This is a genomic window from Limosilactobacillus viscerum (genome assembly GCF_947387525.1).
GTDB classification, from domain to species: Bacteria; Bacillota; Bacilli; order Lactobacillales; family Lactobacillaceae; genus Limosilactobacillus; species Limosilactobacillus viscerum.
Genome location: NZ_CANDNW010000008.1, coordinates 1 through 53,233, shown reverse-complemented (window position 1 = coordinate 53,233; position 53,233 = coordinate 1). Strand labels below are relative to the sequence as shown.

The following is a 53,233-nucleotide window of genomic DNA, read 5'->3' as shown; positions in this document are numbered from 1 at the left end:
ATTTTTTCTTCAATCAATCGCTTTAGGTTAGTCGTTAAGGTGGTTTTACGACCACGATGACTAAGTTTAACTTCATGATCAGTTTGAGCCTTAACTGCGTGATACTCACCAGCTAAGCGATGAACCTCATTAAAGATAGTGGTTTTACTGAAGCCTAAATAATCGGCAATATATTGAAGTGAGTGCTTTTCATGATGAAGTGTTTCGATGACAACGCGATCTTCAAATGATAAAATAGTGGTGCCCATAAAGGTCCTTCTTTCTAATGGAATGTTGTGGTGACACCATTAAAGACCTTTATGGGTTTTTTGTCCACTAATATGTTCAACTTAAATTTTACAATCTGCCGAATGGAAAAACGAGACCTTATTAATTATTTAGCGCCGCTGTCAGGAGGGCTAATTCTTCGTCAACGGCCTGTTGATCAAGCTGGGTTAGTTCTTCATTTACCTTGACAAGCATTTTCCTCACCCCTTTCTACGCATTTCAATAAAGCGGTTAACAATGTTTTCAACGGTAAAGCCGTACTTGGCGGTGATCTCACCACCATTACCACTCATTCCAAAACTATTAACACCGATAACATCCCCATCAAGGCCAACATATTGCCGCCACATTTCAGGGGTTGCCATTTCAACAGCCAGCCGTTGGCGAACGCCATTTGGCAAAACCTTCTCCTGGTATTCAGCGCTTTGCTGGTTGAATACTTCCATGCTTGGTACGGAAACAACCCGGACATCCACGCTGTGTTGCTCTGCTAGTTGCTCCTTAGCTTGCAAGGCTAAGGAAAGTTCGGACCCACTGGCAAGAATGATGCCATCAGGCTGACTAGACTTTGCGTCAGCAGCAATATATGCACCGCGCCCTGCATCGGCATTAATTGTTTCAGCCAGTACTGGTAAGTTTTGACGTGAAGCAACAATGACGCTTGGCCGGTTAGTTGTCGTTGCAATTACCTTCCAGGCAGCAACAACTTCATTAGCGTCTGCTGGACGGAATACCTGAATATTTGGAATTGTCCGTAGCATGGCCAATTGCTCAACTGGTTCGTGGGTTGGCCCATCCTCACCAACTGCCAGTGAATCATGAGTAAAAATAAAGATTGATGGCAGGCGTTGGAGTGCAGCTAACCGAATGGCCGACTTCAGGTAGTCACTGAATACCATGAAGGTACTGCAGTAAGCACAACTACCACCGTGAAGGTTAATCCCATTAGTAGCTGCCGCCATGGCAAATTCACGAACCCCAAAGTAGATGTTCCGGCCGCCGTAATTTGATGGACGGAATACCTGGTCGTCCTTAATTGCGGTCTTATTAGAAGAGAAGAGGTCGGCCGACCCACCCCAGAATTGTGGGTTAGCAGCGGCAATGTCTTGCATCGTTTCCGCATTAGCAACCCGGGTTGATACCTGGTCCCCAACTTGGTGGTGGCTGCCGATGTTGTTTAAGTTAAGGGCCCGTTGTTCAATTTTCTGTGCTTCAGCAGGAAATTCACGCCGGTAGTTCTGATAAAGTTCTTCCCATTCCTGGTACTTCTTTTCCTTGGCGATTGCGTAGTGGGCAAATTGTTCATAGACAGCTTCAGGATACTCAAACGGTTCATATGGCCAACCGTAATTTTCCCGCGTAACTGCCACGTTGTGTTCACCCAGTGGGCAGCCGTGGACCTTGCTCGTGCCTTCATCTGGCGTGTTATATCCAATAATTGTTTTAACTTCAATCAGTGATGGCTGGTCAGTTTGCTGGGCATTTCGGATGGCCTGAGCAATTGCATCAAGGTCCGTTCCATCCTCTACCAACTGGTAATCCCAGTGAGCGGCCTTAAAGCGGGCGGCCGCATTCTCATTAGTACTCAGGTTTAGTGGACCATCGAGGGTGACATCATTTGAATCGTAGAGCACGATCAGGTGGCCAAGACGGTTCTTACCGGCAAGGTTAATTGCTTCTTCCGCTACCCCTTCCATTAAGTCACCATCACCAACGATTGAGTAGGTGAAGTGGTCAAAAATTGGGTAATCTGGGCGGTTATACTGAACGGCCAGGTGTCGTTCGGCCATCGCCATTCCGACAGCCATCCCGAAGCCTTGACCAAGAGGACCAGTTGAAGCATCAACACCAGCGGTCAGTTTATATTCAGGGTGACCAGGAGTCCGTGAACCGAGTTGCCGGAAGTTCTTAATATCATCCATCGTAACGTCAAAGCCGTTAAAGTGGAGCAGGCTGTATAAGAGCGCTGAACAGTGTCCACCTGACAGGACGAAGCGGTCCCGGTTAATCCACTGGTCATCTTCAGGGTTAAAGTTCAAAAACTTTTCCCAGAGGGTATAAGCCATTGGTGCCATGCCAATTGGCGAACCCGGGTGACCACTATTTGCCTTTTCGATCATATCAATGCTCATAAAGCGGAGAGCATTAACTGCTAATTGGTCACCAACCGTAAATTCACGCCGACTGGAACGAGTAAGCGTTGTGTTCAAACTACTAATCATTTAGAAATACCTCACTTGTTAATTAATATTCCGTCGACGTTGATATCACGTAAAACATCGACCATTTCATTTTCAAATACAAACCCGCCATAAATGATTCGAACCTGGCTTGCGGTATCACGGTCATATAGGATTTGAAGCAAGTCCCGAATTTGACGGTGGGAAATTCGGATGCGCTGGGCATCAGCTGGTAGACGACATTCAGCCGCCCAGCTTGGTGAATACACAATGACTAACCGGGAAACGTCAGCTTTAACAACCCCCTGCAGTGCATTTGCAAGGTGCCGGCTTACCTCGTTGGCAAAGTCAACTGGTGTCAGCCGCAAGTCACCCTCATCCAATTTCAATACCGGTACCCGGTCGCTCTGGAGGGCTACTTGCAAGAGCCTATTAACATCCCGTGATGGCTGATCAAGCATTGGAATTACTTGGCAATTGGCAATCGTTGTTGGTTCTTCACCTGCCAAGTACTTAACTGTTAATTCATCAGTATCCAGCCGTGCTAATTCAGGGACGAAATTTCTCTTTTTTAACATCACTATCACCTACGCTTACTTATTTTGAAGACGTTCAAACTCAGCCCAATCTTTCTTAAAGGTTGCTAACCCCTTATCAGTCAGCGGGTGGTTCCATAACTTAGGAATTAGGTGACCTGGGATTGTGGCAATATCACAGCCAGCCAGAGCAACCTGTTCTACGTGCTGACAGTGACGAATGGAAGCTGCAATGATTTCCGTCTTGTAACCGTAAATGTCAAAAATTTGCCGCAGCTTTTCAACCAGTTCCAGACCGCTAGCGCCGATATCGTCAAGCCGGCCAAGGAAAGGACTTACGTATGTCGCACCGGCCTTGGCAGCAAGCATTCCCTGCACGGCTGAGAAAACCAGAGTTACATTGGTCTTAATCCCTTCCTTAGAGAGAATGCTGACAGCCTTCAAGCCGGCTTCTGTCATTGGAATCTTAACAACAATGTTGTCCGCCCATGTGCTAAGCTTACGTGCTTGTTCAACCATTCCTTCTGTATCTTCGGCCGTTACTTCAGCGCTAACGGGGCCATCAACGATTGAACAAATTTGCTTCTCAACCGTCTCCCAGTCTTTTCCTTCACGAGCAATGATTGTTGGGTTAGTCGTCACCCCATCGAGTAAGCCCAGGTCATTAATCCGCTTAATTTCATCAATGTTAGCTGTATCTGCAAAAATCTTCATGGTGGTTATCTCCTCAAAATTTTAATTTCGCTGGTTAATCAGTATGCCTAAGTTCTTAACCGGTATTATTTTTGCTGTCAAGGCATGTAGACCAATTTATTTTTGTGCAACCAATTGCATAGCAGTGAGGGCAGCAATTATTTTTACTAAATTTTACTGTTTTTACTATTTTTATCTGCCTGTTTCATTGATATATTTGGATTTATTTCCAAATTTGCGTAGGTTAACAAATTCTGCTATTATTCATTTGTTCGATGATTTTTAGTGGAGATGACGGCATGTTTGTACGTTCTAGACAACTAGACCAATTAAAAGACTCAATAAGTGATTCCTCAATTAAGGTGATTTATGGCGTTCGGCGGGGAGGTAAAACCACCCTTTTAGAACAGTTTCGATCATATTTACGCCGGCAAGGGATAGCAGGAGAGCGGATCATTTATTATGATTTTGACCACGCAATTAATTCTCACTTGCTAGACCCCAACACTATTTCCCAGGAAATAAAAAAGAAGCTCACCGCCGGAAAGACAACCTTTGTCTTCCTCGATGAGCTTGAAAAATTACCAGATTATTCTGTTTTAATTGGTCGGCTGGTCAAAATGAAATCTGTTGACCTTTATGTCACAAGTTCCTCAATGAAAATTAAGGCATTAGCCGATATGTATTGCTGTCACTACATCTACCTTGGTCCGCTTAGCTTTCAAGAGTACCTTGCTTACCACCACTACGAGGCAACACTCAATAACCTCTACCACTACCTAAACAGTGGTGGCTTTCCGTTTGCCCAGGACATTCGCAGTCATTCTTCCATCCAAAACTACTTTGAAGATGTCATCAATACAATTATTGTTAACAGTTTTCTCCAAAAGGGCGCCCTTTGTAATCCTAGTCTTGCCAGACAATTAGCTGTCTTCCTCGCCAACCAGACTGGCCAATTTACCAATGTCTCCCAGGCAGTTACCGCCCTCCAGGATAATCAAATCAAGGTTTCGAATAAGACCCTTAGTGCCTACCTCACCCTGCTTCAAGATTCCTTTCTTTTTGCACCTTGCCAGGAATTAAACCGCCGCACTGGGAAAGCAAAGACGACCAATGTGCAGTACTTCCCGGTTGATTCCTGTCTACATTGGATACTAACCAACCACCACGGTGCACTTTCTGAAACCAACTTAACGACAGTGGTATTCAATGAACTACGCAACCGTGGTTACCAGGTATTCACCGCCTGCTCTGACCGTCATCCGGTTACCTTTATTGCTCGCCGCAATGGGCAGCAACACTTCTTCCAATTTAACTTTTCGATTCTTTCAGCCGCTGCCTACCAGCAGGCAACTGATGGCCTCCGTCACGTCCCAAATAAGTATCCAAAGACGCTAATCATTGCCAAGCCAGGTGACCTAACCTGGACCGAAAGTCATGAAGATTTTAAGGTTATTAGCCTTATTGAGTGGCTAATGGAGAAATAAATGACGGGCGTTAGTAAGGAGCAGGCCGACGTCTTTTCTAATTTTCCACAATTACTATGCAAGGTTTAGAAAAAAGGGGGGGGAACAGAAGTCCTTTTATATAGATCAAAAGTGACAGCGCGGTACACAAATGAGGTCCAGAGCCCGGCCAAAAAGCCGAACTCTGGACTTCTATTTGTGATCGCGGGGCTCGACAACGAAGTCGCAACCGACTTCTGTCTTGCTCCCTTTTATTGGTCATGCCGCAGGTACAAGCGATCAACAACATGATCCTTTGTCTTATGTAAAATCAAATCTGCCCGCGTCTTTGTTGGTAGGATAAACTCGGTTAGGTTTGGCAGGTCAACATCCTGCCATACTTTTTTCGCCATTGCAAAGGCTTCTTTACGGTCGCCCTGCGAATATGGATAGTAATAGTTTGACGGGTCAGTAAATGCGGTCTTAAGCAGGAGGCCAAACCGTTGCAAGTACCAATACTCAATTAAGTCTGGATCAGCATCAACGTAGATTGACCAGTCAAAGTAATCACTGACGTATAGCCGCTGGTTGGTTGGCAATTGAAGAGTATTGATTCCCTCCACAATTAGGATATCTGGCCGGTCAATTACCTGTGGCTTATCAGGCTGGACATCATAAACCTGGTGCGAATAGGTTGGCGCCTCAACGACTGGTTCACCAGCTTTAACGTCATTGAGGAACTTGAGGAGTTTCTCCATGTCGTATGACTCTGGGAAGCCTTTACGATTCATGATTCCGCGCCGTTTAAGTTCCGCGTTAGGGTAAAGGAAACCATCCGTGGTCATCAGGTCTACCCGCTTATCCGGCAGCAGTTTATTCAACAGGATACTCAGCAACCGCGCAATCGTACTTTTTCCAACAGCAACGGAGCCGGCAATCCCGATAATATATGGAACCCGCCGCACTGGCTGCTGGAGGAAGTTAGACTTTTGCATTTGCCATTCCAAAAAGTTTTGGTAGTGGAGCTGGAGCAGCTTAATCAAAGGCAAATACACGTCCTTCACATCCTGAATTGAGATGCGGTCGTTTAATGACTTAATATCATCCAAGTTCTCTTGGCTTAAGTGAACAGAATCAGCTGGAAAAAAGCTGTGCCACGTTTGCCGGTCAAATTGTTCGTAGTTCATCCATTCATCCATGTTCAAAATCCTTTTATTGTCTTAATGTAAACGGTTACTATCAATGATAGCACAATTTACAAAAGTTACCATTTTGTTCGGTACTTCACTTAATTTGTGACAAATACAGCAATCAGTATACCAAAAGTTAGCAATAAAAAAATGCCTGAAGACAAAATTATCTTCCGGCATTCTTAAAAATCCTATTCTCGCACCTTAACCCGGTTGAGAAGGAGGGAAGAACTGACAACAGATACGGAGCTGAAAGCCATTGCCAGCGCTGCAATTTCAGGACTAAGAGTAACTCCCAGGCCCGCAAAGATTCCCGCCGCAATTGGAATCCCAATCACGTTGTAAATCAGCGCCCAGAATAGGTTAAGCTTGATCCGGTTAAATGTCTTTTGACTCATTGTAAGTGCCCATCCAACACCACGAAGGTCATTTTGAACCAGCACAATGTCACCAGATTCAATTGCAATATCGGTACCAGACCCCATTGCAATCCCAACATCAGCTCTGGTCAGTGCTGGTGCATCATTAATCCCATCACCGACAAAGGCAACTTTCCCATTCGTTTGCAGTTGGGCAACTCGGTCGGCCTTTTCATTTGGCAAGACGCTCGCAACCACATCATCAATACCGACCTGGTCAGCAATTGCCTGGGCAACCCGCTCGTTGTCGCCAGTAAGCATCACCGTTCTTAATCCCTTTTCTTTTAAGGAGGTGATAGCTTCCTTTGACGTTGGCTTGGGTGCATCCTGGATTGCAAGCAGGCCAATTATCTGTTTGGCTAAACCGACAATAATTACCGTTTTTGCTTGATCTTGCAACTGACCAACCTGTTTTTGAAGTGCCGGTCCTATTTGGTAATCATGGGCCAGCTTTTCATTACCGACAAAAGCTAGCTGGCCACCAATTTCTGCCCGGACACCTTTTCCTTCGACCGCCGTAAAATTAGTAACCTCTTTTGGCATGATTTGTTTATCCTTTGCGGCAGTCAAAACTGCTGTAGCAAGTGGGTGTTCAGAGGATGCCTCAAGACTTGCCGCTACTGTCAGAACTTGTTTTTCATCACCAACAATGTCAGTTACCGTGGGCTTTCCAACGGTAACCGTCCCGGTCTTATCAAAAATCACGGTTTTTACCGCATTAACTTCTTCAAGTGCCTCGCCATTTTTAATCAGGACCCCCATCTTGGCAGCCCGACCTGTTCCAACCATCAATGCGGTTGGAGTTGCCAAACCAAGTGCACATGGACAAGCAATTACAACTACTGAAACCGCAAATAGCATTGCTTGGACCATGCTGGCCCCTAGTAATGCGTACCAAGCAACAAAGGTGATAATCGCAATAATTAATACCGCCGGCACGAAGATTCCCGAAATCCGGTCCGTTAAGTTTTGAATTGGTGCATGACTTGTCTGCGCCTTTTTTACCATCTCTACAATTTGGGCCAGCATTGTGTCAGCCCCCACTTTGGTTGCGTTAAAAGTGAAGCTGCCGTGACCGTTGATTGTGGACCCAACTACGTTATCACCAGGGCCCTTTTGAACGGGCATACTTTCTCCGGTGATCATCGATTCATCAACTGTGGTTTGACCGTTGACAATCACACCGTCAACCGGCACCTTTTGCCCGGGTTTAACTTGCAAGAGGTCCCCTACTTGAACTTCATCGAGTGGCACACTGACAAACGTATCACCACGTTTAACTAGCGCCTCCTTTACTTGGAGGTCCAACAACTTGCGAAGGGCATTAGAAGCATTATTATGCATCCGCTCTTCCATCATGTCACCCATTAAGACAAAGACGGTAATAAAGGCGGCACTTTCAAAGTAAACCGCACGGCCCGTGGCCATTGCAAACAGACTATAAAAATAGGCAATCCCGGTTCCCACCGCTACCAATGTGTTCATATTGGCATTATGATGGAGAAATGCCGCCCAGGCACTAGTCCAGTACGGCCATGCACCAATGACTATAATCAGGGTCGTGACAACGAGCGCAATCCAATTATGCCCTGGCATCATTATGTGGAAGGGCATTAACACCATTTGCAGCAATAAGGGGATCGCAAGAACCAGTGAGATCCAAAAACGGCGAGTGGTTGAAAGTCGCATTATTTAACAACCACCTTTCCGTGGAACATATCCATCCCACAGGCAAAGTTAATCTCACCTGCTTTATCGGTTGGCACATCAACCGTTGTTACCTTCTTCTTTGTCAGGTCTTTATCAACCCCGAGCGAAGAGAAAACAACGTGGGATAAGCAAGCGGTGTGGTCCTGCATGTCAAAATTAACCTTTGCTGGAACCCCCTTCTTCAACACTACCGTTGATGGCGAGTAGCCACCCTTTACTACCACCGTCGCCGTTTGAACGTTATTTCCCTGCTCAGCAGCAGTACTACTTTCCTGGTGCTTACCAAAGAACCACCAGATAATTAAACCAATCAACACGATTCCAATAATAATCGCCAAAATACTACCCATTTTTATTCACCTCTCCGTTTATCGTTTACAATTGTAATCATAACTTCACGGTTACTTTTTGTCAACATGAATGCATAAAAAGGTTCATGGCATCGGTCGGCTATACATGTACACAAAAAGGCCCGGCGTCTGGCAAAAAGCCAAACTCTGAGCCCTCGTTTGTGTTTTCCCTATGGTTTAGGGAAATTCAATTTTGGATAATCCTTTAATTCAGGAGCATTAGTTGTGTAGTCATCAAAGGTACTTTGGTTGTTATTCTCCGACTTCACACTCGTCTTTTTCTTCTTCTGCGCGTTCTTCAAGTTCTGCAGACTCTTCTTCAGGTTGTAAGTGTAATCCTTCTTATCAACCTTCTTGAAGCCTGGAAGCTTGTAGAAGCGAAGCAAGTCACCGTTCATTACCCGGTCGGACAGTGCTAGTTCAGTTGTAACGTACTTTTGAATCTTGCCAAACTGCTTCTTTTGACTGGCGGTAGCCTTCGTAATCTGCTTACCATTCTTGGTGTAGTAGTAGTCACCGTTGTACTTTGTGTACTTTGGTGTTACCCAGTCACCATTCCGGAATGGTACGATCTGGTTGCGCTTAGGCGACAGTAAGTCTTGACCAAACTGAATGTAGTTCTTTGAACTAATTCCTAGCAAGTCTTCCAGCGTTGGCAGAACGTCAATTTCACCACCATAAGTGTGATCAATTCCACCCTTCAGCCCCTGCATATTAATCATAAATGGAACCTTCTGGAACATTGCCAAGTCATAATTAGTCAGTTTCTTCTTGTGCAAGATATGGGCAATCGCTGCCTGGTGGTTGTTGGAAATACCGTAGTGGTCCCCATAGAGGATCAGCACACTATTTTGTCGCAAGCCAGACTTGTCCAAGTAATCAAGGAACTCACCAAGTGCTTCATCAAGGTAGCGAGCAGTTTGAACATAAGGATCAACGGTGTTATCACCCGTATTCCATGCTTGGATATCCTTATTTTGCTTGTCCAAGATGTATGGATAGTGGTTAGTAACCGTGATGATCTTAGCGTAGAACGGTTGTGGAAGTTGCTCAATATAGTGGGCACTTTCCTTCATGAAGATCTTGTCCTTCATCCCGTAACCGGCATCATAATCCTTCGTCTTTGGGAAGTACTCCTTACTGAAGAAATACTGGTAACCAAATGACTTGTAAGCATTATCCCGGTTCCAGAAGCTTGGTACATCCCCGTGGAATGAAGCGGTTGTGTAGCCAAGCTTTTGGTGAAGCAACGCCGGTGCTGACTGGAATGTGTTAGTTGTCCCGTCAGTAACCATTGCTGAACCTTCAGGCAAACCGTACAGGGAGTTTTCCAACATCATTTCGGCATCGGCCGTCTTACCCTGGCCAACTTCGTGGAAAAAGTTGTCGAAGGCTAACGTGTCATCAGCATGGTAAAGCTTATCCAGGTTAGGCATTACTTCTTGCCCGTCCTGCTTGTAGTCAATCATGAATTGCTGCAGACTTTCCAAGTGGATGACAAAGATGTTCTTACCCTTTGCCACACCTTCATACTGAATGTTTGGTCCCGCGTAATTGTGGTGGATGAAGTTCAGTACAGGCTTCAGCTGGTTTTGGTCGGCCCGGGCCTTAATTACACTGTTATGGGTGGTTTTAATCCCATCATAAATAGTGTAGGCCTGTAAACCGAGGTACTTAACAATGTAATTATTATCAAACGTCCGGGTCAGCAATTGTGACCGGTTCGATTCTGCCATCCCTAAGTTAGCCCCAAAGAGGACAAAGCCAAGGGCCGTCACCGTCATTGCGTAACGGATCTTGAACCGGCGCATATCTACCCGGATAACGTGAAACAGTAAAATTAACGCAAGAATAATGACGTCCGCGTAAACCAAAAAGTCTTCGGGACGCATAATTCCCATCAAACTCTTCCCTAGGTTGTTGGACGCGGCACCGGAACCCTTAATGACATTAAAGGTGATAAAGTCAGAGAATTCCCGGTAATATAGAATGTTTGAGAACAGCCAGGTCGACAGTAATGCATTGATAATCAGCATTAACCAGTACGATAACCGTCCCCGGAAGTACAGCGCGATCCCCAGGAACACTAACGCTCCCGGGATTGTGTTGAAGGCAAGTAGGAAGTGTTGCATACTTCCCTTTAAACCAAGGTTAAATTCGTTTTGATAAGCCCAGTAACTCTTAATACAGAATAAGAGTACCACGAGCAGAAAGAACCCCAGCTTGGTATTCAAGCCGTGTCGCAGCTTCTGCAACGCTGTTTTCATTGATTCGTTCCTCCATAAAAAAATATCAACTTACACAATAATACACTTTAATAGCCAAAGGCAATCATTCATAGCCCATTTTTTCAAAAAGTTTAAATTTATTTAAGCGGGCTAAGGTTAAACGATATTTACGGATAACTAATAAAAATGGTAACATTATTCTTTGTAAATTTGTGGAAAAGGAATTATTTAATTTATGTCAATTAGTAAAAGACAAGCTAACTTAATGCTATTTGTTGTTGCTATTCTCTGGGGAAGCAGCTACGTCTTTGCCAAACTGACGGTCGAGGCTGGGATGCATTCCGGCCTAATTAATGCTTGCCGGGGAACAATGTGTGTCGCTGCTGGGAGCTTAATTTTCTTCAAAAAGATTCGTCAGATGACCTGGACTGACTTCCGGTTGGGACTGGTAATTGGGACCATTAACTTTCTCGGTTACTACCTCCAGACCGACGCTCTTCGCTATACCACACCGGCAAAGAATGCTTTTTTGACGACCATGTACATCGTCGTTGCACCATTTCTTCTCTGGCTTTTCTGGCACGAGCGTCCGCAGCGGAAGGCTTACTTTTCAATTGCCCTGTCCATCATCGGAATGGCAATTCTCACGAACGTCTTTAGCGGTAGCTTCCACCTTCAATATGGCGACTTTTTAACCCTGGTATCGACCTTCTTCTGGGCCGGGCAAATTATCTTCTTTGCTAAGTACGCCCCTGCTGCCTCCAGTCCATGGGTCCTCATCTTCATGATTGGGATCTGCCAGGGAACAATGGGATGGATCACTACCTTCTTCTTTGAACGTCCCACTTTAATTCACGTCCACTGGCTACAAGCACTGGTTCCACTGGCAATCTTGGCTATCGGAATCACCTTCCTTGCTCAAGGAATGCAGATTACTGGCCAGGCATATACCGACGCCACAACTGCTGGCTTGATTTTGATGCTTGAGTCCTTCTTTGGCAGCGTAATGTCAGTTATTATGGGCTACGACCCACTAACCCCACAACTAGTTATCGGTGGTATCATCCTCCTATTTGCTAATGCCATTATGGAAGTAGACTTGCGTAGCCTTCCATTTCTTAGTCAGCAACACCATTCATCATAATAGTATAAAAGAGGTTCAATACCTGGTTTGAAGCTTTGCCAGGTGCTGAACCTCTTTTGTATCTTATTTTTCAATCAATTGGTATTCATCAGTTGGTACCTTATCCAACAAGCTGGTTACCTGGCCGACTGCCGTAAGTGTCAGCGCGTGCATTGCCCGGGAACAGATCGTGTAAAGGAGTTGCCGCTCATCATCCCCGTGGTATTGCTGGTCATTGGCGTTCCACACGATAATCGCATCAAATTCCAGTCCCTTTGCAAGGAATGAAGGTACAATGATTGTCCCCTTGACTAGGCGCTGATTTTCGGTCCGAATCAGGGTTGTCTTGATATTCCGCTGTTCAAGCGCCCGGTAAAGCTGCTCACTGTCTTCCAGTGTTTTACCGATGATGGCAACCTGGTCATGCTCGTCCTGGTACTTATCCAGGGCACTAACCAGCGCATCCGCACTACCGTCAAAGTCGGCAGCGGAAATTACCTGGGGCAGTTCACCATTCCGGTCAAAGGCCTCAATTGCTTCACCATCAAGCAAGATGTGCTTGGTAAAATCAGTAATCTGCTTGGTTGACCGGTAAGACTTAGTCAGCTGAACCACCCGTGTCTTGTCAGGGTCAAACATGGTACTTAACTGCCGCAACAAACTCTTGCTGTTTTCATGGGTAAAGATTGCCTGGTTTAGGTCACCAAGCAAGGTAAACTTTGCCCGTGGGAACCGGTACTTAAGGTAGGCCAGCTGGTATGGGTCATAATCCTGGACTTCATCAACGAAGACGTAGCGAATATCACGTTGTCCGTGCTTGCCAGTGATTAAATCGTAGAGGTAAAGGTAGATAGTAATCCCGGCTGCACTGATATTCCGTTGCTTCAGTTCTTCCTTAGTCTGGTCAACAAAGGCCGTCCACTGGTCCGGTGTCAACCCGTATTCCGCCAGGTTAACCAGCTTTGGCGTTACCCGTAACAAGTGGAGGTACTGAGCATTAATGTTAAGCCATTGATTGTGGTTAATAGCCCGCTTAATCGGTTCAAAGGCCTTCATTACGATCTTGCGTGCAAGGAATTTAAACTCCTTGTCGTCACTTTCAAACTCACGGGGCTCGTTAGCAAATAAAGTATCCAGCTCTTCCTTACTCAGGCTTTGAACCCGTTCTTCAACCCACTTTGACCGCATTTCGCTGCTGACCCGGTGGTTGAGGTACTTGATCAACGCTTCCTTGGTACCATCAAGGCGGTTGCCAAGGTTATAGTTATTATTGAAGGAATAGTAAATTTCACGGATTTTTTCCTTGCTGACGAAAACCTTACCATTGAACATAATGTTACGGAAACGCATATGAGCGTGCCCTAACCGCTGAGCGTACCGTTCTGTCGCCTTAAAATACTGCAAGCTGGTGCACAGGCGCTGGGCATTTTTGCTAGTTTCATCCTGGCTCGCCGCAAACCGTTGGGCCAATGTTTGAACATGGAGCCGTGGTACCCGCCGGTTGGCAAACTGGAAGTAGGTCATCTGGACCATGTTGTGTTCCCCTAATTCCGGCAGCACTTGGTCAATATAGTCATTAAAGAGTTGGTTTGGTGAGAACAAGACAACCTGGGAAGAAGTCAGGTTTCCCCGGTAGCGGTAGAGCAGCCAGGCAACCCGTTGAAGAACGGCTGCCGTCTTACCAGACCCCGCTGCCCCTTGAACAAACAGCAGGTCATCCTTGGTATCCCGAATTATTTCATTTTGGGTCCGTTGGATAGTCGTTACGATACTCTTCATCTTAGTTGAAGAGTGGTTGCCAAGTGCTTCAAGGAGCATTTGGTCGCCAACCTGCTCATCCGTATCAAAGATAGTAACAATTGTGCCATCCTTAATCTGGAACTGCCGTTTAAGGGTCATATCGACTTCCTGGGGACCGACCGGTGTATTATAACTGACCTTCCCCAGCTTTCCTTCATAATAAACGGAGGAAATTGGTGCCCGCCAGTCATAGATTAAGAAGTGGTCGGGCTTATCACTAAAGGAAGCTAGGCCAATATAGACGGATTCCGGTTCAGAAGCGCCCTTCTCCTTGAAGTCAATCCGGGCAAAGTAAGGCTTCTTCTCTAACCGTTTCAAGGTTGCCAGGTGGTCGGCCGCGTGCTGCCAACTGTTGTTCCGTTCGTCTAACATCTGCTGCTGGGCACGGAAGGACATTGCAGTGTCCATCATTCCCGAATAGGTCGTGGTGTTCAAGTGAATATCATTAGTCTGCTGATTGATGTCTTCAATGTCATTTTTAGCCGTGGTAATCCGCTTTTCAGCACCAACCTTAGCTTTTTTGATTTCATCAATAACGTGATCTAAATGCTTTTGTTCATATTCTCTAACTGAATTTTCAGCCACAAACGTTCCCTACCTTTCAGGATTAAAAAATCGTCATACTATTATAGCATTCTGCCCTAGCGACTGGTAGTAATTCGCCGCCCCACCGGATTGTTTAAGGCTGGCTTAATTTTCTGCTTAATTGCTAGTCAAAATTAACGGAACATTTTACAATATTTATAATAATTAACCGACGAAAGGGGACTACCACTTGGCTCATCTTTTTTACATTCTCACCCACATTGCCGAAATCCTAATCCCAATGTTTGAATGGCTGGGTCCATGGAGTTACCTCATTTTATTTGTGATTGTGTTCATGGAAACAGGCCTCGTAGTTTTCCCATGGTTGCCCGGCGGTTCCCTGGTCTTCTTAACCAGTTCCTTTATCGCCGTCCACCCAATCTTAAAAATGCAAATTGTTGTCCCCGTTTTCTTTCTCGCGGCTTTTATCGGCGACTCCGTTAATTACTTTATTGGCCACAGTATTTCACGGTGGAAATGGATCGATAAGCGGCTGTCTGGGCCACGAATGTTGGCCGCTAAAAACTACTTGAATAAGTATGGCTTCTGGGCCGTTGCTTTTGGCCGCTTTGTCCCCCTCATCAGGTCCTTTATCCCAACGATTTCTGGGATGATGCATTACCCCTTCCGCCATTTTACAGTTGCAAATTTTGTGGGAGTTGCCGCATGGGTTGCACTCGGTTGCGGCGTTGGCTATTACTTTGGTTCGATCCCGCTAGTAAAGGAACACTTTTCACTGGTTATCCTTGCAATGGTTTGCTGTGCACTATTAGCAGCCGGTGCCATGTGGGGAATCAAACTTCTTCGGCAACGGATTATCAAAAAGAATAAGATGCTCTAGGGCGTCTTCAGTTATGTTTAACGGCTATTCATGGTAAAATATGAATAGTATTTTTATTTTTGATGATTAAAGGAGTTCTATAGATATGGCAATTACCGTTTATTTTGTTCGTCATGGTCAGACTTACCTTAACCAGTACAACCGTGTTCAAGGCTGGGCAGATGCTCCACTTACCGAAAAGGGTCAAGAAGATGCCAAACGAACTGGTAAGGTATTGTCCGCTATTGACTTCGACTACATTTTTAGTAGTGATCTTGCACGGACGATGGCCACTGCACGACTCTTACTAGCTGCAGATGAAAACACCACTATTAAGGAGCCAACCCCTGAACCAGCATTTCGTGAAGAGTTCTTCGGTTACTTTGAAGGGCAAAACGCTTCTGAATTTACTGACTATCTCTGTGGTGCCGAGGGCTATAAGTCCTTTGCTGAAATGTTTGGTAACTGGGGTCCAGATAAGTTGAAGGACAAGGTCGCAGCCGCTGATCCGTATGGTGATGCGGAAGACCACGTACGGTTCTGGGACCGGGTTAATAAGGGACTTGACCGGCTTCGCGCATTACCAGATGGTTCAACGGCCATCGTTGTTTCCCATGGGGTAACAATCCGTTCAATTGCGGAACACTTCGGCTACCACACTGAGGGTTCTGCCCGTAACGGAAGTATGACCCGGTTAACCTTAACCGGCACGGATACCCACGTTGACTTCTTTAATAAACTAGAACTACCTGAATAATATTATCCGCAAAAGGGGGAACATTACTCTTAATGGATACCAATATACAAAATGATGAACTAGTAATCATTACCGGGCTTGATACTGGCCAGGAAGATTACGATTACTCAATGACTGAACTAGCAGAGTTAGCCCAGGCCAACCATATGAAGGTCGTCCAACGGGTAGACCAAGTGATTGACCGGCCCAACCCAGCTACCTACTTTGGTAAGGGAAAGGTCGAAGAGATCGCTGATGTTGCCGCTGCTAACCACGCATCAACCATCATTACAAATGATGAATTGTCACCTAGCCAGCTCCGTAACTTGGAAGAAGAGACCGGCACCCGGATCCTCGACCGGACAGCCTTAATCCTCGAGATCTTTGCTACCCGTGCCCAAACGAGGGAAGCCAAACTCCAAGTTCAAATTGCTGAGCTTCAATACCGGCTGCCACGCCTACAAACCAGTGCTAGTCAACGACTTGACCAGCAAACCGGTGGCGGTAGTGGTTTTACCAACCGTGGTGCTGGTGAAACCAAGCTGGAAATGGACCGGCGGGTAATCCAACGCCAAATCTCACACCTCCGTCATGAATTAAGTGATATCAACCGTTCGGAAGAAACAAAGCGGAAACAGCGAGCTAAGAGCAATATCCCAACCGCTGCCCTAGTTGGTTATACTAACGCTGGCAAGTCAACAATCATGAACGGTTTGGTACGTCGCTACGGGGCAGTTGAAGATAAGACCGTCTTTGAAAAGAACATGCTCTTCGCTACTCTGGATACTAGCGTTCGGCGGCTTACCCTACCTGGTAAGAAGGACTTTCTTCTCAGTGATACGGTTGGTTTCGTCAGCAAGCTACCAACAAACCTGGTCGAATCATTCAAGTCTACCCTGGCAGAAGCAGCCAACGCTGACCTCTTGATCCAGGTAATTGATTATTCCGACCCCCACTATGAGGAAATGATGCACACCACGGAAGAAACGTTGAAGCAAATCGGAATTAATAATATTCCGATGATTAACGTCTTTAACAAGGCTGATAAAACGGAAATCGAGTTCCCAGTTCTTGAAGGTGATGACCAAGTTGTTATTTCCGCCAAGCAACCGGAATCGTTAGAACTGCTTGTCGATGTCATCAGGAAGCACCTTTTCAAGGACTACGTCGAGGTTAAACTACTCCTGCCATTCTCAGAGGGGCAACAGGTATCTTACCTTAATGAGCACACGAATATTTTAAATACTGAATACCAGAATGATGGAACACTCTTAACGGTCGAAATGTCACCACAAGACGCCCAACGTTTTGCTAAGTATGAAGTTTAAGGCAGCAAAAGGGCCCGTGATAAAACTGAGTTTTATCACGGGCCCTTGTTTTAGTTCCTAATATTACAAAGATATCGCGCGACCCAACCCAGGGCCTTAGTGTCTAGCTACGGACAATCGCTAGCCCGTTCCGTGCTAACGATCGTCCTATGCTAGCCATCAGGCCCTAACCGGGTTGTGTCACAGCTCCTATTTTACTTCTTTGACTGAATACCGCCATCATTTTCAACCTTGTCGAGGAACTCTTGGTTCTCATCCAACTTAGGGTTGATATTGAATAGGTGCCGGTGAATACCAATCATTCCTGCGAGTAGCAAGAGGTTGAAGACTACAGCAATGCCTAGCAATACTAGGTTGCAGAACATTGCGTAGTGTGCCCCGATCCCGCTACTGATCGATTGACGGAGACCGAGAATCGAGTAGGTCATTGGTAAGAACCAGTGGATGACATTGTAGAACTTCATCGTGACTTCCATTGGGAATGTCCCCCCTGAACCACCTAATTGCAGCATCAGGAGGACCATTGCAACGAACCGACCAGGGTTGTCAAAGGTCATTGACAGGAACATGACAATCGCCATTGAAGCCAGCCCGAAGCAAATACTCGTGGCAAACATTGATGCAACATGGTCGGTCGTTAAACCAACTGCTAACATAACGGCATCCTCAATGATTGCCATCAGGGTAACTGCAACTGCGCCAATGAAGACCTTGCTTACCCACCATGAAACAGCTGATTGCCCATCAAGGGCCCGCCGGCGGATTGGGTAAATGAAGTTAAATACCAAGATACCAACATAAAGTGCAACTGACAGAACATAAGGAGCAAGTGCGTGACCATAGTTTGGTACGTAGCTGTAGTCCTTGTGCTTGACTGTCGTTGGTTCAGCAAACATGTTTGCAGTCTTACCAGTTGGCTTGATGGCACTGATTGCCTTTGCCCCCTTGCCAAGCTGTGAAGCAAGCTCAGCAGCACCATTATTCAGTTGGGTAACCCCACTGACCAGTGCAGGACTATTATCTGCCAACTGTTGAGTACCATCAGCCAGCAGGTTGATACCACTGATTAAGCTTGGTACCTGGGCATTTAATTGTGCCAGTGCACCCGCCAGTTGGTTAGCACCAGAAACCAGGGCGGGGCTGTTAGCCATTAGTTCATTGGCCCCTGCAGCGGCCTGGGAAACCCCCGCCGTGTATTGGCCAATTCCACTATTAAGCGTATTAGCACCGGCAGCCGCAGTATTAACACCATTGGTATACTGGCTAACACCACTATTTAATGAGTTAGCACCGCTGGCAAGCTGGCTTGTCGCTGCCGTTAATTGGCTTGAAGCCTGACTTAAAGCAGTGTTGGTATTACTCTGCAAGTTATTCAAACTATTTTGTAGTTTTTGTGCGGCTTGTGCTACATTCGCCGTATTTTGGTTAGTAGAATTTTGTGCAGCTTTGATTTGGCCTTGCAGTGCCGAAATCTTTGCTTGGACTGCCGAAATCTGACTAGCAACATTAGCATTATTACTTGCTGGTTGTGACTGGGTACTTGGCGTCGACGCTGCAGCACTAACTACCGCATCAATTTTTGCTTGGTCCGCAGAATTCTCTGCCTTCACCCCGCTAAGTGCAGAGGCCGCAGCAACTAATGCAGAATTATTGCCAGTACTCCGGGTTGCCGGTTGTTGTGAAGAAGCAGCCTGCTTAACACCATCTAACGCACTATTAATAGCTCCTAGTGCACTGCTCAGCTGGTCCAGCTGTTGTGCACTCTGCGAAAGGGGCTGTAAGGCACGTGCCAGTTCATTGGCATCATTAGTAATTCCTTGTGACATGCTCCCCATCTGCCCTTGCAGTGCCGGCAGCATACTATTAACACGGTTGTTTAGCTCGTTACTACCAGCTGCTAACTGGCCGGCCCCATTTTGTAAGGTAGCTGAACTACCACTCAATTGGTTAAGTCCACCAGCTAGTTGGCTGGCACCAGAGCTCAACTGACCAGAATTAGCTTGGAGGAGCCCCAGGCCGCTTGATAGTTGACCAACGCCACCTGTGTATTGGGAAATACCAGCTGCTAACGTCTGACTACCAGTTGCCAGTTGCTGTGCACCACTTGCAAGTGGCGTAACTGCAACCCGCATCTGTTGAACACCATTATTAACTTGGTAGACACCAGCCACGTAACGGTTAACACCGTCGCTCAGGGTAACCACACCGTCGCTCAACTGCTGTGCACCATTGGCGGCTTTGGTCATTCCCTTCCCCACAACGCCTAATTCCTTAAACATTGCGGTTGCGTATGCCTTGGTAACTTGTGAACGGATCTCGCTATTCAGCCGGGTAGTCCCGATCTGGGTCATCACCTGACCAATGTAGTTTAGCGACCCGTTTGTTTCATAATGTAACTCCATCTTACGTGGGTTCTTGTCCATCACGGTCGTGGCGTTTTCTGAGAAGTCCTCAGGGATCGTAATTACCGCGTAGTACTGGCGGTGGTGCAACCCATAGTTGGCCTTCTTATTTGATACAATTTCCCACTTCATTTGGTGGTTCTTCTTCAGTTGGTCCACCGTCTGCCGACCAACTGCCATCTCTCTTCCCTGGTATTCAACCGGAACATCCTTATTAACGACGGCAATTGGCAGATTTTGCGTACTGCCGTAAGGGTCCCAAACGGATTTAAGGAAGAAGATACTGTATAAGAACGGTAATAAGCAAATTACGGATACAGATAATAGCAAAATATGGTTATGAAAAAGATTCCGCAATTCGGCTTTAATCATCTTGCCCATTTAGATGTTTCACCTCGTTTGGATTATTTAATTGTTTGAAAGTGAAAGAACCGACTGCTTAGCGAAATTAATGAATTCTTCAGTTGGCACATTGTAATTATTCTTTTGCCACCAATAAAATGCACCAATGATTGCACCACTAAAGACATAAGCCGTCATTTCCGGATTCTTAGCCTTCTTTAACGATAGGATAACCGTATCGGTCGTCTTACTCTGGGTACGGCGGTCAAGAAGAACTTGACTAAAGATCTGTAGCATTTCCGTATAGAGTGAACTATGCGAATTGCTGGATGCCAAGTGGCGGATCATATCCTTGTGGCCATCAATGTAAAGGACAAATTGCTTAATAACATCCTCTTCGGGGTCACCATTATCAGCAATTTGACTGATCTGCGAATCTAGCGTCTGTTCTAATAAATCGTACTTATCATTAAAGTAACGGTAAAAACTACTCCGGTGTAACAATGCCTCGTTACAAATCTGATCCACCGTTAAGTGATCAAAAGAGTTAGTCTTTAGCAGAGTTAACAAAGCGTTTTGAAAGTCACGAACGGTTCGTGTAACTCGCATGTTTTCACCTCCTAATGTATCATTATGACAAAGAATAGTGTATACCGTTCGCCCACAAGACAACAGAATTAATTATATATATTATTCTTATAATGAGACATTATTGATTAAATGTTCCACAAAATTAGCTTTTTATTTCCCGGGAAATTAAAAATAACTTGCTTCATTTATCAGTAAATTTGTCAACAAATACTGTTTCTAGCCGGGAATATGCTACAATTTAAGGTAACAATTAGACTATCCAGGAGGCGGTTATTGTGAAAATCGAAAACGAGAAGTTTGGTACTTATGAAGGGCAAGATGTCATTAAATATACACTAACCAATGACAACAATGTCAGCATTAGCGTGCTAAACTTCGCCGGTATCTGGCAGGCTTACATGGTGCCAAACACTCGTGGTGGACGCGTTAACTTACTACTCGGTGCTGATAACATTGACGCCTACGTCAACCCTAATAATTCCCCACTCTACGTTGGCCGGATCATTGGGCGTTTCGGCGGTCGGATTGCAAAAGGTAAGTTTGATATTGATGGCCAAAGTTACCAGATTCCGGCTAACGAAGGTGAAAATACGCTCCATGGTGGTGCAAATGGTTTCAGTAACCACTTCTATGACGTTGCAACCAACCAGGACCAGGATAAGCTGCAGGTAATCTTGACTGCCACAATTGGTACTGACACCGACCAGCTACCGGGTAACGAAACAATGAAAGTTACTTACACCTTAGCTAATGATAATAGTGTCACCATTGACTTCGATGGTCAGAGCGATGAGAAGACCCTCTTTAATCCAACTACCCATGCCTACTGGAACCTTTCTGGTGAAGCAAAGACAATTCAGGGGCATGTTCTCACGCTCAACTCAACTTACCACCTGGAATTAGACGACGAAAAGATTCCAACAGGACGGAAATTAATTAACCGTGACACCCCATTTGACTTTAAGCACCCAACTGTAATGGGCACTGCACTCCAAGAGATGCAAGAACAAGGGGTTCCTGAAGGCGGCTTTGATGATATTTTCGTTGTCCTGCCAAGTAACCGTCTCGCTCACGAACCAGTGGCAACATTGATGGACGCCGCTACTGGTCGAAAGATCAAGATGTACTCAGACCGGAACGGGTTAGTTGTGTACACCGCTAATGGTCAACATGCAGAGGGCTTCAACCGTCCCGCTGGGCAATGGTTTGCCATGGCGATGGAAGGTCAGACGCTCCCTGATACACCACACCACCCACAGTTTGGTGACATTTCACTGCGGCCCGGTTACCCACAACACTACCAGATCCGTTACGAATACTTTGCATAACCCAATTGAGGAGGTTTTAAAATGAAAAAGAAGCTAACTAAGTCCAAGAAAAAGGTTTTCCTTGGTGTCTGTGGTGGTATTGCCGACTACCTCGGTGTTGATGCAACAGTTATCCGCTTAATTACGGTTGTCCTGCTAGCCTGCACCGGCTTTTTCCCAATCACCATCATTTACCTTGTTGCTGCTGCCATCATGCCTGACTACCAAGGTCCACAAAAGCACCAGGACCCACTGGAAGGCGAATTTACAGAAAAGAAGTAGTAAAAAAGGACCGCTGAAAAAATTCAGCGGTCCTTTTTTACTACTTCTCATGTTCACGTTCACGATAAGCAACCTGAGCATTTAATCCATAATCTGCGGTTGTCATAATCGTCGATCCACGCCGACCAGGAATCTTATTGGGGCCCGCAGTTACCACTAGTCCCGCAAGGTAGATCCGGTACTTTTGATGAGCATCCCGGACATCGGTTAAACCAATCCGGGTAATGTGCCCTACTGCACGACGTTCCATCTGGTTGAGACCAATATAAATTTCTAAGCGGTGACGTAACTTATCATGGACCAGTTCAAAGTAAGGTGGAACTGATTCAGCGTTCAATGCTTGAACCGGCTTGCCAGTTTCATTGTATTGGTCAATAATCTGGTCATCATCCATGCCATCAAAGTCATTGGTAAAGATGCCCTCAGTTAATAACTGGTCAACGACCCGTTGCAGGTTTCGTTGTTCATAATCATCAATTGCCACTGCAGCCGGAATAGTATTGTTACCAGTAAACAAACCATTTGATTGGTTAGCAAGAGCCGCTGCCCGCCGTGACGCACGAGTTGAAGTCTTATTTCCTGCACTGTCAAAATGTTGTCCTGTAATCTTTGCAAACTTTGGTGAAATAAAATCAAAGCGGGACGTTTTGCCCAAGAAATAATAGACAAAGTTCAGGTAAAGGAAATAGGTGATTGCTACCATTGCCAAGCAGTAGAGGAAACCACGCAACCAAACGTGGTTGGCAAATAGGCGGAAAGTTACGTAAACGAGGTAAATATCCCCAGCGGCCGCAATCCCAATATAGATCCGGCTCTTTAACTTAACATCTAGGTTAAAGTAGCTCAGTGATGAATTAATCATATCAAGAAAACTAAACATGGTAATTCAACACCTCCTTATTGGTTAGACGTAGTAGTAGTGGTACCGCCAGTCTGTCCCGTTGTGCCGGTAGTAGTATTACCACTATTCCCAGTATTATTTGACTGGTTGCTATTACCACTATTGTTATTATCAGTTTGGGTTGTCGTATTATTCCCCGTGTCGTTAGACCGTGTTGACGTTTGCGTATCGTCGGTTGTCCGGTCATCATCATTGTCAGACCGCTTAGTAGCAGAATTATCATCCTTATCAGGATCGTCAGAATCATCACGACTGCTTAAACTACTATTAGTAGAATCCTGGTCGACTGTCCGACTAGAAGTTGAGACTACCTTAGCCCCTTCTGTCGTATGGGTGGCCTTGTTAACAACCACGTTTGTGGCACCCAAGGCCAGCACTAAAGATACCAACGCAAATGGTGTTACCAGCGGTGGAATTTTCGCTGCCATATTACATTCTCCTTTTCTCAACCTATATGATAACCGATTTTATCTGGCATAAATGTTAAGGAAGATTGAAGATTATTTTAAATGTTTTGCACGACATTCAGCACAAATGCCCCGCAACTCAAAAGTATGGCCGGTAATTTTAGCTCCCGGAAGTTGTTGCTCATAGTAAGCCATATCAAGCGGTGGCATTTTGATTTCTTGTACCCGCCCACAGATTTCACAAATAAAATGGTGGTGGTGGGCGGAATCACAACGGTATTTAACCTGCATTTGATCATTGTGCTGCCGCAGTTCAACAAGCTCTAACCGTTCAAATTCCTTCAAGTTGCGATAAATCGTATCGTGGCTTAAACCCGGATAAGCATCCCGGAGTGCATTATCGACTACCGTAATGTCTTGATAATGTTCCGGATCTTCGCTGACCAGCCTAAGCATCATTTCACGTTGCTTCGTCCAGCGCAAGTGGTTGGCCCGTAGCTTGGACTTAGCTTGATCAATTAACTTCTCCAACGCAGCCATCCCCCTTACTGAAAATATAATTCTACCATAGAACGACAAATGTGGTTATTTTTTGCCTACTATCCGGTCAAGGTGCGCCTTTGTCGTCGCCCAATCATCATTAACTACCACCTGTGCTACCCCATGAAGGCTCCTTGGCAAATGAAGGTCACGGTGGTATTCCGGACTCCTTAACCGTGATTCGATTGCGGACTTCATATCGCCGCGTTTGCCCATCCGCTTTGCAAGCACGTTAAGTTTGCTAACTGTTAAAAAGATCACCGTCACCTGGTCGCCTAATTTCCGGCGATAGGTCATTGCTCCCTTGGTATCAAGCACAATCACATCGTCCCGTCCTTGCTGCCAACCCTCTTCTAGGCCTTCAAGCGACGAACCATACTGTGCCTGGTCATAAGTAACAGATTCCAACAGGTGCAAGCGGGACATGGAGCTGCCCGACTCGAAGTGGTAGTCAACCCCATCCCGTTCGTTTGGGCGCGGAGCCCTAGTAGTATGGGTAATTACCTTATGCATGTCAAAGTGCTCCCGCAGGTAAGTGGCAACAGTCGTCTTGCCCGACCCAGCGGCACCACAAATAACGTATACGTGTCTGCTCATCATTACTTGGTTAAATGGTCATTGACTTGGTCTAACAACTGCTTTAAATTGTCGTAAGTCAACTGCTTACGCGCATCCGCATAGTTAAACCAACCACAGTTTTTAATTTCTTCTGCCTGGAGGTGAATATCTTCATTTGCCGTTAGGTCAGCCGTAAAAAGAGTCATTTGCTTACGGTTCCCATTCGGCAAGTCATATTCAGTGTAAACCTTGAAACTGGTATCAATTGGTAACGTCAGTTGTGTTTCTTCCTTAATTTCTCGTTCTGCAGTTTCCTTTAACGTTTCATTGCCTTCGACGTGCCCCTTGGGAAATCCCCAGAAGTGCCCCTTGTTTTGGCTTTCCAACAGTAAGTATTCAATTTGCCCATTATTTTGCCGGTAAACAACTGCACCACTAGTTACTTCAATTGCCATAATTGCACTCATCCTTTTAATATTAAACTAATATTCTCATTGACTTTTAATCTTATTCCTGGTTATCATGGAATAAGACAATTTTGACTATATTATAGCAAAGGTGGTTTAAAGATGCGCTTAAACATTCTGCGGAAAGAAAATCTTGACCGTTACTTAGGGGTCGACAAGCACTTTGTTAAATCAATGACCGCAGTTGATTTAATGGCCCTCGGGGTCGGTGCCGTAATTGGTACCGGGATTTTTATTTTACCGGGGACCGTGGCTGCTAACTCCGCGGGTCCAGGCGTGACACTTTCCTTTCTTTTTTCAGCGATCGTCTGTGCATTAGCAGCGATGTGTTATGCTGAATTTTCTTCAGCCTTACCAGTTGCCGGGAGTGCTTACTCATACGGTAACGTAGTTTTTGGTGAATTCTTTGGTTGGATCCTTGGCTGGGCGCTGGTATTGGAATACATGCTGGCCGTTGCCTCAGTTTCAACCGGGTGGGCAGCCTACTTTAATTCGTTTATTGCAAGCTTTGGTCTTAAACTCCCGAAGGCAATTTCCGGGCCATTTGACCCAGCTCACGGTACCTACGTTAACTTGGTGGCAATCATCATTGTCCTGCTCATCACCTGGATGCTTTCCAAGGGGATGCAGTCGTCAATGCGGATCAACAACATCGCCGTTTTAATTAAAATTGCAATTATTATTATTTTCGTGGTGGTTGGCCTGTTCTTCATCAAGCCTGCAAATTATCATCCGTTTCTCCCCTACCATATGAAGGGTGTCTTTCACGGAGCAACCGTTGTCTTCTTCGCCTACCTTGGCTTTGACGCTGTTTCATCGTCAGCAGCCGAAGTTAAGAACCCCAAGAAGAACATGCCGGCGGGGATTATCGGTACCCTAATCGTTGCCACGGTCCTCTACATGGCAGTTTCAGTTGTGTTAACCGGGATCGTTAAGTACACCAAGCTGGATGTTGCTAACCCGGTTGCCTTCGCGCTTGAAGCTGTCCACCAAGAATGGATTGCTGAACTGCTCTCGATTGGTGCCTTGGTTGGGATGTTCACCATGATGGTAACGATGATCTATTCTAGCTCCCGGTTAATTTACTCCATTGGCCGTGACGGACTGTTGCCTTCCTGGCTAGCCAAGTTGGATAGCAAACACCACGTTCCCCAAGAAGCGCTTTGGATTGTTGCAACAATCATCGCCTTGATGGGTGGACTGGTATCGCTTGACCAGCTGACCAGCCTCGTTAACATCGGGACCCTTCTTGCCTTCCTCTTTGTTTCATTCGGAATTATCCCGCTACGGAAACGGAAGGATATCGGCAATAAGGGTGGTTTCCAGGTTCCACTGTACCCAGTCCTTCCAATCATTTCCGGCTTAGCCTGCTTAGCAATGATGGCAATGCTGTCTAAGGAAACATGGATTGGTGCCGGTATCTGGTTCGGCATTGGAATCGTTATTTACTTTGGTTATGGCTACTGGCACAGCAAGCTTAACCAGGACCGTTAATTTTCACAATCTTAATCAGGAATGGACGCGTCAATTTGCGTCATTCCTGATTTTTTGTTAGTGTAGTAATAATACTTTTCACAAGGAGGAATCGATTAATTTGGTCCCAAATTGCGACCAAATACCCTATGAACAATACGAAAAAAGATTACAAGAAAGCACCTGTTTCTCCAGTCCACTGGGGAATTTTCATTGCCCTGATTCTCGGTCAGATTTCCTGTGGTTACGCCCTCGGAATTAGTGGTACCGGGCTGTCCCAGGCTCAAACCTATATTCACCTAAGCAACTTCTGGGTTGGCCTAATTGGTGCCGGGAGTCTGATTGGGTTAGCCGGCAGTGCCTTAATGGGTAAAATTGCTGACCGCTTCGGGCGTAAGGGAATGTTAATGGTGAACATGTACCTTTTCTCAATCTTGTCACTACTCCAACTTGTTACAACCAACCCCTGGCTTTTACTGCTGCTACGGATTTTAATTGGCTTGATGATCGCCATTGACTATACCGTTGGAAATGCCTGGCTGGTTGAATGGATGCCGGAAAAAGTTAGTGGTCGCTTCCAGAGCCAGCTAATTATTTACTGGACAGTTGGTTTTATCGGTTCATACATTGCTGGGATTATGATCACCGGTTTCGGTGCCCATAATTGGCAAGTCATCCTTGCCTCATCCGCCGTTCCCGGACTAATCACGGCTATTTACCGGAGCGCTTACCGGCTCCCTGCCTCGCCAAGCTGGGTTGCGACACACGTCGATAACGATCAAGCCCAGGAGGTCATTCAAGAAAATCTTGGCAAGAAGTGGGGACTATCGCCCAAGTTAATTAAGAGCAAGGCACCGGGAAAAATTTCCTGGACTGTTCTTTTCACTAAGGAATACCGGCGTCAAACACTAGTTGGTGGTCTCTTTTATGCCTGCCAGGCCTTCGCTTTCTTCGGTATTAGTATCTTCTTACCAATTTTGCTTGCCAGCATGCAACTGGGAAATAGCAACCTCTCTGGAATTATTTATAATGTCTGCGTGCTAGTCGGCGTTTTAATCGGTATCGCCGCCTTTAAGTGGATGAGTCGCCGGGCATTATTAATGAGTGTCTTCTTCCTACCAGCAGTGGCTTTGCTTGGAATGATCCTGGGTACCAACCTTACTGCTGGAATCCAGATTGCAATTTTTGCCTTCTTTGCAGTCACCTTGTCAGCAGGATTAGTACTTGATTATCCCTACCCAACCGAATTGTTCGACATTAAAGTCCGGGCAACTGGTGTCGGTACCTGTATCACAATTAGTCGGATCGGTGCCGCAAGTGGGACTTTCCTATTGCCTGTCCTAACTAATATCGGTGGTGCGCAATTAGCAATGGTCGTCTGCATGGTTATTCTCGTGATCGGCGGCCTAATTTGCCTCATCTGGGCACCGAAAACCTCACCACGTTATATTAAGAAATAAAAGCTCCTACTGCATATAAACAGGGCCCAAAGTTCGGCTAAATTGATCGAACTCTGGACCCTGTTTTTAATCTATGAAACCCGCATTTTACTTTGCAAACATCTTAAATTCGAGGAAGAGGTCATTGTAGACGCCTAGGGTCTTCAACGGCAAGTCCCGGTATGTTTGCAAGTGTTTCATTGTCCTAGCTGGCGGGTAAAAGGCTTGGTTGCTCGTTACCTTTTTTGGCAACAGCTTCTTTGCCGCCCGATTTGGTGTTGCATAACCAACATAGCGGGCATTTTGTGCGGCATTTTGCGGTTCTAGCATAAAGTTAATAAAGGCATAAGCAGCCTCCTTATTCTTGGCAGTCCGCGGAATCACCATGTTGTCAAACCAAATGTTGCTCCCCTCACTCGGTACTACGTAGTGAAGGTGGTGGTTGACACTCATCATCTCCCGGGCATCCCCCGAATAGGTCACCCCGACTGCCGCTTCATCTTGTTCCATGTACATCTTCATTTCATCGGCAACGATCGCCTTTACATTCGGCGTCAGGGTCTTCAAATGATCCTGCGCTTTTTTTAGTGTCTGATAATCAGTCGTGTTTACCGAATGCCCCTGTGCAATTAACGTCATCGCAAAAACATCACGGGCACTATCAATCAGCATTAGGTTGTTCCGCAAGCGGGGGTTCCACAATTGTGACCAGTGCTGGACATCACCCGCTGACACCTTCTGGTCGTTATAAATAATCCCCAGTGTTCCCCAGAAGTAAGGTACCGAATAACGGTTCCCACGGTCAAATGACCGGTTAAGAAATTGGGGATCAATGTAGTGAAGGTTGGTCAGCCGCCGGTGGTCGAGGGGGGCCAATAAATGCTCCCTTTTCATCCGCTGAACCGTATATTCGCTCGGCACCACTAAGTCATAGTTGGTTCCGCCCTGGCGAATTTTTGTCAGCATCGATTCATTACTATCAAATGTTTCATAGTCAACCTTGTAACCCGTCTGCTTTTCAAATTTATTAATCAGTGCCGGGTCAATATAGTCACCCCAGTTGTAGATAGTTAGCAACCGGCCAGAACCCTGACCATGGTGCTGGTTTAAGGCCGCGTTCCCCATTGCTAGGGCTGCACAAAGGGCCAGGATACTGATGACCACGGTAAGGAGTTTCTTCATTGCACATCACCCTCCTTAACCGCCACAACCCGGTGATGGCGGCCACCATGCTTACTGATAATGTAGTAACCCAATACCAGCAAAAGCGACACCAAAAACATCAGTGCAGACAAGGCATTAATTTCTAGGTTAATCCCCTGCCGTGCCCGGGAGTAAATTTCGACGGACAGGGTTGAGAATCCATTCCCCGTTACAAAGAAGGTAACGGCAAAGTCATCTAGGGAATAAGTCAGGGCCATAAAGTACCCCGCCCAAATACCAGGAGTGATCGCCGGCAATACCACCTGCGAAAAGGCCTGCCACCGGGTTGCACCGAGGTCGTAAGCCGCATCAACCAGTGTTGGCGATAACTCATTGATCTTCGGCAACACCATTAGGACCACGATCGGGATACAAAAGGCAATGTGGCTTAACAAAACGGAAATAAACCCCAGACGAACACCCAACATAGTGAAAAAGATCAGGAAACTAGCACCGATGATTACGTCTGGTGAAACCATCAGGACATTATTCAAGGACAAGAGGCTGTTTTTGACCTTTCCCCGGGTATCCTTAATTGCCAACGCACCAAGCGTACCAATAATAGTCGCTACTAAGGAAGCAAGTAAGGCAATGATGATCGTGTTAAAAACAATCGTGATCATCCGGGTGTCACTCATCAAGTCGGCGTAGTGGCGCAAGGAAAAGCCATGGTAATTTTCCATCGTGGTCCCCGCACTAAATGAGAAGACCACCAGGTAAACAATTGGTGCATATAGGATTACAAAAACTACTGCCAGGTACAGACCCGACCAAGTTAAATGGCGCTTTTTCACCGGGTCCGACCTCCCTTCTGCTTAGCTTCACCGGTAATAAACATCACAATGAACATGGCAATGATTAAGATCACTCCAATGGTTGACCCCATCCCCCAGTTCTGGGTAGTTAAGAAGTGTTCCTCGATTGCCGTCCCTAACGTAATTACCCGGTTGCCACCGATCAGTCGGGTAATCATGAAGAGGGAGAGTGAGGGAATAAAGACTGCCTGGATGCCAGCCTTTACTCCCGGCATTGACAGCGGCAAAACTACCTTAGTAAAGGTTTGCCATTGGTTGGCACCAAGGTCCTTACTAGCGTTGATCAAAGATGGACTAATCTCAGCAAGTGAATTAAAGATTGGCAAAACCATGAACGGGATCTCAATGTAGGCCGCGACAAACATAAAACTGGCATCGGTGAAAAGAAGCTGGTGGCTGCCAAACCCTACAAACCGTAGAAACTGGTTAATCGACCCGGTTCGACTGAATAGACCAATGAAGGCATAGGTCTTTAGCAGGAGGTTAATCCAGGTTGGCAGGATGACTAGCAGCAGCCAGAATTGTTTATTGGGCAAGTGGTTGAGTACGTAAGCGGTTGGGTATGAGATCACAAGGGTAACAAGGGTGATCAAAAAGGCGTACCACACCGAGTTAAGCGTCATCTTTAAGTAGACGCTTGACGTCAAATAATTCGCATAATTGCTCAATGTCAGGTGACCACTGATGTCAAAGAATGACTGGTAAAAGATCAATACCAGTGGTGCAACAACGAAGAGGATGATCCACAGTGCGTATGGAATGATAAATAGTGTCTTATTCCGCATTATTCGTCCTCCTCGTAACTATCCAGCCGGGCATCGAAGTCCTCCTCGGTTTCGTTGTAGCGCATGACGTGGATATCTTCCGGGTCAAAGCTGATCCCCACCTTGGCACCAACCGTGGTCTTGTGAATGGAGTTAATCTTCCAAGTGTGGTCACGAATATCGTGGACGGTAATCTGGTAATCAACACCGCGGAAAAGTTGGGTATCCACGGTTCCCACCAGCTGGCCCTTATCCACCGTGGTGATGTCAAGGTCTTCGGGACGGATAACAACTTCCACCCGTTCGTTTGGCTTCATCCCTGCATCAACACAAGTAAAGTCCTGGCCATTAATTGAAACCAGGTAGTCTTCTTTCATCACCCCGGGGACAATGTTGCTCTCACCGATAAAGTCGGCAACAAAGTGGTTTAACGGCTCATCATAGATATCAACCGGGGTCCCGCTTTGCTGGATCGTGCCGTCGTTGATAATCATGATCTGGTCACTCATTGCCAGCGCTTCTTCCTGGTCGTGGGTGACGAAGATAAACGTAATCCCCAGTTTACGTTGCAGTTGGCGCAATTCGGTCTGCATCTGCACCCGCAACTTATGGTCGAGCGCCGACAGAGCTTCATCAAGCAGCAAGACTTTGGGCTCATTGACAATTGCCCGGGCGATAGCTACCCGCTGGCGCTGTCCACCAGACATGGCGGTAATTTCCCGCTCCCCGTAGCCATTTAGTTGGACTAATTTGAGGGCCTCGGCCACCCGTTGCTTGATCTCCGCTTTTTTAACCCCACGAATCTGTAAACCAAACGCAACGTTTTCCGCAACGTTCATGTGTGGAAAAAGGGCATAGTCCTGGAAGACGGTATTGACCTGCCGTTGGTTAGCCGGAACATCATTAATTTTCTTACCGTCAAAAAAGATCTCACCACTGGTTGGCTGGTCAAAACCAGCAATTAACCGCAGGATAGTGGTTTTACCGGATCCAGAAGGACCAAGGAGGGTATAAAATTTTCCCGCCTCAATTTCGAAGTCGATGTCTCGTAAGACAACGTTATCGTCAAAGCGTTTCTCAACATGCCGAAATTCCATAATCTTATTAGCCATTGCGATTTCCTCTCTACTGTTTAATTTACGTAAAGCACTTAAATTATACCGTTTCTTAACCCAAAAGTGGGAACTGAAAAACGATAAAGTTAACATTGATTTGGCGCAAGTGAGATAATACAGGTAATGATTAATTTTGCGAGGTGCGTCACATGAAAATCAACCAGTATAGCATTATCAAAGTTAGCCCAGCCCAGCAAGTTGCTGAGCTTAAAATGCTCCACCTACTTAAAGACGGTGAAGATACTCAACTAGCCCCTAGTCCCCTATTCGAAACGTTACTAGCCCGGATCCACGAGGGCGTTAACAGCCCGCTTCCAACCACGGAATGGTTCCACGACCTGCTTGCCACTCCTGATCAGGCATTGGATGACTGGTTTAATGGTGGGGCTGCCCTGACTACTGATGTCTTCTACCGGGTTGCCCTCCAGCTTCTTGAATTTGAACCGGAAGTTGACTTCCAGCTCGCCCAGCCAGTTGCTGACTGGAAAAAATTCAACCTGCCAATGATAGAACACACAACATGGACAAGCGCTGACGTTGTTTCCGCCTTCTACCTCCTGTTGAATACCCGGGGAAAGAACGGAATGTCATTAATCGACCTCTTAACTGCCAATGGCTTTCTTGCTTGGACCTACCAACTACCGGCCGCCCAAAAGCCACTAATTTTCAACGGTAAGCCACTCGCCTGTTACGACCCCCACGAATTCATCCGGGAGGTTGTCTACGTTGAAACCGACATGGATACTGACTTTGATGGTCACGCTGACCTGGTAAAGGTTGAAGTCATGCGGCCAAAAGAATCACAGCTTAAAAAGGTTCCAGCGGTCTTCACTGCTAGTCCCTATAACCAGGGAACTAATGATGAATGGGGCGACAAGGCAACCCACAACGTCAACCATCCACTAACTCACAAGTCAACCGACTACCAATCACCAGTCGAAGAGAGCTTTCCTGATCACTTTGCTTACCAGCCGGTAAAAGGGGCCGCAGAAAGAGCCACTGAAACATTCACCTCTACTCCGTCATACACCCTCAATAACTACCTGGCAGTTCGCGGATATGCGATTGTCTACTCTGCTGGAATTGGTACAAAAGACTCCGATGGTTTCCAAACTTGCGGTTCCCCTGAACAAACGGCTGCCATGAAGGCAGTTGTTGAATGGCTCCATGGCGACCGTCGTGCTTTCACAGACCGGCACAGCGGCTACACCATTACTGCCGACTGGTGCAATGGCAACGTCGCGATGACTGGCCGTTCTTACCTTGGAACCCTCTCTACCGCCGTTGCCACCACTGGTGTTGCCGGACTCAAAGCAATTATTTCTGAAGCGGCAATTTCAAGCTGGTACGACTACTATCGGGAAAATGGTTTAGTACGGGCTGCTGGTGGTTTCCAGGGTGAGGATGCGGACACGCTTGCCGATGAAACCTTCAGCCGGACAAAGCGGCCCGCTGATTTTCAACGGATTAAGGGCCGTTACCTGCAATACGTTGACCATATGGCAAAAGCAATGGACCGGACAACCGGAAACTACAATGACTTCTGGGCCGCCCGCGATTACCGTAAAGACATTCCCAATATCAAGGCTGATGTAATGATGGTCCATGGCCTAAATGATAATAACGTTGAGCCAAGTAATGTCAAAGCACTGGCAGACGGTCTTGCAAAGCTTCCCGTCACTAGTAAGTTAATCCTCCACCAAGGTCAGCACATCTATATCAATGCATTCCAATCGCTTGACTTCTCCGAAATGGTTAACCTCTGGCTAGCTAATAAGCTGCTGGGAATTGACAATCATGCTGATGCAGTATTGCCACCGGTCCTGGTACAGTCAAATAAGACACCTGAAACGTGGACCGCTTATGACCGCTGGACGGATGGTGCTGCGCTCACCTTCTACCTCCACGGTAATAAGCTAACCACCACCGCCAGCGATAAAGAAGACATCCACCGGTTCAGTGACCAGCAAAGTACCGCAGATTACGAGGCCTGGTGTAAGTCGCCAGCAAAGTGGCAAGAAGCACTCTACAAGGACGACGGCAAGTTTAGCTGCCACTTCAGTAGTGACCAGTTAAGTGAAGACCTTTTGTTGCGGGGAACACCACGGCTAACGGTCCAGGTAGCTGCTTCAACGGACCATGGACTACTGAGTGCCGAACTAATTGATAAGGGGACAGACAAGCGGCTAACCGTTTCCCCAGTCCTGATGAACCGCGGCGGGCTCCCGCTTGGATGCCAGTGGAAAACTGACGACCTGCGGGAATTTCGGTTGCAAAAGAACACCAGTGAATATAAGGTCATTAGCCACGGTCACATAAACTTGCAGAACCGCCACAACGCACGCCAGGTAGACGGCCTCTTTGCTGGTCAACTAGTAACCGTTAGTTTTGACCTCCAGCCGCTTTTCCACCAACTCACCGCTGGTCACCAGCTTGAGTTAATCATTTATGCAACTGACTACCACTTCACGCTCCGTGGAAATGAAGAAATCAACTACCGGTTGCCAGTGCAAAATGCCCGCCTCGAAATTCCTGGTAGTAAAAAAGGAAAGTAATGATCGCATCTTTTACTAAAGTGCGTTAGAATTAAATGGTAGCGTTTTATTGGTATATATTTTTCAAAGGAGAGATTTATGATGAAGACTGGTACAAAGATCATCACATTAGACAATGGTTACCACCTCTGGACAAATACCCAGGGTGAAGGTGATATCCACCTGCTCGCCTTACACGGTGGCCCTGGTGGCAACCACGAATACTGGGAAGACACGGCTGAACAGCTGAAGAAGCAAGGCCTGAACGTCCAGGTTACGATGTATGACCAACTGGGCTCCCTATACTCTGACCAACCTGACTACTCTGACCCAGAAATCGCCAAGAAGTACCTGACTTACGAATACTTCCTTGATGAAGTTGACGAAGTCCGGGAAAAGCTGGGTCTCGACAACATCTACCTGATCGGTCAAAGTTGGGGTGGTGCACTAGTTCAAGAATACGCCGTTAAATACGGTCAACACTTGAAGGGTGCTATCATTTCATCAATGGTTGACGAAATCGACGAATACGCTAAGAACGTCAACGAACTCCGTGAAAAGACTTTACCTGCTGATGCCGTTGCCTTCATGAAGGAATGCGAAGAAAAGAACGACTACAGCAATCCAAAGTACCAAGAATACGTTCAAGTAATGAACGAAAACTACGTCGACCGGAAGCAACCTTCTAAGCTTTACCACTTGAAGGACCTCGGTGGTACGCAAGTTTACAATGCCTTCCAAGGTGATAACGAATTCGTTGTTACTGGTAAGCTGAAGGAATGGCACTTCCGTGACCAACTGAAGAACATCAAGGTACCTACCCTGTTGACATTCGGTGAACACGAAACCATGCCACTGGCTACTGCCAAGAAGATGGCAAGCTTGATCCCTAACTCCAAGCTGGTAACCACTCCAGAAGGTGGCCACCACCACATGGTTGATAACCCAGACGTTTACTACAAGCACCTGGCTGACTTCATCCGTGAAGTGGAAAACGGGACTTTTAACAAGTAAAATAGTTTAATACTAAGAAAACACAAAAGCGCTACACATCAGACTGGAAAACTCCGTGGACCCGTGACAAAACACAGTTTTGTCACGGGTCCTTGTTTTTTAGTTTCGAATATTACAGAGATATCGCGTGCCACAACCCGGTTTGGGCCTTAGTGTCTAGCTACGGACAATCGCTAGCCCGTTCCGTGCTAACGATCGTCCTATGCTAGCCATACAGGCCCAAACCGGGTTGTGGCACAGCTCCATTTTATTTAAAAATCTCTTAACATGGACTTGCCGCTAGCTACAATATGGTAGGATATTATTAGTAAGTAAGAGATGGGAGGAGAACGCCGCAACAAATTAAAGCTGCACTCACTACCGCTGGTTTTTAACCAACCGATCGTAATGTCGCTTTACTATATTTATTGAGGTAAAAAATGAAACAAGCTTATCAACTAACTACTGACGAACTTAAGCAGCAAAACGGCCTGCGCGAATTGACTACTGGGTTAACAAGTCAAGAAGCACAGCAACGCCTTGCTTCGGAAGGTAAGAATATTTTGGAAGTTAAGCCAACGCCAAAATGGAAGATCTTCCTTCGTCAGTTCAACAATATTGTCATTTACATTTTACTGGTTGCTACCCTACTAACGGTCTTAATCGGCCACTACACTGATGCCATTGTCATCATGGCCGTGGTAATCCTTAATTCCTTAATCGGCTACTTCCAGGAAACAAGCGCTGCTAATGCACTTGCAAAGCTCCAGGAAATGATGGCGCAACACGCCACGGTTTACCGGGATGGTCAGCGGCAAGACGTCGATGCTGCCGACCTGGTTGTCGGTGATGTGGTTTTCCTCGAAGCTGGTGATAACGTCCCGGCTGACCTGCGGATCGTTTCCGCGGATAACCTCCGGATTGAAGAATCAGCACTGACTGGTGAAACTAATTCCGTGATCAAAACCGATGAAGCTTTAGTTGATGACGATGTACCCCTGGCCGACCGGGTTAACATGGCCTACTCCTCTACTTCCGTCACTAGCGGTAGTGGGCTCGGAATTGTCGTCGCTACCGGTGAACAGACCGAAATTGGTAAGATTTCCCAAGAAGTAGCGCACATTAAGCCGAAGAAGACCCGGCTAACCAAAGAAATTGACCACGTTGGGACTGTCGTTTCCTACATTACGATCATCGGGTCCGTGCTGATCTTCATCATTGGTTTCTTCCTGCAGATTTACTCATTGCCTGCCCTGGCGCTAGCCGTTGTCGCCATGCTGGTGGGGTCAATTCCGGAAGGTCTTCCGGCAACCACCTCTGTAATCCTGGCCTTTGGTGTTTCCAAAATGGCTAAACACTACAAGGCAATTATCAAGTCCATGCCCGCTGTTGAAACGCTTGGCTCGGTTGACGTAATCGCCACTGATAAGACCGGTACCCTGACGAAAAACGAAATGACCGCAATTGAGCTGTGGTCCGGTGACCAGCATTATACGGTTACGGGAACCGGGTACGGCCCTGAAGGACAAATCCAATTAAACAACCAGCCGGCACCGTTAGATGACCAGCTGAAGCTTTTCTTGGAAGCTGGTTTCCAGGCTAACGATACGGTACTGACCAATGAAGACGGCCAGTGGGTAATTAACGGTGAACCAACTGACGGTGCCTTCCTTACTCTTTACCGGAAGGCCCTCGGTGTCGACTACCATTCACAATACGAGCCGCAGGATCTTCTTCCGTTCGACTCTGACTACCGCTACATTGCGGAATTGACCAAGGATACCGCTAATAACCAGCAGGTCATCTTCGTCAAGGGTTCTCCTGACAAGTTATTTGAAATGGCCGCAAAGGCTGACCCAAGTTTTGACCTTGCTAAGTGGCAGGGACGGGTTAATGAATGGTCAAAAGAAGGTAAACGGGTCATCGCGCTTGGTTACCAAACCGTCCAGGGTGAAAACCTGATGGAGGTTGAACATGACCACCTTTACCGTGGGATCCACCTACTTGGCCTCGCTGCCCTGCAAGATGCACCACGGGAAGAAGTAATTGCTGCTTTGAAGATAATGAACCGGGCTGGCGTTGCCGTTAAGATGATTACGGGGGATGACCCCCAGACCGCGCGTGCGATCGGCCACCAACTTGGCTTGGCTCCTGGTGAAATTCATGCCATTACCGGTGCAGAATGGGACAAGCTCTCACCGGAAGAACAAGCTGACGCAGCCAAGTTCAACCAGGTCTTTGCACGGACCACTCCGCAAAACAAGTTGGAAATTGTTAATGCCCTGCAAAAGGACCAGTTAGTTACCGCCATGGTTGGTGACGGGGTAAATGACGCTCCCGCCCTCAAGCAGGCTGATATTGGTGTTGCCATGGGGATCAAGGGGACCGATGTGGCTAAGGATGCCGCTGATATGATCCTTGGTGATGATAACTTTGCCACAATGGCCGCGGTAATTGAAGAAGGACGGCGGATTTACGACAACATCAAGAAGAGTATCCTCTTCCTGCTGCCAACGTCATTTGCTGAAGGGCTGGTCGTTGCCTTCTCTATCTTGACCGCCCAGCAAGTTCCGCTCCAACCAGTGCAGCTATTGTGGATCAACCTGGTTGCGGCGATTACCATCCAGTTCGCCTTCGTCTTTGAAAAGGCCGAACCAGGATTAATGGATCGACCGCCACGTCCTGTTACCTCCCGGCTAATGGGCCGGCATGACCTTATCCAAATGGGTTATGTTTCGGCATTGATGGCAATTTTCGCCCTGGTTTCATTTGACTGGTTTACTGGTCACGATTCCAGTATAATTAACGCGACAACCATGATGATCAACGTGATTGTAATTAGCAAGCTCTTCTACTTCTTCAGCATTCGGACCGACCATTACGGATTGGGCCAAATTAAGACAATCACCAGTAAGGCCTGGGGAGTTATTGGTATCATGCTGGCATTCCAGCTGATCCTAACTTACGTGCCGTTTATGCAAGAAGCATTTCATGTTACCGGCATCAGCATTACTGAGTGGCTAGCCGTAATTGTCTTCTCCTGCCTCATCATGCTGGTTGCTGAATTCGATAAGTGGGTTCGCTTTAGAAAGGAACATAAGAATGTCACAGATTAATACCTTCATTTTTGATATTGACGGTACCCTAATCGATACCTTCGACATGTATATGCCAGCAATGGTCAATACCCTCCGGAAGCACGGTTATCAAATTGCTCCCGAAGATGAGTTGCCAACCATGAAAAAGCTCTTCGGAATTACCGGAGTTGATGCGCTAAAGATCTTTGGTGTGCGGCCAGATGAAATTGCACCTATCCAAAAAGAATGGTTTGACGCTGCTTACGAACGGGAAAATTACGTTAAAGTAATCGACCAAGTCCCAGAAGCGCTGGTAAAGCTGGCCGCGGTTGATGGAAATAAGCTCGGGGTTGCTACCTCAAAGTTGCAAGACGAATACGACCATTTCAAGCAACAGTACGACTTTGCCAAGCTCTTTGACTCGGCAATTACGTCTTCTGATACCAAGAAGCACAAGCCTGATCCAGAACCAATCCTGGCTGCGGTAAAGAAGCTTGGCTCCACTCCTGAACAGAGCGTGTATGTTGGTGACACCATTAACGACCTGAAGGCAGCCAAGGCCGCGGGGGTTAGGTTTGCTGGTGCCCTTTACGGTTCAGCCAATCCCGATGCAATCAAGGATGCTGATTACCCACTAACAACGCCCATGGATCTCTTAAAAATTTAACTTGCGCGAATCCTAATCAAAAGAGAGGAGCTAGATAGAAGTTATTCGACTTCTATCTAGCTCCTCTTCTCGTTTTCGCCAAAGCTTAGTTAATCTTTCTTAAACAATGCAGCCATCTTCGCGGCTACTTCTGGGTCAAGGTTATCTGCCAGGGTGCTCTCCTCTTGCTTCTTTTCATCCGCCTGGTTCTTAATGGTCTGGGCCAGTTCATCGGCAACTGCCTGCTCCCCCACCTTGATTGGGTTAACCGACAGACGACCTCCCGCTGCATCGGCATGGCCACCGCCGCCGAAGTACTTTTCAGCAAACTTTGCCACATCTAACTTGCCGTTGCTCCGTAGCGAAACGCTAACCGGACTGATTACTAGTGCCGCATCAACATCCGGATTTTGGTCAAGCAGCTCATGGGCAATCTCCGACTTATAGTCACTCGCGTACACAATTCCAAACTGGTGGCCGTCCAGCTCGGCCTTTAGTACATCTTTCAGGTGGCTCTTCAGGTATTTTGCCCGCCGCTCATTCAGGGTCCGGATCAACAATTGGTTGGCCTCCCGGTATTTCTGCCAGCCAGCACTAAAGACATCCATGACAAAGTCTTCGGAGTCTTGCAGGGGATAAAACCAAAAGAGCTGGTCTAAGTCGTCAGCCGCGGTCCGCTCTTCATCATCCATCTCAGGATCATTTTGCCAATCCCAGGTGTCATAGGCACGAATCAGCTCGACCAGGTAGGCCAGGTCTTGCCGGCGCTCTTCAGGTAAGTCATTAAAATGGGGTTGCTGGGTCAACCAGTCCCATGCCAGACTAGCTGTACTCGGGTTAACAGCCAGGTTAGCTGGCGTAACTGAATTAGCCGCGTACTTATTCCGCAACTCTTCTTCGCTTTCGTGGTGGTCAAACACCAGCCAGTGGTTAGCGAAATTCTCATTCAATTGCTGGAAAGTGTACTCACTATCCGGTGTCATATCCATAATGTAGACATCTGTAAACCGACCAGCTTCGGGGCTCTTTAACCAGTGGGCGAACTCTTCATCGATCCGCCCCGCCCCGCAGTTAGTCATGTCAAATTCGACATCCCCAAACATCGTTGGCTGGACCGTCTTTAGTAGCAACGGAGCACCGAAGCCGTCCAAATCATTGTGTGAAAATAACTTAATCAGCCGTTTAACCATTTTAATGACCACCTTATCGATTTTTATAACACCATTATACCGTTTTTCTCACCTGATCATAGCTCTTGGTAGCGTATCAACTGACATCATTCCATTAAATTGGTATGATAATCTTAATAGGTTGCAGAAAGGAACATGCTAAATGAAAATTTATGATTACCGGCAGGAAATAATTGACCTGCTGGAGAATACCAGCGGGGATAATGAAAGTCTCCTGCAGACACTCCGCAGTTTAACAACGATCGTCAACGTGTTAAACCATTACACAGATGACGACGAAGGCAGCACTGAGCCGGCGCCAGCAAAGAAACCACGCTTCCACCAGCACCAGGTTCACCACCGTCATGACCAGGAACTGCCTTCCACCGCTAAGAAGCAACTCCGCTCCCTGCTTACTGGCCCTTCCGTGGTAGCACAACCAACTAAGCCGGTTGTTACCCACGCCGAACCAGAAACAGTAACAGTAACTGAGGCACCACGGGAAATTAGTCCGGAGGAACGACTTGCTGCCGATAACCTTTACGTTGTCCACCGCAAGCTTTCCGGAGCAGAAATTAACCACCGTTACTACTCTGAAGCCATCCTCCACCACCTTCCGTTCCCAGTTGAAGATGGTGACGTGGTTGAACTTGACCGTGACCAGCAAGTACGCGGCCTGCCAAGCATTCGGCGGGTTACCGGTGACCACCTCGACGACTACGAGCCAGAAAACATTGCAGTGATTGAGTACGCTGAACTTAAGGCGGTTCCGGGGTCTGACGTTCTTCAAATCAGCAGTACGTTGAAGAAGAATTCGCTCCTTGATGAGGCGCCCGAGAATACAGTGGTTGTTGACCCATTTAAGTACCCTGGCCGGAGCTTAAAAGCGGGGATGGTAATTGATTATGCCTACTACGATCGCGGTAACGGTTTAAAGGATGCTGCCGATGGTTCCATTCGCTGGATCCACGAAAAAAATGATTATGACACAACCAAGCAACCAGCAAAGCCAAAGAAGGTTAAAAAGGTTACCCACCAACGCCATGATTACGAAAAGAAGCTAGACTATGACTTGAAGCAACGGACCGTGTTAGTAATTACCGGTATCCGTGACAAGGTTCAAGGACTAAAGCCAGTTGTTACCAAGCACCACGGTGTATTCCACGGCTTAGATGCTTCTGCCGAAGAAAAGGTTTCTTCCAGTACCCTGAAACGGGAAATCCGAAACGCCGACTTTGTCGTAGTCTGCATCGACGCTATCCACCACCGGATCAGCCAACTGGCTAACCACCACGCAAAGCGGTATGAAAAGCCGCTGGCCATCGCAAATGTCACTTCAAACATGGCGGTAGAACGCGCAATTGGCCGGGCACTAAATGGGGACCCCGCTTATGCCGTGGCTAGTGAAAAAATGAATTAACTTTAAATTTCTTGTTGACAATTATTAAAACTTGGTTAGAATAGTAAACAACAATTTAATTATTTGATCGCAATGAGAAAGAAGAGTAAGTTAGCTAATAACTCCAGCGAGTCTCGTGAGGTGTGAGGAGACAGTTCAATGGCTAGTTGAAAATCACTTTCGAGTCCTAATCTTAAAATCCAGTAAGATTAGGTGGTAACACCCATTATCGTGTCAGCGTATCGCTGTTAAGCCGTACGCGAAGAGGTTTGTTTTAATGACAACCTGAAAATAGGGTGGTACCACGCTAATGCGTCCCTTAACCAATGTGAGTTGGTTAAGGGACTTTTTTATTGGGATCAGAGCAATTATTTTTGATACTTTATTTATTCTAGGAGGGATTCTTATGCGTGATCTTACATCACCTAAGTTGTCATTTAAGCAATACCTGGTTGTTGCTTCACTACTGTTTGGTCTATTCTTCGGTGCCGGTAACCTAATTTTCCCATTGCATCTTGGTCAGCTGGCTGGTGCGAATTGGGCCCCCGCCGCACTCGGTTTCTTAGTTACCGGTGTATTGCTGCCGCTGTTATCAGTACTAGCCGTTTCTGTTACCCGTGCTGAAGGGGTTTATGATATTGGTCGTCCACTTGGTGCTGCCTTTGCACTTGTCTTCATGGTCTTGATTCACGCTACCATCGGTCCCCTCTTTGGAACACCCCGGACAGCAACGGTTTCCTTCACGGTTGGTGTTGCTCCATTCCTCTCAAAAGCGGCACAAGGTTGGGCTTTACTCCTCTTTTCCGCCCTTTTCTTCCTCGCAGCATTTGCCTTCTCTTACAAGGAAAATAATATCCTGGCTAACATTGGGAAAGTCCTAAACCCTGTTTTCTTAGTTCTTCTCTTCCTTGTTTTCGTCGTTGCCTTTGCCAATCCACTTGGTAATCCTGCCAATGAACCAGTTACGAGTGCTTATGTTCATGGTGCAGTAACTAATGGTTTTCTTGAAGGATACAACACGATGGATGCTCTAGCCGGTCTTGCATTTGGTGTAACGGTTGTTACTGCCGTTCGTTCAATGGGTCAACGGCGGGCAAAGGATGTTTCCAATGTTGTTGCCAAATCTGGTGTAATGGCCGTTGCCGGAATTGGCTTGATCTACTTACTCCTGATCCTTTTGGGTGCCATGTCACTTGGCCACTTCAAGGTTTCCGCTGATGGGGGCGTTGCCTTCAACCAACTTGTTAATTACTACGCTGGTGCATTCGGTCAAGTTGTCCTGGCCTTCTTGTTAACCGTTACCTGTTTAACAACTGCTGTTGGCCTGGTTGCTGCTTTTGCTCAGGACTTCCACAAACACTTCCCAAAAGTTAGCTATCACACTTGGCTCGCACTGAGTTGCCTGGCCTCCTTCTTATCTGCTAACTTTGGCCTTGATCAAATCATCGCCTGGTCAACCCCAATGTTAATGTTCCTCTACCCACTGGCAATGGTGCTGATCCTCTTATCAGTTAGCTCACCTTTGTTCCACCGCGATGGGGTCGTTTACTTTTTCGTTGTCCTCTTCACGGTCGTTCCAGCACTTGGCGACATGGTCGTAGCCTTTCCGGCAGTTGTTAGCGCCAGCCGCTTTGGCCAACAAGTAGCTGCTTGGCGGAGTAACCTCCCACTAGCTAGCATGGGACTATCATGGCTGGTTCCAGCACTGGTCGGCTTAGTAGTTGGCCTGCTCTTCCACTGGTTCCGCCGGCAACGCGTTACTGATAATGCAACTGAAACAGATTAAATCGTAATTTGTAGGGTGCTGTGCCTGAGACGCGAAGCCAGCCCCGCAAGCGCAAAAAAGGTCCAGAGTTCGGGTTTGACCGAGCACTGGACCTTTTGTTCTCTCTTATGTAATTCAACCCACTTAAGTTTTAGTGGGCCCCTAGCCTATTTTGTCCCCGCTTACCCAACCGGGATCCGAAAGGCTTCTGTTAGTTGGTTGAATCATACTTATTTAAGTTGAACTTCTTAATTGCGTAAATTAACTTACTTGCATAATTTGGGTCAGTCGCATACCCACCTTGTTGGAGAGCAATCGCTGCTTGACGGTAATTTTGAGCGGTCGTCACTGCTTTAAACCGGTTGTGGTTGTCAGCGGTCCCGTTAACAATCAGTTGGGTGTGGGCATTAATTGAATCTGCCCAACTATCGTAAGTCTGAAAGTATTGCTTAACCTTAATTGTTTTACCGTTCACATTTTCGGTTGTGTACATGCGAACCCGGTTCCGTTTTGAATTAGCCTTGATTCCAAAAAGGTTGTTGTACTTAGCTGCTAGCCTGCTTCGACCCCAGTTTGATTCCAAACCAGCCTGGGCGATTGTAATGCTAGCTGGTATGTGGTACTTTCTTTGTTCACGCTGTGCTGCTGGTGCTACTTCCTTGATGAATTCCGCGGTTGTAATATCGGTAGAATGCTGCTCCGGCTGTGCTGATTGGCGGTGCTGGTAATTAATTACTAACCCCACGACCACCAGGATAGCCACTAAGCCACCGACAATGCTGGTAATAATTGTTTTCTGCCGTTTTTTACTCATCATCACCACCCCTTACGTAAATTGAATTGTTGAATAGTATAAAAAAAGATCCGGCAATTGGCTACCAATATACCCGATCTTCAATCTATTTTCATAAAATAATTATCACTATTGCTTGTTTAACAGATCTTCCTTAATCTTGTTGAACCGCTTAGCATCAAGCATCTTCATCTGTGGGAAGCTCTTAACAAACCGCCGCTGGTTCCAACTCAAGTGGTAAGCAGGCCGGTCCTCCAGGTGTTCAAGGAAGTCCGTCCGCCAGGAGTGAAGGCGTTGAACCAGCACTGGCTTTTCTTCAGGCAATGCTTGCTCGATCCGACCACGCAGGCGTTCCTGGAAGGCAACCACCCGTTTTTCCCACATCTGCGTTGTAGTATGGAAATGTTCCACACTGATGATGGTCAAGACGGTATCGGTCCCCATCGCCACCGCAACAATAAGCGCTAGGAAACCATGAGTACGCATCTCTTCCCAATTAATTACCCGCTGGATAAACGGCTGGATAAAGCGGACCAGGACTACCACCCCAATTCCCCAGAATAAGGAAATCACTGGTGCAACCCGTCCCTGCAAGTTTCCCCACAGGTGGGAGTAGTCCCATAGTTTCATGTGAAACGTCTTTTCAAGAAAGAGGCTGGCCACGTATTCGAAAATGGTCGAAACTACCAGTCCTACAATAAAGAGCATGATTAAATTATTCTGTACCTCGTAGGTAGAAATCAAAATCGTGGTGACGGCAAAGCCATACACCGGGCAGTAAGGGCCAAATAAGAACCCCCGGTAAGCAAAGTGCCGGTCCTTGATTGAACAATAAAATGTCTCCCATAACCAGCCGACAACGGAATAAGTAAAGAAGAGGACAACCACTTCTGATAATGTATACGGCATTCTTTTCTCCTATTTCTTTAGACTCAGCTTTTCAACATTCAAGATTTTATCCAACCAACCAGTATAGAAGCTCTCTTCGTGGCTAACCAGGATGAGGTTACCAGGGAACTCCTGGAGAGCCTTCTTCAGCCCTTCCTTTGTTTCATCATCCAGGTGGTTGGTCGGTTCGTCCATGATTAAGAAGTTGCATGGTGTCAACTCAAGGATTGCTAGTTTGACCTTCGTTTGTTCCCCACCGGAAAGGAGGTGCAGTGCCTTTTGTGTATTAGCGGCATTGATCCCCGCACGAGCCAGTTTGGTCCGAATTGTCCGCGGCTGCATCGTTGGGAACATATTTTGGATCGTCTGTAAGGGAGTCAAACTTGGGCCGTCCCATTCAAGGTCCTGGTCAAAGTAATTTACCTTAGCTGATGGTGAGAAAGTAGCAGTCCCACCAAGCGCCGGGATCTTTTTCAGGATTGACTTGATCAAGGTTGACTTACCAACCCCGTTAAACCCGGTAAAGAGGAGCTTCTCTCCCATTGTCATTGAGAAGGTTACCGGGGCCAGCAACGGGCGGCCGTAACCAACGGAAAGGTTTTCCACCCGTAATGCGTTGGCGGAACCAGTGTTTTCGTACGGAAAATGGAAGACGGCCTTAAGGTTATCAGCCGGCGGTTCAACCCGCTTCATCCGGGCAAGCATCTTCTCCCGTGACTTAGCCATCGTTGACTTAGAGCCCGCCTTGTTTTTACGAATAAACCGTTCTGCCTTTTCAATTACGACCTGCTGCTTCTCGTATTCCCGTTCCTGTGCTTCCTTTCGTTCTTCCTTTTGCCGCATAGCTTGTTGGAAGCTACCGCGGTACTTGGTAATCTTATTAAAGGAAACATCACAGATTGTGTTCGTGACTTGTTCCAAGAAGTCATAGTCGTGGGAAATAATCATTGCCGCACCATCGTAGTTGTTCAAGTATTCAATCAACCATTCAATGTGGGCCGTATCAAGGTAGTTAGTCGGTTCGTCCAGCAGGATAACATCAGGGTTTTCCAGCAGCATCTTTGCCAAAATGATTTTCGAACGTTGGCCCCCACTCATTTCAGAAACGACGTGGTCCTTTCCAATTTCAGTCAGGCCCAGTCCGTTCATTACCCGGTCAATCTCGGTTTCAATATCGTAAAAATTATTGGCATCAAGTTTTTCCTGGATCCGTCCCGCTTTTGTCAGCAGGTTATCATCCATCTTGTCAGCATAGTCCTGGTAGAGCTGGTTCATCTGGTCATTCAGCTTGTACAAATCCGCAAAAGCAGTATGGAGGAACTCGATCAGGGTCATCCCCTTCGGAATATCGACATACTGGTCAAGGTAACCAATCTTAACCCCCTTTTGCCACTTAATTGATCCTTCAACCGGCAATGTCTTACCAATCAGGATCTTAATGAGGGTTGACTTACCGGCGCCGTTTTGGCCGACAATCCCCATGTGTTCATGTTTCTCTAATTGAAAACTGGCATCTTCGTAGAGCTTCTTATCGGCATAGCTCATTGTCAGCCCTTCTACATCTAAAACTGCCATTCTCTTCTCCTTCGTATGCAAAGTATACTTATTTAATGGTATCACAGGCAACGCCAGATCAGCAATTATCCCCAGGGCACAGCTCTTCATGAGAATTTTTTAATAAAAGTATTGACACTCCCAAACGGCTTGGCTATACTTAAAAGCAATTACAAACAAGGGAGTAAGTACAATGAAGCAAAGTCAGTTATACAACCGCATTAACCGTTGGCAAAGCCGGTAAGCTCAGGTTGATTCGTCATGGATGCAACCTGAAAAGCAGATTGCATCTGTGCCGGCTGATTTTGACATTCATTCAGTCCGCATGGATCCACGTGCGGACTTTTATTTTGCCCTTCAAAATGGGAGTCCAGGTATGTGGGCTCCCATTTTTTAGTTAAGAAAGGTGTGAAGAACATGAAGCGAATGTATACCTTGATCACCCTGCTGGTGGCTTTCCTAGGGGTAGCATTCTTTACAGAAAATGGTAATGGTTTTATTAGGCAGCGAACACCCCACGTTGGTGTCCTCACCCTGATGCACCACCCCGCACTTGATCAGATTTACAAGGGGTACGTCGATGAACTCGCCCGCGAAGGTTATCACAACGGCAAGAACATCAAAATTGAATACCAAAATGCTAATGGTGACCAGAGTAATTTGAAAACGATGGCCTCCAAGCTGGTTAATGACAACTGCAACGTTATCTTCGGGATTACTACCCCCGCTGCTCAGGCTGTCGCTAACTCAACAAACAAGACGCCAATCGTCCTCGGGGCCGTTACCGATCCTAAGGGGGCGGGGCTGGTTAAGAACAACCAACACCCGGGTGGCAACATTAGTGGTGTTTCAGACCAGGCACCAATCAAGGAACAATTAAACCTGGTTAAGGAATTCATGCCCCACCTGAAAACATTAGGGGTCATCTACACTTCTAGCGATGCTTCTGCCGTCGCCGGCTACCACCAAATTAGTCGTGAATGCAAGCGGATGGGAATTAACCTAAAGTCTTACTCCATCGCTAATAGCAACGACCTCAACCAGGTATCCGAACAGATGCTCCAGCAGGTTGACGCGGTAGTCGTCCCAACCGATAACACAATTGCCGGAGCAATGCAGACACTGGTAAAGAACGCCAATGCGGCTAATAAGCCGGTCTTCCCCGCCGCCGCAACAATGGTCAAGCAAGGTGGGGTCGCAACCTACAGTGTTAACCAGTACCAGCTCGGTGTCCGCGGTGCGAAGATGACCGTTGCAATTCTGAAGGGGAAGAAGCCCGCTAACATGCCAATTGAATACGTTAAACATGGTGAGCCCGTCCTCAACCTCAAGCAGGCCCGGAAACTCGGTTTAACCGTACCAAAACACTTTGAACACGAAGTAAAAACGGAAGGAGCGATTTATCAATGAATCTAATGGTATCAGCAATCGGGCAAGGATTATTATGGGCACTACTAGGCCTCGGCCTATACCTTACCTTCCGAATTCTTGACTTCTGTGACATGACCGTTGAAGGAACTTTTCCCCTCGGCGCCGCGACTGCAGTCACCGCTATTTCCCGGGGAATAAATCCGTTACTTGCGACACTCCTCGCCATTCTTGCGGGAATGATTGCCGGCCTAGTCACGGGGCTGCTTTACACGAAGGGAAAGATTCCTAGCCTCCTCGCCGGGATTCTAACTATGACCGCAATTTACTCCGTTAACTTGCGGATCATGGGCAAGTCCAATATCTCCCTATTAGGCAAGCAAACCCTCTTTAGCGGTCACTTCATGACTAGCCTTCCCCAATACTTCGACAGCGTCGTAATGGGGATCATCGTAATTGCCATCGTCACTATCTTAATGGTTCTCTTCCTGGCAACTGATTATGGACAAGCCTTCATTGCCACTGGTGATAACCCCACAATGGCAAAATCACTTGGGATTCATACCGACAAGATGGTGATCGTTGGCCTGATGGTTTCAAACGGAATGGTTGGCCTTTGTGGGGCCCTGATCGCCCAGAATAACGGTTATGCCGACATCAACATGGGGATTGGAACCATCGTTATCGCCCTGGCATCAATCATTATCGGTGAAGTTGCCTTTGGCGAATTGACCCTAAACCAGCGGCTGGTAGCTGTGACCCTCGGTAGTATTATTTACCGGATTATCCTGCTGGTTGTCCTCCAACTTGGTTTCTCCGCTAACGACCTCAACTTAATTTCATCAATTGTCCTGGCAATCTGCATGATGATCCCGCAGCTGGAACAGCACCTGCAGATCAAGAAGCCAATTTTGAAAGGAGTGCGTCCACATGAGTAAGCCCATCCTTGAACTAAAAAATGTTAAAACCGTTGTTAATAAGGGCACTGCCAATGAGGCAACGATCCTCAAGGGGATTAACCTTACGATCAACGAGGGCGATTTTATTACCATCGTCGGTACTAACGGTGCCGGCAAGTCGACCCTCTTTAACGTTATCGGGGGCAACCTCCACGCTGATGAAGGACAAATTCTCCATAACGGCAAGGACATTACCAAGAGTTCAGAAGAAGAGCGGACAACGTTCTTGTCCCGGGTCTTCCAGGATCCAAAGCTCGGTACCGCTCCCCGGATGACGGTTGCGGAAAACATGCTCCTTGCAACGAAGCGTGGTGAACGGCGGCACTTGGTTCTGCGGAAGCTAAAGCCCAACATGGCGCGGTTCACTGAGTTGGCAGCAACAATGAATAACGGTCTAGAACACCGAATGACAACGGCTACCGGTGCTCTCTCTGGTGGCCAGCGGCAGGCACTTAGTTTCTTAATGGCCACCCTCAAGCGGCCGGACATCATTCTTCTGGACGAACACACCGCGGCGCTGGACCCCCACACCAGTCTGAACCTCCTTCACGCCACTAACGGGCGAATCACTAAGGACCACCTGACGGCCCTGATGATTACCCACCACCTTGAGGATGCACTGACCTATGGTAACCGGCTAATCGTCCTTAAAGATGGCCAGATCAAGGCTGACTTTACTGGTGAAGATAAGCAGAAATTAACCACTGAAGACTTGTACCAGTTCTTTGAAGATTAAATAGCGGTTAAAGAATAACTCAATATCCGTACTACTTTTAAGATGCTCATGGGAGTGTGAAGGAAATCGCTGCGACTTCTTTCCCACTCCCTTTTTTCTTCAAAATACTACAGAGTAATCGCGGGGAAAAAGCGAGTCCCTCAAGGCTAAGCTAGGACAAACGCCAACCCGTTCCGTGCCAACGTCTGTTCTAGCTTACCCAACCGGGACTCCGAGAAGCTTTTTCCCCAGCTTCCTTTATTTGTCCCCGCCTTTTCCCTACAATGAGGAAGTAAATTAAATTTTAAGGAGATAATTATTAATGCCATGTACTACACTTTTAGCTGGTAAGGGTGTCACCGCTGACGGTTCAACCATGATTGCCCGGAATGAAGACTACGGCCATTCTTTTAACCCCAAGCGCTTTGTCGTTGTTAAGCCTGAAGATCAACCAACTGATTACCAGTCGGTCACTTCTAAGTGCAAGGTTGACTTGCCAAAGAATCCCCTTCGCTACACCGCCTTGCCCGAAAACAAGGCCGCTGAAAAACGGATGGGGATCTGGGCCGAAGCCGGAATTAACGCTGCCAATGTAACGATGTCCGCCACCGAAACCAGCACCACCAACCCACGGATTTTAGGAATTGACCCGTATAATAAGGCCGGAATTGGTGAAGAAGATTTTGTTACTATTACCCTTCCGTATATTCACTCCGCTAAGGAAGGGGTCCAACTGCTCGGTAGCTACCTGGAAAAGTACGGGACTTACGAGTCAAATGGTGTAATTTTCTCTGATAAGGATGACATCTGGTACATGGAAACAATCGGTGGTCACCACTGGGCTGCTAAGCGGGTCCCCGACGATTCCTACGTTGTCGCCCCAAACTGGTTTGCCATTACTGACTTCGACTTTACTGCCGACGACACAATGGCTGACGATGACCTTGAAGAAATGATCAAGGAATTCCACCTCAACGTAGATGGTGGCAACAAGTATAACTTCCGCCACATTTTCGGTAGCCATAACGACTCCGACTACTCCTACAACATCCCCCGCCAGTGGTACATTCAAAAGCTATTCAACCCTCGCGATGTTGAGCAACCGGATAATCCGGACTTGCCATGGGCTAAGAAGCCAGAGCACAAGTTAACCGTTGAAGACTTTAAGTACGCATTAAGTTCACGCTACCAGCACACGCCTTACGACCCTTATAGTGAGATGGGGACCGATGGGCAGCGGCACGCCTTTCGGCCAATTGGTTTCCAGCGAAACCAGGAGATCCATATTCTGCAAATCCGGAATGACGTTTCCGCTGACCGCGCAGCTATTTGCTGGTTAGCATACGGTCCAAACGCCTTTAATGGAATTGCACCGTTCTACACCAATGTTCTTGATACTCCTTCAACCTACCGCGATACAACTGAAGATTATGACATCACGAAGATGTACTGGTTAATTCACACAATCACCACCATCGCCGATGACCATCCAAAGCGGTACAACAACATCATCGAAGACATGAAGCAGAACGTAATCGCTGCCGGACGCCACGTTGTGTTGTCAACCGATGAAAAGACTGCTGGCTTAACTGGTGAAGGTCTTCAAAAGGCACTTGAAGCTGCTAACGAATTAACTGCCCAGCAAGCCTACCGACTCGGGATGAAGTGTTTGGGTGAGATGGTTAAGACTGGCTCACTGCAAATTCGCCTGAACTATTAGCTTGTAATTTGAGCAACGCTGAAAATATCTACCAATCAAAAAATGGCTGAGAAAAAATTTGATTTTCCCAGTCATTTTTTCTGTACAAATCGGCTAGCAGCCACGTAAAATAATCACCATTGGAGTGAAACACAATGAACGATTTATTTGAAAATACCTCAATTAAAAAAGCATATTTTACCCTTGCACTGCCGGTTGTGCTAAGCATGGCCGTTACCCTGATCTACAACATGGTCGACACTTTCTTCGTCGCCCAGACACAAAATCCCGACCTGGTTGCTGGTGTTTCGCAGGGGGCACCGCTCTTCACAATGATGATCGCCCTTGGTGATATCTTTGGTTTGGGCGGTAGTTCCGTTATTTCCCGCCTCTTTGGTGAACACAAGGACCGGACCGGCCGCTTCGTTAGTGGCTATTGCTTCTATTCGTCGATTCTTTGCGGAATCATCGTGACCATCGTCATGCTAGCCTTCCAGACACCCTTTCTTCACCTGCTAGGTGCTTCTCCTAGTACTTGGAAATACGCCCGCGAATACTACCTGGTAATGGCATGGGGTGCAACCTTCGTTATCTTTGGTCTGACCCCCACCAACATCTTACGGACGGAGGGGCTGGCGGTCCAGTCGATGATCGCCAGCATGACCGGGACCATTATCAACATCTTCCTTAATCCCGTCTTCATCTTCACCTGTGGCTGGGGAGCCGCTGGTTCTGCACTCGCAACGGTAACTTCAACCGTAATTGCCGATGTTATCATGGTTTATTACACCCACTACAAGAGTAAGAAGCTGACCACTTCCATCAAGGAAACCAAGATTAGCCGCCACCTCCAGTGGGAAATTTACGCAATTGGTATTCCAGCTTCCATCACCAACTTGATGGCCACCTTTGCGACTGCACTCTCCAACCGTTATTTGATTTCTTACGGGGCCTCCAGCGTTGCGGCAATGGGGATCGCACTGAAGATCAGTTTGGTAACAAACATGATCGTTGCCGGGCTGGCTTTCGGCGCCCAGCCACTAATTGGCTATAATTATGGTGCCAAGGACCAGAAACGGTTCCGGGAAACTATTCACTTCGACATTCTCGTGGTCGCCGGTTTCTCATTTTGTGCTACCATCTTACTGATCATCTTCGCACCGTTCCTGATCCGCTTATTCATGAAGGACCCTACCGTCATCCGGGAAGGTACCGGAATGATCCGCTGGCTGAGCTCATCTGCTACCCTGGCTGGCGTGATTCTTGTATTTACCACAATGTTCCAGTCAATGGGAAAAGCCGTTCCCGCATTCTGGTTATCCTTCTGCCGGCAAGGGCTGATCTTCGCGGCAGTTATTATCGTCCTTCATGCCCTGTTTGGCTACACCGGTATTCTTGCCGCCCAACCAGTTTCGGACCTGCTAACCTTCCTCCTTTCGCTATTCCTATTTCGGGTTTACCGACCTAACTTTACTAAATAGTACAGGTACCTCGGGGTGTGGCACGCGATACCTCTGCAATATTAGAAACTAAAAGAGAAGCGTAACAGAAGTTGTAACTGACTTCTGTCCCGCTTCTCTTTATTTATGGCAGATTGCAAGAAATAACTTGAACGAATTTAATGACGTAAATTAAGCAGGAAGATCTCGATTGGTGTG

44 protein-coding genes and 1 other annotated feature are annotated in these 53,233 nt (G+C 46.9%); of the genes, 20 read left to right on the top strand and 24 right to left on the bottom strand.

Translation table 11 applies throughout. The features are described from left to right. From QOS07_RS03965 to fsa, 4 genes are all read right to left on the bottom strand, one after another. Nucleotides 1-248, bottom strand: a 248-nt coding sequence (locus tag QOS07_RS03965; protein ID WP_283587711.1) for a helix-turn-helix domain-containing protein, incomplete at its 3' end; no start/stop codon positions are given. A gap of 219 nt (nt 249-467) precedes the next feature. Further along, nucleotides 468-2,489 carry a transketolase gene (tkt, locus tag QOS07_RS03960; protein WP_283587710.1) on the bottom strand — a complete coding sequence of 674 codons (2,022 nt, stop codon included), beginning with the start codon at nt 2,487-2,489 and terminating at the stop codon, nt 468-470. Nucleotides 2,490-2,500: 11 nt separating this feature from the next. After that, nucleotides 2,501-3,025: a triose-phosphate isomerase gene (locus tag QOS07_RS03955; protein WP_283587709.1), complete on the bottom strand. Its 525-nt coding sequence runs from the start codon at nt 3,023-3,025 to the stop codon at nt 2,501-2,503. 15 nt (nt 3,026-3,040) lie between these two features. After that, nucleotides 3,041-3,697 carry a fructose-6-phosphate aldolase gene (gene fsa, locus QOS07_RS03950; protein WP_283587708.1) on the bottom strand — a complete coding sequence of 219 codons (657 nt, stop codon included), beginning with the start codon at nt 3,695-3,697 and terminating at the stop codon, nt 3,041-3,043. 278 nt (nt 3,698-3,975) lie between these two features. Between fsa and QOS07_RS03945 the strand changes: the two genes are divergently transcribed. Beyond that, a complete protein-coding gene (locus tag QOS07_RS03945) occupies nt 3,976-5,163 on the top strand; it encodes an ATP-binding protein (RefSeq protein WP_283587707.1) in 1,188 nt (395 codons plus the stop codon). Between the two features lie 230 nt (nt 5,164-5,393). Here QOS07_RS03945 and coaA read toward each other — a convergent pair whose 3' ends face one another. The 4 genes from coaA to QOS07_RS03925 form a co-directional block, all read right to left on the bottom strand. Beyond that, nucleotides 5,394-6,320 (bottom strand): type I pantothenate kinase, encoded by a 927-nt coding sequence (coaA, locus tag QOS07_RS03940; RefSeq protein ID WP_283587706.1) that lies wholly within the window; start codon nt 6,318-6,320, stop codon nt 5,394-5,396. A 182-nt stretch (nt 6,321-6,502) separates the two neighbouring features. Next, nucleotides 6,503-8,419 (bottom strand): copper-translocating P-type ATPase, encoded by a 1,917-nt coding sequence (locus tag QOS07_RS03935; RefSeq protein ID WP_283587705.1) that lies wholly within the window; start codon nt 8,417-8,419, stop codon nt 6,503-6,505. Beyond that, nucleotides 8,419-8,790 (bottom strand): cupredoxin domain-containing protein, encoded by a 372-nt coding sequence (locus QOS07_RS03930; RefSeq protein ID WP_408613291.1) that lies wholly within the window; start codon nt 8,788-8,790, stop codon nt 8,419-8,421. The genes QOS07_RS03935 and QOS07_RS03930 overlap by 1 nt, the downstream gene beginning before the upstream one ends. Nucleotides 8,791-8,960: 170 nt before the next feature. Continuing rightward, nucleotides 8,961-11,057, bottom strand: a complete 2,097-nt coding sequence (locus QOS07_RS03925) for an LTA synthase family protein (RefSeq protein WP_283587704.1) — start codon at nt 11,055-11,057, stop codon at nt 8,961-8,963. Nucleotides 11,058-11,283: 226 nt separating this feature from the next. Between QOS07_RS03925 and QOS07_RS03920 the strand changes: the two genes are divergently transcribed. Then, nucleotides 11,284-12,162 (top strand): DMT family transporter, encoded by an 879-nt coding sequence (locus QOS07_RS03920; protein ID WP_283587713.1) that lies wholly within the window; start codon nt 11,284-11,286, stop codon nt 12,160-12,162. Nucleotides 12,163-12,225: 63 nt separating this feature from the next. Here QOS07_RS03920 and helD read toward each other — a convergent pair whose 3' ends face one another. Next, nucleotides 12,226-14,526, bottom strand: coding sequence for an RNA polymerase recycling motor HelD (helD, locus tag QOS07_RS03915; protein WP_283587703.1), 2,301 nt, complete (start codon nt 14,524-14,526; stop codon nt 12,226-12,228). A gap of 190 nt (nt 14,527-14,716) precedes the next feature. Here helD and QOS07_RS03910 point away from each other — a divergent pair, with 190 nt between their 5' ends. The 3 genes from QOS07_RS03910 (at nt 14,717) to hflX (ending at nt 17,410) form a co-directional block, all read left to right on the top strand. Further along, on the top strand, nt 14,717-15,367 hold the full coding sequence (locus tag QOS07_RS03910; RefSeq protein WP_283587702.1) for a DedA family protein: 651 nt from the start codon (nt 14,717-14,719) through the stop codon (nt 15,365-15,367). An 85-nt stretch (nt 15,368-15,452) separates the two neighbouring features. Then, nucleotides 15,453-16,103: a histidine phosphatase family protein gene (locus QOS07_RS03905; protein WP_283587701.1), complete on the top strand. Its 651-nt coding sequence runs from the start codon at nt 15,453-15,455 to the stop codon at nt 16,101-16,103. Between the two features lie 32 nt (nt 16,104-16,135). Next, nucleotides 16,136-17,410, top strand: coding sequence for a GTPase HflX (hflX, locus tag QOS07_RS03900; RefSeq protein ID WP_283587700.1), 1,275 nt, complete (start codon nt 16,136-16,138; stop codon nt 17,408-17,410). 194 nt (nt 17,411-17,604) lie between these two features. Here the strand turns inward: hflX and QOS07_RS03895 are convergent, their stop codons facing one another. Beyond that, nucleotides 17,605-20,193 (bottom strand): YhgE/Pip family protein, encoded by a 2,589-nt coding sequence (locus QOS07_RS03895; RefSeq protein WP_283587699.1) that lies wholly within the window; start codon nt 20,191-20,193, stop codon nt 17,605-17,607. 27 nt (nt 20,194-20,220) lie between these two features. Further along, complete coding sequence (locus tag QOS07_RS03890) at nt 20,221-20,763, bottom strand: TetR/AcrR family transcriptional regulator (RefSeq protein WP_283587698.1); 543 nt, start codon at nt 20,761-20,763, stop codon at nt 20,221-20,223. 257 nt (nt 20,764-21,020) lie between these two features. Between QOS07_RS03890 and QOS07_RS03885 the strand changes: the two genes are divergently transcribed. Together QOS07_RS03885 and QOS07_RS03880 are read left to right on the top strand one after the other, a co-directional pair. After that, nucleotides 21,021-22,073: an aldose epimerase family protein gene (locus QOS07_RS03885; RefSeq protein WP_283587697.1), complete on the top strand. Its 1,053-nt coding sequence runs from the start codon at nt 21,021-21,023 to the stop codon at nt 22,071-22,073. A gap of 21 nt (nt 22,074-22,094) precedes the next feature. Then, complete coding sequence (locus QOS07_RS03880) at nt 22,095-22,334, top strand: PspC domain-containing protein (protein ID WP_283587696.1); 240 nt, start codon at nt 22,095-22,097, stop codon at nt 22,332-22,334. 40 nt (nt 22,335-22,374) lie between these two features. Here QOS07_RS03880 and QOS07_RS03875 read toward each other — a convergent pair whose 3' ends face one another. The 5 genes from QOS07_RS03875 to QOS07_RS03855 form a co-directional block, all read right to left on the bottom strand. Next, nucleotides 22,375-23,214, bottom strand: a complete 840-nt coding sequence (locus tag QOS07_RS03875; RefSeq protein ID WP_283587695.1) for a DUF6681 family protein — start codon at nt 23,212-23,214, stop codon at nt 22,375-22,377. 17 nt (nt 23,215-23,231) lie between these two features. After that, nucleotides 23,232-23,663 (bottom strand): hypothetical protein, encoded by a 432-nt coding sequence (locus QOS07_RS03870; RefSeq protein WP_283587694.1) that lies wholly within the window; start codon nt 23,661-23,663, stop codon nt 23,232-23,234. A gap of 72 nt (nt 23,664-23,735) precedes the next feature. Beyond that, nucleotides 23,736-24,173 carry a Fur family transcriptional regulator gene (locus QOS07_RS03865; protein ID WP_283587693.1) on the bottom strand — a complete coding sequence of 146 codons (438 nt, stop codon included), beginning with the start codon at nt 24,171-24,173 and terminating at the stop codon, nt 23,736-23,738. 54 nt (nt 24,174-24,227) lie between these two features. Then, nucleotides 24,228-24,779 carry a guanylate kinase gene (locus QOS07_RS03860; protein WP_408613295.1) on the bottom strand — a complete coding sequence of 184 codons (552 nt, stop codon included), beginning with the start codon at nt 24,777-24,779 and terminating at the stop codon, nt 24,228-24,230. 2 nt (nt 24,780-24,781) lie between these two features. Next, nucleotides 24,782-25,195 (bottom strand): bis(5'-nucleosyl)-tetraphosphatase, encoded by a 414-nt coding sequence (locus tag QOS07_RS03855; protein ID WP_283587691.1) that lies wholly within the window; start codon nt 25,193-25,195, stop codon nt 24,782-24,784. 114 nt (nt 25,196-25,309) lie between these two features. On the opposite strand from QOS07_RS03855, the gene QOS07_RS03850 reads away from it, so the two are divergent. Both QOS07_RS03850 and QOS07_RS03845 read left to right on the top strand, forming a co-directional pair. Further along, nucleotides 25,310-26,701, top strand: a complete 1,392-nt coding sequence (locus tag QOS07_RS03850) for an APC family permease (protein ID WP_283587690.1) — start codon at nt 25,310-25,312, stop codon at nt 26,699-26,701. Nucleotides 26,702-26,829: 128 nt separating this feature from the next. Next, nucleotides 26,830-28,140 (top strand): MFS transporter, encoded by a 1,311-nt coding sequence (locus QOS07_RS03845; RefSeq protein ID WP_283587689.1) that lies wholly within the window; start codon nt 26,830-26,832, stop codon nt 28,138-28,140. A gap of 87 nt (nt 28,141-28,227) precedes the next feature. Here QOS07_RS03845 and QOS07_RS03840 read toward each other — a convergent pair whose 3' ends face one another. The 4 genes from QOS07_RS03840 to QOS07_RS03825 are packed head-to-tail and all read right to left on the bottom strand — an operon-like array spanning nt 28,228 to nt 32,013. Then, complete coding sequence (locus tag QOS07_RS03840) at nt 28,228-29,301, bottom strand: ABC transporter substrate-binding protein (RefSeq protein WP_283587688.1); 1,074 nt, start codon at nt 29,299-29,301, stop codon at nt 28,228-28,230. Continuing rightward, nucleotides 29,298-30,116 (bottom strand): ABC transporter permease, encoded by an 819-nt coding sequence (locus tag QOS07_RS03835; protein WP_283587687.1) that lies wholly within the window; start codon nt 30,114-30,116, stop codon nt 29,298-29,300. The genes QOS07_RS03840 and QOS07_RS03835 overlap by 4 nt, the downstream gene beginning before the upstream one ends. Further along, nucleotides 30,113-30,922: an ABC transporter permease gene (locus tag QOS07_RS03830; protein ID WP_283587686.1), complete on the bottom strand. Its 810-nt coding sequence runs from the start codon at nt 30,920-30,922 to the stop codon at nt 30,113-30,115. The genes QOS07_RS03835 and QOS07_RS03830 overlap by 4 nt, the downstream gene beginning before the upstream one ends. Then, a complete protein-coding gene (locus QOS07_RS03825; RefSeq protein ID WP_283587685.1) occupies nt 30,922-32,013 on the bottom strand; it encodes an ABC transporter ATP-binding protein in 1,092 nt (363 codons plus the stop codon). Before QOS07_RS03825 ends, QOS07_RS03830 begins: the two co-directional genes overlap by 1 nt. Nucleotides 32,014-32,165: 152 nt before the next feature. On the opposite strand from QOS07_RS03825, the gene QOS07_RS03820 reads away from it, so the two are divergent. The 4 genes from QOS07_RS03820 to QOS07_RS03805 all read left to right on the top strand — a co-directional run bounded on the left by QOS07_RS03820 (nt 32,166) and on the right by QOS07_RS03805 (nt 39,287). Beyond that, entirely contained in the window at nt 32,166-34,571 is a 2,406-nt protein-coding gene (locus tag QOS07_RS03820; protein WP_283587684.1) for a Xaa-Pro dipeptidyl-peptidase, read from the top strand. Nucleotides 34,572-34,652: 81 nt separating this feature from the next. Beyond that, a complete protein-coding gene (locus tag QOS07_RS03815) occupies nt 34,653-35,564 on the top strand; it encodes a proline-specific peptidase family protein (protein WP_283587712.1) in 912 nt (303 codons plus the stop codon). A 419-nt stretch (nt 35,565-35,983) separates the two neighbouring features. Continuing rightward, the gene (locus tag QOS07_RS03810; RefSeq protein WP_283587683.1) at nt 35,984-38,659 is read left to right on the top strand and encodes an HAD-IC family P-type ATPase; all 2,676 of its coding nucleotides are present in this window, start codon (nt 35,984-35,986) and stop codon (nt 38,657-38,659) included. Then, nucleotides 38,646-39,287 carry an HAD family hydrolase gene (locus tag QOS07_RS03805; RefSeq protein ID WP_283587682.1) on the top strand — a complete coding sequence of 214 codons (642 nt, stop codon included), beginning with the start codon at nt 38,646-38,648 and terminating at the stop codon, nt 39,285-39,287. Before QOS07_RS03810 ends, QOS07_RS03805 begins: the two co-directional genes overlap by 14 nt. Nucleotides 39,288-39,376: 89 nt before the next feature. Here QOS07_RS03805 and QOS07_RS03800 read toward each other — a convergent pair whose 3' ends face one another. Next, nucleotides 39,377-40,456: a DHHA1 domain-containing protein gene (locus QOS07_RS03800; RefSeq protein WP_283587681.1), complete on the bottom strand. Its 1,080-nt coding sequence runs from the start codon at nt 40,454-40,456 to the stop codon at nt 39,377-39,379. Between the two features lie 142 nt (nt 40,457-40,598). On the opposite strand from QOS07_RS03800, the gene QOS07_RS03795 reads away from it, so the two are divergent. Both QOS07_RS03795 and brnQ read left to right on the top strand, forming a co-directional pair. Continuing rightward, complete coding sequence (locus QOS07_RS03795) at nt 40,599-41,855, top strand: DUF2325 domain-containing protein (protein ID WP_283587680.1); 1,257 nt, start codon at nt 40,599-40,601, stop codon at nt 41,853-41,855. 63 nt (nt 41,856-41,918) lie between these two features. Continuing rightward, nucleotides 41,919-42,157: a binding site (T-box leader), on the top strand. An 83-nt stretch (nt 42,158-42,240) separates the two neighbouring features. After that, nucleotides 42,241-43,620 carry a branched-chain amino acid transport system II carrier protein gene (gene brnQ / locus QOS07_RS03790; RefSeq protein ID WP_283587679.1) on the top strand — a complete coding sequence of 460 codons (1,380 nt, stop codon included), beginning with the start codon at nt 42,241-42,243 and terminating at the stop codon, nt 43,618-43,620. Nucleotides 43,621-43,810: 190 nt separating this feature from the next. Here brnQ and QOS07_RS03785 read toward each other — a convergent pair whose 3' ends face one another. The 3 genes from QOS07_RS03785 to QOS07_RS03775 form a co-directional block, all read right to left on the bottom strand. Then, entirely contained in the window at nt 43,811-44,413 is a 603-nt protein-coding gene (locus tag QOS07_RS03785) for a glycoside hydrolase family 73 protein (RefSeq protein ID WP_283587678.1), read from the bottom strand. A 108-nt stretch (nt 44,414-44,521) separates the two neighbouring features. Then, nucleotides 44,522-45,301 (bottom strand): putative ABC transporter permease, encoded by a 780-nt coding sequence (locus QOS07_RS03780; RefSeq protein ID WP_283587677.1) that lies wholly within the window; start codon nt 45,299-45,301, stop codon nt 44,522-44,524. A 9-nt stretch (nt 45,302-45,310) separates the two neighbouring features. After that, nucleotides 45,311-46,855, bottom strand: coding sequence for an ABC-F family ATP-binding cassette domain-containing protein (locus tag QOS07_RS03775; protein ID WP_283587676.1), 1,545 nt, complete (start codon nt 46,853-46,855; stop codon nt 45,311-45,313). A 396-nt stretch (nt 46,856-47,251) separates the two neighbouring features. Between QOS07_RS03775 and trpX the strand changes: the two genes are divergently transcribed. The 5 genes from trpX (at nt 47,252) to QOS07_RS03750 (ending at nt 53,056) form a co-directional block, all read left to right on the top strand. Beyond that, complete coding sequence (trpX, locus tag QOS07_RS03770) at nt 47,252-48,244, top strand: tryptophan ABC transporter substrate-binding protein (protein WP_283587675.1); 993 nt, start codon at nt 47,252-47,254, stop codon at nt 48,242-48,244. Beyond that, complete coding sequence (locus QOS07_RS03765; protein ID WP_283587674.1) at nt 48,241-49,140, top strand: ABC transporter permease; 900 nt, start codon at nt 48,241-48,243, stop codon at nt 49,138-49,140. The genes trpX and QOS07_RS03765 overlap by 4 nt, the downstream gene beginning before the upstream one ends. Next, on the top strand, nt 49,133-49,897 hold the full coding sequence (locus QOS07_RS03760) for an ABC transporter ATP-binding protein (RefSeq protein WP_283587673.1): 765 nt from the start codon (nt 49,133-49,135) through the stop codon (nt 49,895-49,897). The genes QOS07_RS03765 and QOS07_RS03760 overlap by 8 nt, the downstream gene beginning before the upstream one ends. 301 nt (nt 49,898-50,198) lie before the next feature. Further along, the gene (locus tag QOS07_RS03755) at nt 50,199-51,596 is read left to right on the top strand and encodes a C69 family dipeptidase (protein WP_283587672.1); all 1,398 of its coding nucleotides are present in this window, start codon (nt 50,199-50,201) and stop codon (nt 51,594-51,596) included. Between the two features lie 134 nt (nt 51,597-51,730). Then, the gene (locus QOS07_RS03750; protein ID WP_283587671.1) at nt 51,731-53,056 is read left to right on the top strand and encodes an MATE family efflux transporter; all 1,326 of its coding nucleotides are present in this window, start codon (nt 51,731-51,733) and stop codon (nt 53,054-53,056) included. Nucleotides 53,057-53,233: the final 177 nt, after the last annotated feature.

What these genes read in the sequence shown, in the direction of transcription:
- hflX (WP_283587700.1), top strand. Translation starts at nt 16,136, where the DNA reads ATGGATACCAATATACAAAATGATGAACTAGTAATCATTACCGGGCTT.
- QOS07_RS03760 (WP_283587673.1), top strand. Translation starts at nt 49,133, where the DNA reads ATGAGTAAGCCCATCCTTGAACTAAAAAATGTTAAAACCGTTGTTAAT.
- QOS07_RS03805 (WP_283587682.1), top strand. Translation starts at nt 38,646, where the DNA reads ATGTCACAGATTAATACCTTCATTTTTGATATTGACGGTACCCTAATC.
- QOS07_RS03870 (WP_283587694.1), bottom strand. Translation starts at nt 23,663, where the DNA reads ATGGCAGCGAAAATTCCACCGCTGGTAACACCATTTGCGTTGGTATCT.
- QOS07_RS03825 (WP_283587685.1), bottom strand. Translation starts at nt 32,013, where the DNA reads ATGGCTAATAAGATTATGGAATTTCGGCATGTTGAGAAACGCTTTGAC.
- QOS07_RS03820 (WP_283587684.1), top strand. Translation starts at nt 32,166, where the DNA reads ATGAAAATCAACCAGTATAGCATTATCAAAGTTAGCCCAGCCCAGCAA.
- QOS07_RS03935 (WP_283587705.1), bottom strand. Translation starts at nt 8,419, where the DNA reads ATGCGACTTTCAACCACTCGCCGTTTTTGGATCTCACTGGTTCTTGCG.
- QOS07_RS03955 (WP_283587709.1), bottom strand. Translation starts at nt 3,025, where the DNA reads ATGTTAAAAAAGAGAAATTTCGTCCCTGAATTAGCACGGCTGGATACT.
- tkt (WP_283587710.1), bottom strand. Translation starts at nt 2,489, where the DNA reads ATGATTAGTAGTTTGAACACAACGCTTACTCGTTCCAGTCGGCGTGAA.
- QOS07_RS03775 (WP_283587676.1), bottom strand. Translation starts at nt 46,855, where the DNA reads ATGGCAGTTTTAGATGTAGAAGGGCTGACAATGAGCTATGCCGATAAG.
- QOS07_RS03750 (WP_283587671.1), top strand. Translation starts at nt 51,731, where the DNA reads ATGAACGATTTATTTGAAAATACCTCAATTAAAAAAGCATATTTTACC.
- coaA (WP_283587706.1), bottom strand. Translation starts at nt 6,320, where the DNA reads ATGGATGAATGGATGAACTACGAACAATTTGACCGGCAAACGTGGCAC.
- QOS07_RS03830 (WP_283587686.1), bottom strand. Translation starts at nt 30,922, where the DNA reads ATGCGGAATAAGACACTATTTATCATTCCATACGCACTGTGGATCATC.
- QOS07_RS03755 (WP_283587672.1), top strand. Translation starts at nt 50,199, where the DNA reads ATGCCATGTACTACACTTTTAGCTGGTAAGGGTGTCACCGCTGACGGT.
- QOS07_RS03860 (WP_408613295.1), bottom strand. Translation starts at nt 24,779, where the DNA reads ATGAGCAGACACGTATACGTTATTTGTGGTGCCGCTGGGTCGGGCAAG.
- brnQ (WP_283587679.1), top strand. Translation starts at nt 42,241, where the DNA reads ATGCGTGATCTTACATCACCTAAGTTGTCATTTAAGCAATACCTGGTT.
- QOS07_RS03840 (WP_283587688.1), bottom strand. Translation starts at nt 29,301, where the DNA reads ATGAAGAAACTCCTTACCGTGGTCATCAGTATCCTGGCCCTTTGTGCA.
- QOS07_RS03875 (WP_283587695.1), bottom strand. Translation starts at nt 23,214, where the DNA reads ATGTTTAGTTTTCTTGATATGATTAATTCATCACTGAGCTACTTTAAC.
- QOS07_RS03905 (WP_283587701.1), top strand. Translation starts at nt 15,453, where the DNA reads ATGGCAATTACCGTTTATTTTGTTCGTCATGGTCAGACTTACCTTAAC.
- QOS07_RS03815 (WP_283587712.1), top strand. Translation starts at nt 34,653, where the DNA reads ATGAAGACTGGTACAAAGATCATCACATTAGACAATGGTTACCACCTC.
- QOS07_RS03930 (WP_408613291.1), bottom strand. Translation starts at nt 8,790, where the DNA reads ATGGGTAGTATTTTGGCGATTATTATTGGAATCGTGTTGATTGGTTTA.
- QOS07_RS03800 (WP_283587681.1), bottom strand. Translation starts at nt 40,456, where the DNA reads ATGGTTAAACGGCTGATTAAGTTATTTTCACACAATGATTTGGACGGC.
- QOS07_RS03780 (WP_283587677.1), bottom strand. Translation starts at nt 45,301, where the DNA reads ATGCCGTATACATTATCAGAAGTGGTTGTCCTCTTCTTTACTTATTCC.
- trpX (WP_283587675.1), top strand. Translation starts at nt 47,252, where the DNA reads ATGAAGCGAATGTATACCTTGATCACCCTGCTGGTGGCTTTCCTAGGG.
- QOS07_RS03855 (WP_283587691.1), bottom strand. Translation starts at nt 25,195, where the DNA reads ATGGCAATTGAAGTAACTAGTGGTGCAGTTGTTTACCGGCAAAATAAT.
- QOS07_RS03890 (WP_283587698.1), bottom strand. Translation starts at nt 20,763, where the DNA reads ATGCGAGTTACACGAACCGTTCGTGACTTTCAAAACGCTTTGTTAACT.
- QOS07_RS03880 (WP_283587696.1), top strand. Translation starts at nt 22,095, where the DNA reads ATGAAAAAGAAGCTAACTAAGTCCAAGAAAAAGGTTTTCCTTGGTGTC.
- QOS07_RS03765 (WP_283587674.1), top strand. Translation starts at nt 48,241, where the DNA reads ATGAATCTAATGGTATCAGCAATCGGGCAAGGATTATTATGGGCACTA.
- QOS07_RS03795 (WP_283587680.1), top strand. Translation starts at nt 40,599, where the DNA reads ATGAAAATTTATGATTACCGGCAGGAAATAATTGACCTGCTGGAGAAT.
- QOS07_RS03850 (WP_283587690.1), top strand. Translation starts at nt 25,310, where the DNA reads ATGCGCTTAAACATTCTGCGGAAAGAAAATCTTGACCGTTACTTAGGG.
- QOS07_RS03785 (WP_283587678.1), bottom strand. Translation starts at nt 44,413, where the DNA reads ATGAGTAAAAAACGGCAGAAAACAATTATTACCAGCATTGTCGGTGGC.
- fsa (WP_283587708.1), bottom strand. Translation starts at nt 3,697, where the DNA reads ATGAAGATTTTTGCAGATACAGCTAACATTGATGAAATTAAGCGGATT.
- QOS07_RS03895 (WP_283587699.1), bottom strand. Translation starts at nt 20,193, where the DNA reads ATGGGCAAGATGATTAAAGCCGAATTGCGGAATCTTTTTCATAACCAT.
- QOS07_RS03845 (WP_283587689.1), top strand. Translation starts at nt 26,830, where the DNA reads ATGAACAATACGAAAAAAGATTACAAGAAAGCACCTGTTTCTCCAGTC.
- QOS07_RS03925 (WP_283587704.1), bottom strand. Translation starts at nt 11,057, where the DNA reads ATGAAAACAGCGTTGCAGAAGCTGCGACACGGCTTGAATACCAAGCTG.
- QOS07_RS03810 (WP_283587683.1), top strand. Translation starts at nt 35,984, where the DNA reads ATGAAACAAGCTTATCAACTAACTACTGACGAACTTAAGCAGCAAAAC.
- QOS07_RS03920 (WP_283587713.1), top strand. Translation starts at nt 11,284, where the DNA reads ATGCTATTTGTTGTTGCTATTCTCTGGGGAAGCAGCTACGTCTTTGCC.
- QOS07_RS03945 (WP_283587707.1), top strand. Translation starts at nt 3,976, where the DNA reads ATGTTTGTACGTTCTAGACAACTAGACCAATTAAAAGACTCAATAAGT.